The sequence below is a fragment of the Micromonospora sp. NPDC048894 genome (genome assembly GCF_040649765.1).
Lineage (GTDB): Bacteria > Actinomycetota > Actinomycetes > Mycobacteriales > Micromonosporaceae > Micromonospora > Micromonospora antibiotica.
On sequence record NZ_JBEZFY010000009.1, the window covers coordinates 229,651 to 276,071 of the forward strand.

Genomic DNA, 46,421 nt, shown 5'->3' on the forward strand with positions numbered 1-46,421 from the left:
GGGGCGATCAGCGGCGCGAAGATCGCCACCAGCACGAACAGTCCGACGATGACGGCACCGACGATGGCCACCGGGTTGCGGCGCAGCCGGCGCAGCGCGTCCCGGTAGAGGCTGACCCCGCCCGGGTCCGCGGTCGCCCGCGCCAACTCGTCGAGCCGGGCCCGCTTACGGTCGCCGAGCCGACCGAGGCTGCGCTCCCGCCGCTGTGCCGGGGTCTCGCCGGGCTGGCCGGCGGGGCGGTCGCTGGTCGGGTTCTCGCCGGGCTGGCCGGGCTGGCCGTCGGCGGCCGGGCCCTCGGCGGGCTGGTCGGTGGGGGTGTCGCCGGTGCGGGGCTTGCCCACGCCGGGGCGGGTGGTCGGGTCACTCATCGCACACGCACCCTCGGGTCGATGAACGCGTAGGAGAGGTCGACCAGCAGGTTGACCAGCACGAAGACCAACGCGGCGAGCAGGATGATCGCCTGGAGCACCGGATAGTCCCGGCCGCCGCTGATCGAGTCGGTGATCAGGGTGCCGAGGCCGCCCCAGTTGTAGACCTTCTCGGTGAGCACCGCGCCGGAGAGCAGCGCGCCCGTCTGCAGACCGATGGTGGTGACCACCGGCAGCAGGGCGTTGCGCAGGATGTGCCGGCCCCGGATGGTGCGGTGCCGCAGGCCCTTCGCCTCGGCGGTCCGCACGTAGTCCTCGTTGAGCACGTCGAGCACGCTGGCCCGGGTGATCCGGACGATCACCGCCAGCGGGATCGTGGCCAGCGTGACCGCCGGCAGGATCAGGTGCCAGAGCGCGTCGGCGCTGGCGTCGAACTCCCGGGTGAGCAGGCCGTCCAGGACGTAGAACCCGGTCACGGTGGTGTTGTCCATCCCGGTGCTAATCCGCCCGGACGGCGGGAACCAGTGGATGTCCTGGGTGAGGACGTCCTTGAGCAGGTAGCCCAGGAAGAAGATCGGGATCGAGATGCCGAGCAGGGTGCCGGCGATGGTCAGGTTGTCGAGGAGTCGGCCCCGGTAACGGGCGGCGAGGTAGCCCAGCGGCACGCCCAGGCCGACCGCGATGATCATGGCGGCGACGGCCAGTTCGATGGTGGCCGGGAAGGCGCGGGCGATGACGTCGGTGACCGGGTCACCGGAGCGGATCGAGTTGCCCAGGTCCCCGGTGATGACCCGCTGCATGAACTTGCCGTACTGCACGAGGATCGGCTGGTCGTAGCCGAGGGCCTTGATCAGCAGCGCTCGCCGCTCCGGGGTGGCCCGCTCGCCGAGCAGCGCCTCGACCGGCCCGCCGGGCAGGTTGCGCAACCAGACGAAAATCAGCGCGGACAGCGCTATCAGCGTCACCACCAGCTGCAGCAGGCGGCGGACTATGACTCGCAACATCTCTCACACACCAGACTCTCGATGTTCGCGGCATCGGCCCGGGCCGGCACTTGCTCCCGACCCGGGCCGATGCACGCCTACGGCGTCAGCCGACGGACGTCACTTGCTGACGCTGACCGTGTTGAAGCGCTCGTCGGTCAGCGGGCTGGCGACCAGCCCCTGCACGTCCTTGGTGACGACGATGGCCGGCGGGGCGTGCCAGACCGGCACGGCCGGCAGCCACTTGGCGGCGATGTCCCGGTTGACCTGCTCCCAGGCCGCCTTCTTGCCCGCCTCGTCGACGGTGCCGTCGGCCTTGGCGATCGCGTCGAACATCTCGGTCATGGCCTGGTCGCCGAACTCGACCTTGCCCCGACCGAAGAAGGTGCCGACGAAGTTGCCCGGGTCGTTGTAGTCACCGGTCCAGCCGAGGATGTGCAGGTCCTGCTTGCCGAACTGCTGCACGTCGTCCTTGAAGCCACCGTTCCACGGACGCGGCACACCGTTGACCTTGATGCCGACGGCCTGCAGGTCGTTGGCGAGGACGGTGAAGATCTCCTGCGGGTTCGGCATGTACGGCCGGGAGACGTCCGGCGGGTAGTAGAAGTTGAGGGTCAGCCCCTCGGCACCGGCCTCCTTGAGCAGCTGCTTGGCCTTGTCCGGGTTGTACTCGTACTTCTGCACGTCCGGGGCGTAGCCGAGCACGGTGTCCGGCATGAACTCGTCGGCGACCTTGGTGCCACCCGGGCCCTTGGTCTGCACGAGCTGCTGACGGTTGAGGGCGTAGGCGATCGCCTGGCGTACCCGCAGGTCCTTCAGCTTGGGGTTCTTCTGGTTGATGCCCAGGTAGAGGATGTTGAACGCCGGGCGGTCGAGGACCTGGAAGCCCTCACCGGACAGCGCCTTGCGGTCGGCCGGAGCCGGGAAGTCGATGCCCTGGACGGTGCCCGCGCGCAGCTCCTGCTTACGGGTGTTCTCGTCCTTGATCACCTTGATGATGACCTTGTCGACCTTGGCCTTCTCGCCCCAGTAGTCGGGGTTGCGGTTCAGGGTGATCTCGTTCTTGGCCTTGTCCCAGCCGCCAAACGTGAACGGGCCGGTGCCGACCGGGGTGGTGGTCGCGAACGAGCTGTACTCGAAGGAGTCGCCGTTCTGCTTGACCGTGTCGGCGTCGCCCTTCTTGAGGGCCTCCGGGCTGGCGATCGAGAGCGCGGTCAGCGCGAACGCGCCGGGGAACGCACCCTTGTACTGGTTGAGGGTGACGACGGCGGTGCCCTCGTCCTTGGCCTCGCACTTGTTGTAGAGCGCCTGGCCGGCACCCTCGGCCTCGTTCTTGGCGAACCCGCCGAAGACGTCCTGGTAGTAGATCATCTGCGACTGGGCGGCGGCGCCCTTCATGTTGTACCAGCGGTCGAAGTTGTAGCAGACCGCGGCCGAGTTGAAGGGGGTGCCGTCGTGGAACTTCACGCCCTGACGCAGCTTGAAGGTCCAGACCTTGCCGTCGGGGTCGTGCTCCCAACTCTCGGCCAGGCCACCCACCAGGTCAGCCGTGCCCGGCTTGTGCTGGATCAGCGTGTCGTACATCTGCCGGACCGGCCGGAACGACTCACCGTCGTCGTTGAAGATCGGGTCGAAGTTCTTCGGGTCACCGGCACCGGCGAAGATGAAGGTGCCGCCCGTCTTGGCCTCGCCACTGCTGTCATCGCCGCGGTCGCTCTCCGCACAGCCGGCCGCGCCGACCGCCAGGGCTGCAACGGCCACGAGGCTCACGGCCGTCCTTAGCCTTCTCGCCTGCATCTCTCACCTCTGTCATCCGCCTGAACAACGCCGGTCCATGGCTCGGTCCGTGAGCGGGAGGCTATGACACGTCACACCGAAGCGGAACGCCCGTTAGGCAATCGCTATCAACCCGACACCAAGCGCAAGGTCTGACACCGCCGGATCTCCCGACAAACAGGACTGTCACAGCGGTACCTCGGAGATATGTCCGCAACCGCCCGGACCATCCGAGTCCGCGGTCGTTCCCGGTCACCCGCCGGCACCGGCCCACCCGACCGCCTCCCGCAGCCCGGTCGGCGGGGCACCGGTCGGGGACCGTAACGGCCGTCGTGCGCGCCGTGTCCGGTTCCGGGAGTACGCTGCGCGCCCGCCCGCGCGGTCTGCGTGTCATGGGGTCGACGTCCCGTGACCGGCGGCACCCCCGGGCCGGAATCCGGGCCGGCCCGCAGGCGTTACACCCTGCGTACGACCGCAGCAGCACCCCCGGCCGCCCGGCCCGACGCCTCCCCGGCGGAATGAGCGGGCACCGACGGTCGTTACACCCCCCACGGACGACCGCAGCACCGCCCCCGACCGGCCCGCCCCCGCATCCGTGTGGGAATGGCCTAGGGACCCCGGTCGTTACACCTGACCCCGGCACGAGCGGCCCATCTCCCCGGCCGGGACCCCCGAACTCCCCCCCTCTCACCTGAGCGCCCCGACGTGGTGCCCACGCCCGCTACGCCTGCCCCCGGCAGGCCCACCGACCCCCCGGTCGGTCCCCGGGCGTCAACCCCCGAAGGAGCTACCCCCATGAACACCACCATCCTGCGTAAGACCGCCCTCGGCATCGCCGGCCTCGCCTTCACCGGCGGCATCCTCGCCGGCCCCGCCACCCACGCCCACGCCGCCACCGACACCCGCCCCGCCGCCACCACCGTGCAGGCCGACAAGCCGACCGTGGACAAGACCAAGCTGATCCCCCACGGCGTGCAGGGCGACCAGTCCCGCATCGACCTGGGCGACGAGCAGACCGGCAACGCCAAGGCCATCATCGCCGCCACGAAGAAGGCCGGCATGGACGAACGCGCCGCCGTGGTCTCCATCGCCACCGCCCTGCAGGAGTCGAAGCTGGAGAACCTCGGCCACCTCGGCGACCGCAACGACCACGACTCGCAGGGCCTGTTCCAGCAACGCCCGTCGTCCGGCTGGGGCACGGTGGAGCAGATCACCGACCCCGAGTACGCCACCCTGGCGTTCCTCAAGGGCCTCAAGCAGGTCGACGGCTGGCACGACATGCCCCTGACCAAGGCCGCCCAGACGGTCCAGGTGTCGGCGTACCCCGACCACTACGCCCAGTGGGAAACCCAGGCCGCCGACCTCGTCGCCCACCACTGGAACAGCTGACCCGCGTACGACACGATGGCCGGCACCCCGCCCGGGGTGCCGGCCATCGGCATGTCCACCGTGTCGCCGTGGTGCCTGCCCTGGGAACCACGAACTGCCTCGACACCGGAGACCGGGCGTCAGACCGCGCGGCGGCCCTCGAAGGCCCGGCCAAGGGTGATCTCGTCGGCGTACTCCAGGTCGCCGCCGACCGGCAGGCCGCTGGCGAGGCGGGTGACCGCGATCCCCATCGGCTTGACCATCAACGCCAGGTACGTCGCGGTCGCCTCGCCCTCGGTGTTCGGGTCGGTGGCGAGGATCAGCTCACGGATCGTCCCCGCGCTGAGCCGGGTCATCAGCTCACGGATCCGCAGGTTGTCCGGGCCGATCCCCTCCAGCGGATTGATCGCCCCGCCGAGCACGTGGTAGCGGCCCCGGAACTCACCGGTCCGCTCGATCGCCACCACGTCCTTCGGTTCCTCGACCACGCAGATCACCTCGTCGGTGCGGCGCGGGTCGCGGCAGATGCGGCACTGCTCCGACTCGGCGACGTTGAAGCAGGTGGTGCAGAACCGGACCAGGTCCTTGACCTTGCGCAACGCCCCGGCCAGCCGGGTGACGTCGGCCGGGTCCGCCGACAGGACGTGGAACGCGATCCGCTGGGCGCTCTTCGGGCCGACGCCCGGCAGCCGCCCCAACTCGTCGATCAGGTCCTGGATGGCACCCTCGTACATCGGCGGATCAGAATCCGGGCAGGCCGAGGCCGCCCATGCCGCCGGCCACCGGACCCATCTTCTGGTCGGTCAGCTCCTTGGCCGCCTCGGCGGCGTTGTGCAGGGCCGCGACGACCAGGTCCTCCAAGGTCTCGACGTCCTCCGGGTCGACCGCCTTCGGGTCGATCCTGATGCCCTTGATCTCACCGGAGCCGGAGACGGTCGCGGTGACCAGCCCACCACCGGCGGTGCCGGTCACCTCCGCCTCGGCCAACTCGGCCTGCGCTTTGGCGATCTGCTGCTGCATCTTCTGCGCCTGCTTCAGCATCTGCTGCATGTTCGGCTGTCCACCTGGGCGCACGGATGGCTCCTTCTCGCACTCGTCTGCTCGGCCGCGCCCAGCCTAGTCGGGGGCGACCGGTGGTCCGGTCCGGGGAACGGCGCGTCAGCGCGCGTCCACCTCGTCGATCTTCTCGGCACCGAACGCCTCACGGAGCAACTGCACCGCCTGCTCCTCGCTCGACTGCCGGGCGGTCCGCTCGTCGATCACCTCGTCCAGCGGTTCGTCACCCGGGTCGAACCCCTCGTAGGCGGGAGTGGCCCGGGTCGCGCCCGCCGGTGCCCCACCGGCACGCACCGGACCGTCGTAGTCCGGGTCGTAGGGCGGCTCGCCGGCCCACTCCGCGTCGGCGGTCCTGCGTCCCGCCGGGGCGGCCCGAGGTCCCTTACCCGCCGCAGCCGCCCGCGCCGCCGCGATCGCGCTGCTCACCGGCGCACCGGCGGCCCCGGCCGGCGCCGGCTGCGGTGTCGGCGGCGGACCGGCCGGTCTGGGTACGGCGGGCGCAGCGGGCACCGCCGGGGCGGCTGCCGTCGCGGTCGCCGTCGCCCCACCGGGGCGGGCCGGTTCGGGCCACTCGTCGGAGGATGCGCTGGCGGACCCGCCGGGGCGGGCCGGTTCGGGCCAGCCCTCGTCGTCGCCCCCACCGACCGCATCGGCCGGGATGGCTGCGCTGCCCGCCCTGCCCACCTGGTCGGGCGGCCCACCCGGTGACCGTGCCGCGCCGCCGCCGCCAGCCGCACCGTTTCGGGCGGTGTTGCCAGGCGAACCGCCCGGTGCGGTGGGGCCGGGCGAGCCGGTGGACCCGGCCGGGGTGCCGCTGGACGGGCCGGCCGGGTTACCGCTGGACGGGCCGGACGAAGCGCCGCTGACCGGCCCGGCCGGTGCGGTGGGTGGGGCGGGTGCCGGTCGGGGCGGGGCGGCAGCAGGGCGGGACGGAGCGCCGGACGACGCGCCACCCCGTTCACCGGCCACCTCGCAGCGGATCTGCCACCGACCGCCGAACTCCTCGTACAGCGCTTCGAGGAGGAGGTCCGGCTCGGCGGAGAGAGCCTGGGCGTGGAACGGGTACCGGAACGTGAGCAGGAGGGACTGCCCGTCGACCTCCCGGACGGTGGCCTCCCGCGCCCAGGCCGCCACCTTTTTGCTCTTCCGGCCGACCTTGCCGACCACGTCCGGCCACACCCGGCGTACCGCGACGGCGTCGAGGGCACCGGGTGTCGCAGCACCCGGACGCGGCGGCTCGGGGGTGGCCGGGTCGGGCATGACGGCCGAGGGCGGCACCCGACGGGCCGCCGGGTCGGGGTCACCGACGCCCGGGCCACCGGCCGTCGGGGTGGAGCCGTCAGTCGCGGGCCCCCCGACAGTGGGGACGGAGTCGTCCCGGGGCGGGCCGGTGGGGGCGGGCGGGGTGGCGGCGGGCGGGGTAGGCCCGCTGGGCCGGGAAGCGGCCGACGCGGCAGCGGCGCGGGCGGCGGCCGCCCCGGACAGCGCATCGACAGCCGCCGGCGGGCCGGCGGTCTGCGGGTCGGACGCGGCGGCAGCCGCGCCCGGGGCGGGAGGCTCCTGACGTACCGCAGGAGTGGGGATGGGGGATGCGGAGCCGGCGGCGGCCGGCGGCAGCTCCCCGCCACCCAGGGTGAGCCGGCGCTCCATCCGTTCGAGGCGCTGGAGCAGGGCACCGGTGGCGTCGTCGACGCCGGGGAGCAGCATCCGGGCGCAGATCAGCTCCAGCAGCAGCCGGGGCGCGGTGGTGCCGCGCATGTCGACCAGACCGTTGTGCACGATGTCGGCGCACCGGGACAGGGTCGCCGGGCCGAGCCGCTGGGCCTGGGCGGCCATCCGTTCGATCTGGTCGGCCGGGCCGTCGATCAGGCCCTTGCCGGCGGCGTCCGGCACCTGCTGGAGCACGATCAGGTCGCGCAGCCGTTCGAGCAGGTCGGAGGCGAACCGGCGCGAATCGTGCCCGGCCTCGGCCACCCGGTCGACGGTGGCGTACGCCGCCGCGCCGTCCCCGGCGGCCAACGCGTCGCACATCTCGTCGATCAACGCGGCGTCGGTGACGCCGAGCAGCGCGGCGGCCCGGGCATAGGTGACCCCCTCCGGGCCGGCACCCGCGATGAGCTGGTCGAGCACGGAGAGGCTGTCCCGGGCGCTGCCACCACCGGCGCGCACCACCAGCGGGAAGACCGCCGGATCGACCGTGACGCCCTCGGCCTGAGTGAGCTGCTCCAGGTACGGCCGGAGCACCTTCGGCGGGATCAGCCGGAACGGGTAGTGGTGGGTCCGCGACTTGATCGTGCCGAGGACCTTCTCCGGCTCGGTGGTGGCGAAGATGAACTTGACGTACTCCGGGGGCTCCTCGACCAGCTTGAGCAGGGCGTTGAAGCCGGCCGACGAGACCATGTGCGCCTCGTCGATGACATAGATCTTGAAACGACTCTGGGCCGGCGCGAAGAACGCCTTCTCCCGCAGCTCACGGGCGTCGTCGACACCACCGTGGCTGGCCGCGTCGATCTCGATCACGTCGATCGAGCCGGAGCCGTCGACGGCCAGCGACCGGCACGAGGCACACTGCCCGCACGGCTCCGGGGTCGGCCCCTGCTCGCAGTTGAGCGAACGGGCCAGGATCCGGGCGCTGGAGGTCTTGCCGCAGCCCCGGGGACCGGAGAACAGGTAGGCGTGGTTGAGCCGCCCGCTGCGCAGCGCCTGCGACAACGGCTCGGTGACGTGCTCCTGGCCGATGACCTCGGCGAAGGTGCGCGGCCGGTACTTGCGGTAGAGCGCCAGCGTCACTCGCCCCGCCTCCTCTCGACCGAGCCATTCTGCGCCGGTCGGGCGCGGGTGACCACCCACCACCCCGGGACCCGACCCGCAGGTACGGTACCGGTGGGCGGAGACAAAAAGGCCTCCCGTGCACCCGGCAGAGCTCGCTTATCCTTGCTGCCTTCCGGCCCTGGGGAGGTTCACGAGATACCGCCGCACGGGAGGTAACGCCCACCCTACCCGACCCCCGGTGGATCTTCAGGGGGTGGTGGGGTGGCCCGGCGGGCGGGGACCTGTATCCTGGCTCGCGGAGGATTCGCCTAGAGGCCTAGGGCGCACGCTTGGAAAGCGTGTTGGGATAAAACCCTCACGAGTTCGAATCTCGTATCCTCCGCTCTGTTGAGCAGGAAAAACGACAGGGCCGGCCCCCACGGGGACCGGCCCTGAATCGTCTCTACCGTCGCTCTCGTCTCAGTTGTCGTCTCGGTTGCCCTGTTCCGGCTGGTCGGGCGGCGGTTTGGTGGCCCTCTCCCCCGGCCCGGTCGGCGGGTCGCCCCAGAGCAGTCCGCCGAGCTGCTGCGCGATGTCCCGGCGTACCTGGTCGGTCATGTGCTGGTAGCGGACGGCCATGGCCGAGTTCGACCAGCCCATGATGCCCATCACGGCGCGGCCGGAGACGCCGAGGACCAGGAGCGCGGTAGCGGCGGTGTGCCGGGCGTCGTGTAGCCGGCCGTCCCGTACTCCGGCGAGCTTGAGCAGCCGTTTCCACTCGTCGTAGTCCGTCGCCTGGTGGGTCGACTGGAGTCAGCCCGATCGGGCGCTCACCTTCACCACCGGCATGTACTTCGGTGGTGTCGACGTCTCGTCCAGCAGGGTGGGTACAGCGGAGTCGTGCACCTCGCCGCACTCACCAGCGGCCGGGACTCGTTTGCCGACCCACTGAGCTACTTCGACGTCAACGCGACCGGCACCCTGAACCTACTCATGGCCCTGGACGCCGCGCGGACGACCACCGGGCCGGCCGCGCTGGTCTTCGCCTCCACCAACATCGTGCACGGATCACAGCACCACGGCGCACTCTCCGAAGACCTCGACCCACACCCCGAAAGCCCTTACGCGGCCTCGAAAGTCGCCGCCGAGCAGATGGTTGCGGCTTACGCAGCGACCGGAGCGATCGGCGCGATCACCGTCCGGCCCATCAACATCGCCGGAGCGGTCGACGGCGTCACTGACACCGACCGCGCAAGGATCATCCCCAACGTCTTCCGCGCGATCACCGGCCAACGCGACCATGGGGCCCTCAACGGCGACGGATCAGCAGTACGGGATTTTATGCACGTCAGTGCCGTAGCCGCCGCTGTCCGGCTGGCACTGGACGCCGGCATTCCCGGGGTCTGCCGGACGATCAACGTCGGCTCGGGCGTCGGAACGAACATGGCCACCGTGGTAGCCACCGCCGAGCAGGTTACCGGCCGCCCGATTGTCGTTTACCGCCAGCCGCCCAAGCCTGAACCCTCGAACTTGATCGCGGACATCAGCCAGGCTCGTAGCGTTCTCGGCTGGACTGTGACAAGACCTAAACTGACAGACATCCTCGCAGATGCATGGGAGACGTGGTCGGGAACTGTTTCGACCCCTTAGTGACGGGCTGACGAACCCGCCGCTGCGAGAATCAAGACGCCCTACAAGCAGAGTGAGTTAAGTAGTCTGATCCCCAGGGATATCGGCGTAGCCCGCCCACGCTCATGTACGACACGATTCGAAGACCCAGAGGTTTGCCCCAAATCGCAGATGCCGCCGCGATTTCCCTACTAGGAGATCCGCCCCACGCTTGGAGATATTCAACTACGCCTTACCTCCTAAGCGAGCGACCTGCGGCGGCAACGATGGTAGTCGTCAGGACCCAGCCTCCAATCACTAGAACATACATCACCGCCTTAGAGCTACCCGTCGGATCCCAGGCGTTATCGTGCCCGAGGTTTACTAGCGGAATAAGTAAGTCGAGGGAATATAGCCACGGATCCCACGTAGGATGCTCATCCGCCTTAATTGGACAGATCGGGAGATCAGCGTATGCGGCTTCACCGCACGAGTAAGGCGTGACTGTAAACCACACGCTTGCACCAATGAAGAGGACTAGAAAGATCGCGAGGGCGCGCATTGGCGAGAAGCCGTATCCCACGACATAGTCTTGCAGCTTACCCCAAATTCGGATAAGGAAACGTGAAGAGGCATGTGATCTACGAATAGACGCCAAGCGAACAATATCGGCATCGTCATCTTGTCCCGCTGCCGTCAAATTCGAGGCAAGTTGCTCATACGGATGCGGTGAATATGTAGGCGTAGCATGCTGCAGAAGCCTCAATCGATCTACGACCGTAAGATTCGTGTCAAGAAGGCCGTAGGTAAATCCTTCGAGTACCACGGCAGCGCTTTTCGGCCACGAACGCTCATTATCGCGAAGTGTCCCAACCGCAGCTGCTGCCAGAGATATCCCACCGGTTGGAGCATCTCTGAATCTCAGGCTTAGCATCGCAGCCTTCATACCATCGGCGCGGATAGCCATCGAGTCCTTCACTTCAAGCGTAGTGCCATCCAAGAGCACCGAGCGCTGCACAGTCGCCGACTCAAGAACCAGACTCTCCTTCAGTCGTGCACCACGAAGGTCGATATCTCCGTGAATAATGCTAGCGGTTGCCCGCAAGGACACCCCCCGCCAATCGCCTCGCCTCAACTGATCAATCTCCCTCCCTCGGGAAGATTCTTCTAGAGGCACACCAGTCAACTCGGCGTCCGCAAGCCTCACGTTTCCGGTAACATTTGCGGCCGTAAGGTCCACGAGACCTTCGACTTTTGCGCGATCGCCAATGAGGTCACCGTCAAGAACCAGACCCGCCGCGATAAGGGCATGGCGGCGCGGGGTTACGATGGCTGCTTCAGTCAGGTTTAATGTCACACTTATTTTTGCATTGGCGAAGGATACGCTCCCATGGGCTGTAAAACCCTTTGCCCCGTCGACACCGCCCCGTATATCTGCTCGTCGCGCATCCACCGCCCACGACCCATGGGGAGATATCTCCGTATTCCGAAGCGTTAGCGCCCCCTGAACCGTAGCTGCGATTAATAGAATTGAGCCTGCGATCTCGCAATCTTCAACCGCTAATGCTGCGCCAATTGTCGTCCCATCCAGCGTCAACGCAGTGCCCGCGTCCGAGGAAATCTTTGCATTGTCGACGAGAAGATTGCATTCGAAGCGGGAGCCATGGAGGTGGACAGCACCCTCCGCGCGGAAATTCCTGAAATGGCCGGACCCATCGACCCCTAAATGGTCTGCAAGCAAAGCAAGCCGCCCGCAGTCCGAGATACGAACACGATCAAAAGAGAGTTGGCAACCGATTTGAGCATGATGCATTCGAACCGCACCCCGAAAGTGCGCATCTTCACATCTCACACCAAGGGCGACTACCGCGTGATCAATATTTAAACAAATGCCGTTCGGTCGGCTAATTCGAGCTTTAGGCAGAAGCAGTTGCCCCTCTATTCGAGCACCCTCAAGAATAATCCCACCTTCACAATTGAAGTCATTGGCGCATACAACAGAGCCGCCGACCTTGACCTGCCTACCAAGCAACGCGAACTCGCTGCCGCAGGAAATCTTGGAATCAGATAGCCTGATATCGCCGTTAATCCTCGCGTTGTGCAGATGAATTGGCCGGTTCCCGGAAATTCGGCTGCAAACCAGATCGCTCCCGATATCGGCACCCGACAAATCAATCATATAATCGGGGGTGGATACGTCGAAAACAGTACCAGCAAAGGACACATCCCCTACTATTCTGGCGTCTTCGAAGTCGACTGGTCCCGTAACTTTGCAATTTGTAACTAGAGCCGGCCCGCGTAAAACTGTCCGCACCGCCGAGAGTCCCGGCAATACGCACGAGGTAAATCCGATGAACTCCGCCGAAGCATCGTTTAGAAGTGGCTGCTCGTCAAAGATGCACCTTTGAAAATAGAATGGGCCCACACTGCCGCACCCCAAATCAAGCTTTCCTGTAATCCGCGCACCCGCGAGCACTAGGCGTGGCGGATAACCGGCCTCCTGACCTGGGCTATGCATTAAAATCTCAGCCAGAACCTTCGCTCTGATCGTCTTCTCCGCCCCCCAGAAATCTACTGGAAGCTGGTTCGCTACAGGGTTCGCACCATCGAGGACTAGGGTCTCCCCCTTCCTGAAGGCACTCCATAACTGACGCTCGGGGCCCGTCCAATATCCGGGTGCGTCTAAAACTGTGGGCTCCATAGCGACTCCACGGGGGTGATGGGCCGAGGGTCCGTCCATGCAACGGATGAGATCAGGACCGCAATCTACCGTGGCTCCCCCATGACATCTAGTAGGTGCGCGCCACCTCGCTGCTGGAACGCTGTGCCCGCCTATCGGAGACGCACTGGTTCCTGTTGCTAGTCCAGTTGAGCCGCGAGGTAGAAGCAGGATACGGGTCCCGGATGTACCCGCGTAGAGTGCGCAGAACCTGTGTACGGTTGCGACGGGACAGCTGAGGCCGGGGCTCTGTTCGGTCGGGACGAAGGTCTCATCTGAGGCCCACCGTTGCCGTACCCGGTGACTAGGCCGCCGGTACCCGCGCGCCAGCACTGCCGGTCATATGGGCTGCGGATCCGGTATGGATGTAGGTCCAGGCCCCAAGCGTATGGGCCGCCCAAGGCAGTCTCAGTTGTCGTCTCGTTCAGCTACAACCAAGGTCATCCAGCGACGTCCATCCCGCACCGACGTCGCTGGCTGGAACCGCCACGAGTCCGAGCGAACGTTATACGACAGACTTGGAAAGCGTGTTGGGATAAAACCCTCACGAGTTCGAATCTCGTATCCTCCGCTCGTCTGAGCAGCACCAACGCGAGGGTCGGCCCCGATCGGGAGCCGGCCCTTCGTCGTTCCCGGACCGATCAAGGTCACACCGGCCTGTTCAGGACCGGGGCGTCGTCTTCACCCAGCCGAGGAAGCGCTGGTACGTGCCGATCGGGTCGGGCGGCTCGGGGCAGATCCGGGTGAGATCGGCCATCGCCTCCCGGAACAACTCGGCAAGGTCGACAGCGAGATTGACCCGCTCCCCCGCGTAGTCGGCGACCAGGTCGAGTCGAGCCCTCCCGCAGGGCCAGGGCAGCGCATCGGCCGTGCAGATCCAGAGGGGTTTGAGCGGTGCGTGTCTCTGCATCTCGCCTCCGAGGTGGGGGTCGGTCTTCACGGCACCCCGACCCGCCGGGAAGCTCCTCCAGCAGGCCAGGGGCCATCTCTACCTCACCCCACCCGGCATGCACTTGTCAATCAGCAAGTAGCGATAGTCAAGCTGACGCCGTGCTTACGGTCGAACGGTGAAGCGACCGCGCTTGTACGGACCGGGCGAACTGGCCGCCCTGTTCAACGTGTCGCGGCAACGGGTCCTACAGATCACCCGCCGACCCGGCTTCCCCGAACCACTCGCCCGCCTGATCGGCACCACGGTCTGGGACGCGGACGAGGTGGACGAGTGGGCACGCCACCACCGCCCGCCCCGCCCACCTGCGGAAGACGACGAGTAGCCGCCCGACCCGTCGGGCAGGGCAGCAGCAACACCGGCATGCCCCCACCGCGAACCCCGGTACGGTGCGGACACTCGCGGCGGCCCCGGAACCGTCGCACACATGTGCTATCCACAGGGTGTGGATGGCGGGGGGATCGGATGAGTTACGAGCTCAGCGCGGTCGTCGCGGATGTCGAGCTGCTGCGGGAGCAGACCGCCGACCTGGATCACGCGGTGCTGGCGGCGCTGCGGCAGGATTTCGCGCTGCTGCCGGTGACCCCGCAGTTGGTCGAGGAGCTGACCGGTGCGCTGCCGGATTTCCACCCCGAGGAACCGACCGCCGAGCAGCCGTTCGAGCTGGTGATCTCGCCAGCTCTGGGTGGGCTGTTGGACCGCTGGTCGCGGCGGGGGCCGGTGGCCTACCTGGAGGCGGAGTTCGCCGGTGGGCTCGGCCACCAGGCGTCGGCGGTCTGGCTCGGCGGCCGGCTGAGCTGGGGTCCCCGCTTCGACTCGACCTTCACGCTGCCGCGCGGGGAGTGGCCGATCAACGCGGCGCTGGCCCGGCTCGGCGTGGAGCCCGGCCGGTGGCTCGACCCGTTCGCCGAGCTGGGCCTGCACCTGGAACGGCACACCGCCGGCTGGTTGGCGCACGGCCGGCGTGGGCTGACCGCCGACTACTGGGACGAGCTGGCCGAGGAATGGGAAGAGCAGCAATTCCCGGCTGACCAGCAACCTGAACGCCCCGGTCCCGTTGGGGACTGGGGGATTCCATGAAATTGCGACAAATTGCCGTGCTTGCGGCGTTACTGGTGGCTGCCTCGGCGTCGGGCAGCGGCACCCATCCGTCGGGGCCCGACGTCCCGGCGCGGCCGATCGGGGCCAGCCAGGTGGTCGGGCTGCACGGCCTCGCCGGGGCCGAGTTCGGTGCCAGCGAGACCGAGCTGGCCCGACGCGGGGTGCTGCGCGCCGACGCCGACACCTGCGGCATGACGCTGGCCGGGCACGGCACGGCCAGCCCGATCTTCGTCGACGACCGGCTCGTGCTGCTCTGGCTCGACGACCCGATGAGCACCCCGGAGGGGATCACGGTCGGCACCCCCGTCGCCGAGGTGTTGAGCCGCTACCCGTCATCCGTCCGGCTGCACGCGCCACCACGGACGTACCGGTTCGACGGGCTGCTGGCCCGCGACGGCGACCGGGGCTACCTCTTCCTGCACGACGGCACGGCCGTCCGGGAGATCATCGCCGGGTACGCCGACTGGGCCCGCCGCCTCTTCGACGAAGGCCACAGCCCCTGCTGAACTGCAACCGCGACGTGGATTGTCCGCGACCGGCCCCGATGGGACCATCTCCTGGCCACGCGGTCGGCGTCGGCAGCACACGGGGGATCGATGTCACGTACCGTCCTGTCCCGCCCGGTGATCCGGGCCGGGAAGTCACTGCCACGCCTCGCGCTGGCCGCCCTGCTCGTCCCGGCCCTGGCCGTCGGCCCGATCGCCGCAGGTGACGGGGCACCGACCCCGGCTGCGGCGGTCGGTACGTCAGACAGCGCGGCGACCCACCCGCCGGCACCCGCCACATCGGACCCGGGGTCGCCGGCCGCCACCGCCCGGAAGATGCCGGCCACCGGATCCGGCCGGAACACACCGGACCGGGACGTGCCGGTTCCCGCAGCCGAGCGGACCGCACCACAACTGGCGACGACCCCGGCCCCCGGTACGCAGGCCGCCGGGCTGAGCACCGGACAGCCACGTACCCGGTCCACCACCATCGTCCGGCCGGCCAAGCCACCCCGCTCCCGCTGCGGCGGCGTTCTGGCCCTCGGCAGGGTCTTCACCTGCACCGCGATCGTCGACCAGGCGCAGGACGTCTGGACCGTCACCACCACCGCCGACGATCTGCTGCTGATCCAGCTCGGGCGGGGCTCCGGGCCGGACTCCGTCGGCGGCCGGGTCGCCGATGCCGCAGGTCGCGAGTTGTGCCGGCTCGGCGTGGACGCGAACCGCTGTCGGGTCGGTGCCGCCGGGACCTACCGGATCACCCTGCGGTTGCCGTACTCGACCGGGCGGGGGAACTACACGATCGCGGCCGAGTCGACGCATACCCCGTCGAGCTGCGGGCAGTTGCCGGCGGACCTGTTCGACTTCGGGTCACCGGGAAGCACGGTGACACTGCCGGCCGGGGCGGCGGCCCGGTGCCACCTGTTCGACCAGCCGCGCGGCGCGCTGCTGCGGTTCGTCGACCCGGGCGGTCCGCGCGACATCCGTGGGCTGATCCTCGACGGGCAGTTCGGAACGCTCTGCGAGTTGAGCTACGGCGGCGGTGACTGCTGGCTCGAACGGCCGGGCCCCTACCGGCTGCTGAGCTGGGAACAGTACGGCAAGGAGGGCACCCACCTGGTCAAGGCGCGGCGACTGTCCGACCCGGCGGGCTGCCAGAGCCTGCCGCTCGCCCCGTACGGCGACCCGGGCAGCGCCGTGAACAGTGGCGTTACCCCGGCCGGCGAGACGACCTGCCACACCTTCAGCACCGACGCGGCCCGGCCGCTGCTCGTCCGCGCCGTCAGCCTCGACGCCACCAGCTTCGACTGGCAGGTGCTGGATGCCACGGGCGCTCAGGTCTGCGCCCGGGAGGGCATCCCGGTCTGCACCGTGCCGGCCGCCGGCCGGTACACCCTGCTGGTCAGCAGTCCCCTCTACGCCGACCGGCCTCACCGGTACGAGGTGGCGCTGAACCCGCTCGACCGGGCCGACGGATGCGCGCCGAACACCGGCTACACCCCCTGGGACCAACCGGCCCTCCAGGTACGCCAGCTCGCCCGGGTACAGACCGACTGCCATCCCTTCACCGGCCTGGCAGGTGAACGGGTCATCGTGTCCGGCGCACGCTGGACGATGGACAGCGGTGGCGAACGGATCTGCACTGAGCCTTCCGACCAGGTCGGCTGCGTGCTCCCGGCCGACGGCGACTACCGGGTGATCTCATACCGGGAGTGGACCGGGAACACCCCCGAGACGTACCCGCTGGCCATCAGGCGGATCTCCGACCCGGTGGGCTGCCCCACGGTCCGGCCCGGCAGCTACGGCACGGCACCCACCGGTGCCCCGGCCCCGGTCGCGTGCCGGATCCTGGACGTCCCGGCCGCCGGGGTCTACCGGGTGACCGCCCTGCACAGCGACAACGTGACCACGTTCGCCCGGGTCCTCGACACCGCCGGCCGGACGGTCTGCGCCCAGGTCCGCTGCCCGCTGCCCGCCGGCCGGCACACCCTGCTGGCCAGCAGGGACGCCACCAGCACCACCGAGTTCGCGGTGTCCCTGCTGCCGCTGCGGCCGACCGGGTGCACACCCGTCTCCGACGCCGGTTGGGCCGACGCGCCGTACCGGGGCCGGATCGACACCTCCGGCCAGATCGACTGCGTGGTCCTGCCCACCCCGTCCGGGGCGTCGATCGCCACGCTGCTGCCTGTCGACGCCGAGCTGAACGTCGACATCGTGGACGCGGACGGCGAGCCGGAGTGCAGCCTCTGGTGGTACACCTGGCACGGCTGCGTACTGGACGGCCCGGCACCGCACTCGGCGCTGCTCACCGGGCACACCTTCGTGACGCAGCTGGCGTACACGGTGGGCTTCGCCCGGACCGACGCGCCGGCCTGCCCGACGCTGCCCCGGGACACCACGGACACGACGGTGACCACCGGCCCGGACCGCCTCGCGGCCTGCTTCACCGTCCCGGCCGACCAGCACGCCGCCCGGCAGACCCTCACCTGGGCGCGCACCGCCGGCACCGGCCGGGCCCGGCTGACCGTCTTCGACCCGACGGGTCGGTCGACGTGCGGGACGGACCGCGCCGCCCAGGGCACTGTCACCTGCGCGCTGCCTCCCGGCCCGGTCACCGTGCTGCTGGGCACCGACGGCAACACCGCCACCTACCGAGTGGGTCAGCGGAACGCCGGCACGTCCTGACCGGGTCGCGGGCCGGCTCCGACCAGGGGCCGACCCGGTCCGGCAAACGCGGAACGCCCGGTGCGATCCTCACGGATCGCACCGGGCGTTCTCGCTTGTCACGAGCGGTGGCGGCGGGATTTGAACCCGCGGAGGGCGTAAACCCTCACACGCTTTCGAGGCGTGCTCCTTAGGCCACTCGGACACGCCACCGCCGACGAGGGTACAGGAACCCGGGTTCGGATGCCGCACCGGTATCGCTCCGGCCGGCCTGGCAGGATCTTTGCCATGAGTACGCACATCGGCGCGAAGCCGGGCGAGATCGCCGAGCGGGTCCTGATGCCGGGCGACCCGCTGCGGGCCAAGTGGATCGCGGAGACCTACCTCGAGGACGCCACGTGCTACTCGACGGTGCGGGGCATGTTGGGCTTCACCGGACGCTGGAACGGCGTGGACGTCTCCGTCCAGGGTTCCGGCATGGGGATGCCGTCCGCCTCCATCTACGCCCACGAGCTGATCAACGAGTACGGCGCGAAGACCCTGATCCGGGTCGGCTCCTGCGGTGCGCTCACCGAGGACCTGCAACTGCGGGACGTGGTCGCGGCGATCGGGTCGTCGACGGACTCGAACATGAACCGGATGCGCTTCGACGGGTTGATCGACTACGCCCCGGTCGCCGACTTCGGGCTGCTGCGTACCTCGGTCGAGGTGGCCGAGCGGCGCGGCATCACCATGCACGTCGGGCCGATCCTCGCCGCCGACGCCTTCTACACCGACCGGCCGGACCTGTACGACACCCTCGCCGACTACGGCGTGCTGGCGGTGGAGATGGAGTCGGCCGCCCTCTACACGATCGCCGCCCGGTTCAAGGCCCGCGCCCTGACCCTGCTGACGGTCAGCGACCACATCAAGACCGGCGCGAAGACCACCGCCCAGGAGCGTGAGCAGACCTTCGGCCAGATGGTCGAGATCGCCCTGGACACCGCCATCACCTCCTGACCGCCGCCCCGACGGCTCCGGCTCGCAACGGGGCCGATGTTGGGGTGTCCCCGCCCCGGCGATACCGCAACATTGGCCCCGTCGTCCCAACCCAACCCGGCTCCGTCGACCCGACGCGGGGTCAGCGGAAGAAGGCGCGCAGGACGGCGGCGTTCTCGGTCTCCAGGACACCGGAGTAGACCTCGGGGCGGTGGTTGAGGCGGCGGTCGCGCAGGACGTCCCACAGCGACCCGGCGGCACCGGTCTTGGGCTCCCAGGCGCCGAAGACGACGGTCGAGATCCGGGCCAGCACCAGTGCGCCCGCGCACATCGTGCACGGCTCCAGGGTGACCACCAGCGTGCAGTCGTCGAGCCGCCACCGGCCCAACCGTGCGGCGGCCCGGCGCAACGCCAGCACCTCGGCGTGCGCGGTCGGGTCGCCGGTCAGCTCCCGTTCGTTGCGGCCGACGGCCAGTTCGGTGCCGTCCGGGCCGTAGACCACCGCCCCCACCGGCACGTCCCCCACCGCCCCGCCCACCCCGGCCGACTCCCCGGCACCAGGCGCACCAGGATCGGGCCCGCCGGAGCTGCTGGCGGGAAGGGGCGCCGGGCCGGTGGTGGCGATCTCCAGCGCGCGGCGCATCCACCGCTCGTGCCGCTGCCGGCGGCCGGCGGGACCGGGGTCGATCAGCGACGCCGGATCGTCGGCGTCGGGTGGCTGCGCGGGTCGGTCAGACCTCACGCAGCTCCTCGACCTCGTCGGCGCAGCCGAGCACCTGGCAGACCTCGGCGGTCACGTCGGCGGGGAGCATGCCCTCGTGGGCGCAGAGCTTGAGCAGACGTTGGGCGGAGATGCCCAGGTCGGCGAGGATGTCGGCGTCACCGACCGGGTCCGCTTCGGGGTCCACGACCGGTTGTTCGCTCTCCTCGTCGCCGCTGGCGGTGGCCGACGGCGGTTCGTCGACGTCGTCGAGGCCGGTGACCGAGGTCTTGAGGTCGCCGACGAGCAACGCACCGAGGCGGGACTCCTCCGCGTACGCCGAGTCGGAACCGAAGACCCGCAGGTCCTCCCCCTCGTCGAGGCGCAGCAGCACCAGGTACGCGTCGTCGGCCTCGACGAAGAGCAACGACACGTCGGCGTCCGGTTCGACGTCGCGCAGCCGGTCGGCGACCTCGTCGATGTCGGTGGCACCCCGCAGGTTCACCTCGGCGGCGTTCCAGCCGCCCTCTTCGCGCACCACGGCAGCAGCGAAGTACGACATGGTTCCCCCAAAAAAGAACTCGGCACAGCCGACCGTTACGCGTGCACGTTAACCGGTCGGGTCGGCAGCCGGCCGGTCAACGCCCCGAAGGGCGGGCCGATCCGGGAAAAGTTCGTCAGCCCGCGACGCGGCGACGGGTGGCGATGAGTTGGCGTAGCCGCTCGGTGCGTTCCCGCTGCGGCCGTTCCCGCTGGCGTACCGCGCGGGCTCCCGCCAGCTCGGCGAGAATCTGGAGGCGGCGGCGGCTCCGCTCGGTGTCGAGCCGCGGGGTGTTCCAGGCCATACCGAAGAGCGTCCCCAGTCACAGCGGGTACGTCAAGATGGTGCGGCAAACGAAGCCGTGCAACGACGCAGAGTCACCACATCGGCCAGTCCGCGCTCGTCGCCCACCGCACCACGACGATCCCGAAGGCGATGCTCCAGCCGCCTGCGGTGACGATCGCGACGCCGGTACCGACACCCCGGTCGCCGTAGCGGACCAGGGCCAGCGCGGCGAGCCAGGCGAGCGCACCGGCGATCACCGTCCACCAGGCGTAGCTGGCGACGTCCCGGCCGAGCAGGCCGAAGAGCACCAGCCAGGCGGCGGCTAACGCGCCGCCCGAGGCCACGGCGGCGCCGGTGACCGGGTGCGGTTCCCGCCAGGTCGGTCGTCGGGGCGGCCCGGAGGGAAACAGACCCGAGGCGGCGTACGGGACGTGACCCCCGACGGGGCCGGGCTGGTGGTTCGTCGTCACTGCGCTCCCCCTGGCGGCCGGGACGGATCCCGCAGCATCCGGCCCCGGGGCTGCTGGCCGTAACGGGCCGGCCGGCCGCGTCGGGGAGCCGACGGGTGGCCACCCTGTCGGCCGGGTGCTGCTGGCGGTGCGACCTCCACGGTAGCCGTCTGTCAGGATGTCCGAATGTCCCTGCTCCGGCCCGACCGACGTCGCACCCGTCCGGCGTACCCCGCGCTGCTGGTCGTGGTGGCGGTGCTGGCCGGCTGCGGGACGGACCAGCCGGCCGCGCCCCCGGTCTGGGACGCTCCGACGGCGGTGGCGACGGGCGACCAGCCGGCGACGCCGACGGGCCCGGCCGGCACCCCCTCGGGCACCGGCGGCCCGACCGCGTCGCCGTCGGCCACCCCGGACCCGGCGGCCCTGCGCCGGGTCTTTCCGGTACGCGCGGGCAACGTCTCCTACCACCCGACGCACTCGGGTTACCCGGGCACCGACATCTTCGCCGACTGCGGTGAGCCGGTGGTGGCGGTGACCGACGGGACGGTCCTGGAGGTGAGCCGGGTGGACCGGTTCGACAAAAAGGGGCCGCTGGGGCCGTACAACGGTGGCCTGTCGGTGTCGTTGCTGGGCGACGACGGGGTGCGGTACTACGGGTCGCACCTGAGCGCGATCAGCGCGGGGATCGACGTGGGGGTCCGGGTGTCCGCCGGCCGGCAGCTCGGTGAGGTGGGCCGGACGGGGAACGCGAACAACGTCTGTCACCTGCACTTCGGGTTGTCGCCGAAGTGCACCGGGCACGACGACTGGTGGATCCGGCGGGGCGTGGTGTGGCCGGCGAAGTACCTGGACTCCTGGCGGGGCAAGGGCAACCGGTCACCGGTGGCGGCGGTGACCGCGTGGGAACGTGAGCACGGTTGCCCGCGCGCGCCGCGTGGCTCGTCCGGCGCGGGCTGACCAGCGTCGACTGTCGCGTCGTCGGTCGTACGCATTGACGTGGGTATTACTCGTCGGTTAACGTCCCGAGGTGAGAGAGCGCTCTCTCGAATCACTAACCTCCCGAATTCCGACGTACCGCGTGCAGGTGGTCGTTCCGGCGACCCCGCGCGGAGGAGGCACGATGACACCTCCCGTCCCCCGGCGCCGCGCCCCCTGGGTGCTCGCCGCCACCACCGCGCTGACCGTCCTCGTCGGCGGCCTCACCCTCACCACCGCCGGCACCCCCGCCGAGGCCGCCACCGTCGGCGCCGGCAGCTACACCACCGACCCGGTCGGCCCGCTGCCCACCGGCTGCGGCACCCTGTCCACCAACCCCCGCCAGTTCGCCACCGCCAACGCCCCCGCCGGGCCGGTGCCCACCAACGACTGGTGGTCGTCGCTGCTGTGGAAGAAGACGAACTGCTCCTACAGCGAACCGCTGCACGCCCACCCGGTGTCCTACCAGCCGTTCAGCGACGGGCTCGGCTTCTCGGCACCCTCGGCCGCCACCGTCAGCGGCACCGCGACCGGGGTGGGCGAGTTCAAGTACACCTACACCGAGGACATCCGGGTCGGCGTGGCCGCGCTCGGCGCACCGGTGGTCAAGGTCGACGACTGGTCCGACTGGACGGTCACCCCGTACTGGACTGACGGGTCGCGGACCCTGCGCGCCACCATCGGCCACGGACTGCCGTTCGCCTACTTCCAGGCCAGCGGCGGCGACGCCCAGATCAACCCGACCGGCGGCGCGGCCACCGTCTGGTCCAACAGCGGCGCCACCATCGGCTTCACCGTCCGGGGCCACGACTACGTCGGGTACGCCCCGACCGGAGCGACCTGGACCGTCGCCAACGGACGGATCAGCTCCACCCTGGCCGGCAAGGGTTACTTCTCGATCGCCCTGCTGCCGCCCACCGCCGACGCCACCGCCCGCGCCACCCTCGCCACCAGCTACGGCCGGTACGCCCACGCGCACGTCACCGGCACCCGGGTCGGCTACACCTACGACCCGGCGACCAGCGCGGTGAACACCACCTACTCGTTCACCACCACCGCCCGGGAGGGCACCGCCACCCAGACCGTGGTCAGCCTCTACCCGCACCAGTGGAAGGCGCTCGCCGGCAGCACCCCGCTCACCCAGACCTACCCGTCGGCGCGCGGCCGGATGAAGGTGCTGACCGGGGTGGCCTCCTTCCGAACCGCGATGAAGTTCCACGGGGTGCTGCCCGAGGTGCCCGCCGTGGCCACCGGCTCCGGCACCGACCTGGCCCAGCTCAAGGAGCAGCTCGCCGCCGTCCGGGGCAACCCGATGGACCAGCGCGGCGGCGACACCTACTGGACCGGCAAGGGCCTCGGCCGGGCCGCCCGGATCGCCGAGATCGCCGACCAGGTCGGCGACACCGAGACCCGCAACGCGGCGCTGGCCGCCATCCGCAGCACCCTGACCGACTGGTTCACCGCCACCCCGGGCAAGACCGCCAAGGTCTTCTACTACGACCGCAACTGGGGCACCCTGATCGGCTACCCGGCGTCGTACGGGTCCGACCAGGAACTCAACGACCACCACTTCCACTACGGGTACTTCATCGCGGCGGCGGCGACGCTCGCCAAGTTCGACCCGACGTGGGCCACCCAGAACCAGTACGGCGGCATGGTCGACCTACTCATCCGGGACGCCAACAACTACAACCGGGCCGACACCCGCTTCCCCTACCTGCGGGACTTCGACATCTACGCCGGGCACGACTGGGCCGCCGGGCACGGCTCGTTCAACGCCGGCAACAACCAGGAGTCCTCGTCGGAGGGGATGAACTTCGCCAACGCGCTGATCCAGTGGGGGCAGGCCACCGGCGACACCGCCGTCCGGGACGCGGGCGTGTTCATCTACACCACCCAGGCCGCCGCCATCGGAGAGTACTGGTTCGACGTCGACGACGAGAACTACCCGGCCGCGTTCGGGCACTCCACCGTCGGCATGGTCTGGGGCGACGGCGGGGCGTACGCGACCTGGTTCAGCGCCGAACCGGAGATGATCCAGGGCATCAACATGCTCCCCGTCACCGGCGGGCACCTCTACCTCGGCTACCGGCCGGCCTACAACCGGACCAACTACGCCGAACTGGTCCGCAACAACGGCGGCGAACCCACCGTGTGGCAGGACATCCACTGGCAGTTCCTCGCCCTCGGTGACCCGGACGCGGCACTGGCCAAGCTGCGCGCCAACCCCGGCTACACCCCGGAGGAGGGCGAGAGCCGGGCACACACCTTCCACTGGATCCGCAACCTCGCCGCGCTCGGCCAGGTCGACACCACGGTCACCGCCAGCCACCCGCTGGCCGCCGTGTTCAGCCGCAACGGCGCACGCACCTATGTGGCCAGCAACATCACCGCCGCGCCGCTGACCGTGCGGTTCTCCGACGGGACCAGTCTCACCGTGGCCGCCGGGAAGACCGCCACCACCGGGGCATACACCTGGAGTGGTGGCAACGCGGCCGGCGGCACCAACCCGAGCCCCACGCCGACCACCTCCCCGACGACGTCGCCCACCCCGACCGGGCCGTCGCCGACGCCGACCAGCCCGACCCCGCCGCCGACCACCCCGCCGCCCGGCTCGCCGACCCGGTTCCTGCTGCCCGGTGGCGGCCTCGGCTCCGCCGGCAACGCGGCGACGACCACCGTCCCCGGCTCCGGGGGCGCGAACCACGACGGCACCCCCAGCAACCCGGTGGTGTTCACCGCGACCCGGCTCAACCTCGCCTACACCGGGGGCCAGACCGGGTTCGACCTGTTCCTCGACGCCGGCCAGTCGGTCGGCAACGGGGTGCAGGCCCGGGTCTCCTACGACCTGACCGGGGACGGCACCTTCGACCGGGTGGAGACCTACCGGTACTTCGCCACCGACCCGGTGCCCGGCTACGAGCACTACACGCAGAACGCCGGCCTGCACTCGGCCACCGGCACGCTGGGCAACCTCGCCGGCGGCACGGTCAAGGTGGAGATCTGGTCGGCGATCGGCGTCAACCCGTCCACCCTCGGCACCGGCAACCAGTCGGTGGTGAAGCTGCCGTACTCCTGATCCGGTCCCCGTTGTCCACACCCCGCGCCGCCGGTCGTCCCCCGACCGGCGGCGCGGGCGCGTAGGTTGCCATCCATGAGCGCCAGAGACCCCGTCGCCGACCTGCGTCGGATCGCGTTCCTGCTGGAACGCGCCAACGAGGCCACCTACCGGGTACGCGCGTTCCGCAGCGCGGCGACCGCCCTGGCCGCGCTGCCGGCGGCGGAGTTGGCCGAGCGGAACCGGGCCGGAACCCTCACCGACCTGCCCGGGGTCGGCGACGTCACCGCCCGCTGCGTCACCGAGTCGTTGGCCGGCGAGGAACCGGTCTACCTGCGCCGGCTGGTCGCCACCGAAGGCGTCGACCTCGACGAGGCGGCCGCCGCGTTGCGGGCCGCGCTGCGCGGCGACTGCCACACCCACTCGGACTGGTCCGACGGCGGGTCACCGATCGAGGAGATGGCGCTCGCCGCCGTCGAACTCGGCCACGAGTATGTGGTGCTGACCGACCACTCGCCCCGGCTCACGGTGGCCCGGGGCCTCACCGCCGACCGGCTGCGCCGGCAACTCGACCACGTGGCGGCGGTCAACGCGGCGCTGCCCGAGGGGTTCCGCATCCTCACCGGGATCGAGGTGGACATCCTCGCCGACGGCACCCTCGACCAGGACGAGGAGCTGCTGGCCCGGCTCGACGTGGTGGTCGGCTCGGTGCACAGCGGGCTGCGCGACGAGCGGGCCCGGATGACCCGCCGGATGCTCACCGCGATCGCCAACCCGCACCTGGACATCCTCGGCCACTGCACCGGGCGGATGGTGTCGTCCCGGCCCGCCGGGGTGACCGGGCCGGGTGACAAGGGGCACCGGGCCCGGACCCGCGCCGAGAGCGACTTCGACGCGGACGCGGTCTTCGCCGCCTGCGCCGAACACGACGTGGCCGTCGAGATCAACTCCCGGCCGGAGCGGCAGGACCCACCGAAGCGGCTGATCCGCCGCGCCCTGGAGGCCGGCTGCCGGTTCGCCATCGACACCGACGCGCACGCCCCCGGGCAGCTCGACTGGCAGCGGTACGGCTGCGAACGGGCGGCGCTGTGCGGCGTACCCGCCGACCGGGTGGTCAACACCTGGCCGGCGGACCGCCTGCTCGACTGGGCCCGTAGCCGCGCCTGACCCGGCACCCCACCGCGAGCCCGCCGGGCCGCGCCAGGAACCCCGACGGCCCCGCCTCGTTGATCGACCGGAGGTGGCGTGGTTGAGATCGTCGACGGGCAGTACGGGACCGGTGCCGCAGCTGCCCGGTGGTTGGACCGTACGGCGGGCGGAGCGGCACCTGCCGGTCGGCGCGCTGGCCGGCACCCGGCACGAGTGCGTCGACGGCCGGCTGGTGGTCACCCCGTTCCCGCCCGCTGTCGAGAGTGTCGCGACGGCCACCCTGGCCAGCGCCTTCGTCCCGGCGGCCGAGGCGACGGGGCGGCACGTGCTCGGCCGGGTCAACCTGACCTTCACCGCGTCCTGCTGGATCCAGCCGGACGTCACCGTCCTGCACACCCTGCCGGCCGGCGACGAGCAGGAACGCTGGGTGCCGGCAACCCTGTGCACGATGGCGGTGGAGTTCGTCCGGCGCGGCACCCGACGCGACCCGGTCGACCGGTTACGCCGCTGCGCGGCCGCCGGGGTGCCCTGGTTCCTCCGGGTGGAGCTGGACCGGCGGCCCCACCGGATGACCGCGACCCTGCTCCGCCGGGAGGACGGCGGCTACCCGGTCGTCGGCCGGGCGGTCGGCCACCAGCGGCTACGTACCCGGTTGCCCTTCCCGATCGACTTCGCTCCGGCCCGCCTGCTGCCCCGCCCCTGACCGGCGGTCGCCGCAACCCGACAGCCGGGTCCGGCAAACGCGCTCGACAACCGGACCCGCTGGTCACGTAGGGTCGCAGCGTGGGACGAATCGATGACCTCGCGAACCGGTACGTGGCTGACTGGGCGCCACTGAGCCCGACCGGTGCCACCTATGTCGGCATCGCCGGCTACGACGACCAACTCGACGACCTCTCGCCCGCAGGCTACGAGGCACGGGCCGAGCTGACCCGGCGCACCCTCGCCGACCTGGACGTGACCGAGCCGGAGTCCGAGGCGGAACGGACCGCCAAGGAGGCGATGCAGGAGCGCCTGGGGCTGGAGCTGGCCCGGCACGACGCGGGTGAGATCACCAGCGAGGTGAACGTCATCGCCAGTGGCCTGCACGAGATCCGGATGGTCTTCGACCTGATGCCCACCGAGGGTGAGCAGGGCCGGGCCGCCGTCGCCGCGCGGCTCAACCGCTTCGCCGCCACGTTGGAGGGTTACAAGACCACGCTGCGTGAGGCCGCCGCCGCCGGGCGGGTCAGCTCCAAGGTGCAGCTGACCGAGGTGGCCAAGCAGTGCGACATCTGGACCGACCCGCACGGCGACAACTTCTTCCACGGGCTGGTGCAGCGGCTGGACGCCGACGGCACGCTCGGTGCCGAGCTGCGCCGGGGCGCTGCGGCGGCAACCGCGGCCACCGTCGAGTTCGGCCAGTTCCTGCGCACCGAGCTGGTCCCGCGCGGGCGGGACAAGCAGGCCGCCGGCCGGGAACGCTACGAGCTGGCCTCGCAGTACTTCCTCGGCGCGAAGGTCGACCTGGACGAGACGTACGCCTGGGGTTTCGCGGAGCTGGCCCGGTTGGAGGCCGAGATGCGGACGGTGTCCGGCCGGATCGCCGGCCCGGGCGCGACCATCGACGAGGCGGTGGCCGTGCTGGACGCCGACCCGGCCCGGACCATCCAGGGCAAGGAGGCGTTCCGGGACTGGATGCAGGCGCTGGCCGACAAGGCGATCGGTGAGCTGCACGGCACCCACTTCGACATCCCGGAGCAGGTCCGTCGGATCGAGTGCTGCCTCGCCCCGACCAGCGACGGGGCGATCTACTACACCGGGCCGAGCGAGGACTTCTCCCGCCCGGGGCGGATGTGGTGGGCGGTGCCGCAGGGCGTCACCGACTTCTCCACCTGGCGCGAGGTGACCACGGTCTACCACGAGGGTGTTCCCGGGCACCACCTCCAGGTCGCGCAGACCGCCGTCCGGGCGGAGCTGCTCAACCGCTGGCAGCGGCTGCTGTGCTGGGTCTCCGGCCACGGCGAGGGCTGGGCGCTCTACTCGGAGCGGCTGATGGACGAGCTGGGCTACCTGGAGGACCCGGGTGACAAGCTCGGCATGCTCGACGGGCAGGCGTTCCGGGCGGCCCGGGTGATCATCGACATCGGGATGCACCTGGAGCTGGAGATCCCCCGGGACAACCCGTTCGGCTTCCACCCGGGCGAACGGTGGACGCCGGAGCTGGGCTGGGAGTTCATGCGTTCGCACTGCCGGGTGCCGGAGGAGAACCTCCGCTTCGAGCTGAACCGCTACCTGGGCTGGCCGGGGCAGGCACCGTCGTACAAGGTGGGCGAGCGGATCTGGCTCCAGGCCCGGGAGGACGCGAAGGCCCGCAAGGGTGCCGACTTCGACCTCAAGGAGTTCCACCGGCAGGCGCTCGACCTGGGCGCGCTCGGGCTCGATCCGCTGCGCCGGGCGCTGGCCCGTCTCTGAACCGCGCGCCCCGGGCGCTGGCCGGCCTCTGAACTGCACGCACCGGGCGCTGGCCGGCGTCGAACCGCGCCGCCGGCCAGGTGGGGACGCCCAGCGGGTGAGACGGATGGTCGGCCCAGCGGGTGAGACGGATGGTCGGCCCAGCGGGTGAGACGGATGGTCGGGGGCGGGCGAGGGCCCGCCCCCGACGCACCGTGGGGGTGGAGTAAGGCTCAGGAGAGGCTCGACGCCAGCGCCGGTCGGGCGGTCAGCGTGTCGGAGTCGACGAACGCCAGGTCGATCGATTCTGCACGGATTCCTCCTCGGGCTGGTGCCGACCCGGCGGGCGGGCCGGAAGCCCGACCCGCCCGCCGACAGGTGATCAGCTCAGCGCTTGCCGACCTCGTCCTCGGCCCGCCAGTTCGTCGACGCGGGTGGGATCTCGTCGCTGAGCGGGCCGCCCTGGCGCACCGCAGCCGGCTGCTCGACCCTGGTCGACGCGTCCCGCACCGACCCCCCGGTCGGAGCCCCGTCCGGCCGACGCCGCGCCTCGGCCACCGGCGCGCGCCGCCCGGAGACCATCAGCCAGAGCCCCAGCAGCAGCAGAACGGCACCCAGGGCGGCCAGCCCGATCGGCAGGGTACGACCGATCAGCTGGAGCTTGTCCCGGGTCACGCCGGCCGACTTCACGCTGTTGGCGATGGTGGCCTCGTCATAGACGAAGTCCGCGTCCAGCAGGGTCACCGGGCTGCCCTGGTTGGGCACGAAGTTCTTGCGTTGCTGCTCGCGTACCTTGACGAAGTTGCCGCTGACCGGCTCGATCCAGATCGTCCGGGTGTTGCTGTAGGTGACCTTTCCGGTGGTCGCGCCCGGGGCCAGCGCACCGGCCAGCGCGGTCAGCGAGCCCGCCGGGGTGACCAGGTCACTCTCAGGGATCTGCTGCACGTACCGGTACGCCTCGGTGCCGTTGATCTGCTCGGTGCCGTCGAAGGCGATCGGCAGCCCCTTGCGCAGGTCCCGGTCGAAGAAGGTGTGGTCCCTGCGCTCGGCACGGAACGGGAACTTGTAGGTCTGCCCGGCGAAGGTCACCGAGTCGTCGGTGCCGCCCGGACCGTCGGTGTCCAGGTACTGCTTGTCCCAGTCCCGGGCGGCGGCGCTCACCCGGTCCAGGGCGAACTCGGCCGCGTACTTACTGACGTCCGAGCCGTTGTCGGTGCGTACGACGGTGCCGTAGACGTCCCAGACGACCGCCTCGCCCCGCAGGTCACCGGTCATCTCCTTCTCGGTCGTCGCCGCCTGCGGCACCACCTCGGTGGTGGCCTTGAGCTGACCGGTCTGGATCGTCGGCTTCCCGTTGAGCACCTGCATGTAGGTGGCGTTCTCGGCGATCGCGACGCTCGCCCGCAGGCAACCGTCCGGCTTGCCGTCCGCGTTGCAGAACGTCAGGTCGTACGGCAGCTTCGTCACCGACGGCGCCACGTAGTACGCCGTTCCCGCGGCGACCACGAGCGACAGCACGCCGATGCCGAACAGCGCGGCACCCAGGCGAGTCTTCACTGGTCCTCCCCTAACAAGACGGTCAGCCGGTTACCGGCGGAAGATCGAGAATGTAAAACTTGGCCGCACGTTACTCCCGAGTCACATAGGCCCGCGACCCTCTGGACGGTTGATGTCTGCCCCGATTCCCGATCAGGTCCTGCGGCGGCTGCCCGCGCTCGACGCCGTCCGGGTGATCGGAGCACTCGCCGTGGTGGGGCACCACGTCGGTTTCGCCACCGGGCGCAACACCGGCGACACCGCCGTCGGGGCCTGGCTGTCCCGGCTCGACGTGGGGGTCGCGGTCTTCTTCGTCCTCTCCGGTTTCCTGCTGTTCCGGCCGTACGCGCACGCGCACGCGACGGGTCAGCAGCCCCCGGGCACCGGCCGCTACCTGTGGCGGCGGGCCACCCGGATCCTGCCCGCCTACTGGGTGGCGGTGGTGGTCTGCCTGCTGGTGCTGCCGCAGAACCGGCCGGCGTCGACAGGTGACTGGCTGCGGCACCTCACGCTGACCCAGATCTACCAGCACGGTCAGCTCCGGCACGGGATCAGCCAGACCTGGAGCCTGGCCACCGAGGTCACGTTCTATCTGCTGCTGCCGGTGCTGGCGGTCCTCCTGCTCGGCCGGCGACGGCCGACACCGGGCCCGCCGGCGTCGGCCCACCCGGACGGGGTGCTGCGGATCGCGGTGGCCGCGACGGTGGTGACCGGGGGCTGGGTGGCGTTGATGGGTACGGGCGTATTCAGCCTCGGCCTGCACACCATGTGGCTGCCCTCGTACGCCGGCTGGTTCGGTGCCGGGATGGCCCTGGCCGGCGCGCAGGTCGCGTTGCGCACCGGCCGGGGCGTGCGCTGGCGCTTCCTGGACGACCTGGGCCGGGCCCCGCTGGCCTGCTGGACGATCGCCCTGGGCGCGTTGGCCGTCGCCACCACCCCGGTCACTGGCCCCCGGGACCTGGCCGAGCCGACGGCCGGCCAGTTCGCCACCAAGCTGGTGCTCTACCTGGTGGTCGCGGTGCTGCTGATCGTGCCGGTGGCGTTCGGGCCGCAGACCCGCACCAAGGGCGTCTTCGACAGCATCGTCGGCCGGTGGTTGGGCCGGGTGTCGTACGGGCTGTTCCTCTGGCACCCGTTGGTGCTGGAGGGGATCTACCTGGTCGACGGCCGGCCGGAGTTCACCGGTGACCCGCTCGGCACGTTCATCCTCACCGTCGCCGGTGGGCTGGTCCTCGCGGCGGTCAGCTACTACGCGGTGGAGCGCCCCTTCCAGCGCTGGGGTGGGCGGTGGCCGCGTCGGCGCAGCACCAGCGAGAGCCAGAGCAGAGTGGCGGTGGCGACCGCGGCCAACTGAGGCAGCCAGGCGGTGTGCCCACCCCGGGTCGCCGCCCACCAGCCGGCCACGGCGAAACACGCCACCGGCAGCCAGCGCACGGTCGCCCGGCGCAGCCGGTGCATACCCCGCCGGTCCGGCGGGTGCAGGTGCGGCTCCAGGGCCCTCCCGGCCAGCACCACGACCACCACCGCCAGTGCCACCCCGACCGCCGCCGGCCCGCCGAACAGCAGCAACGCCCCACCACCGACGAGCGCGGCGAGCACCCGTCCGCGCCTGCGCCGCACCACCGCCACCATCCCCGGGGTACGCCGTGCCGGCAGCACCGCCAGCAGGGCGACCCCGGTCAGCAGCACCGCCCCGGCCCCGAGCGCCGCCACGTACCCCCGGTCCGGGGCGAAGTGGAGCGTCACCGCACCGGCGACGTCGGCCGGCACCAGCCAGCCCTGCTGCCAGCCGTCCACCACGAACGGGGTGAGGGTCCGGCCGGCTGCGGTGGCCACCCAGCCCGCGTTGGCGTTCTCCCGCAGCGCCAGCACCCGCTGGCCGGGGTAGCTCTCCAGGCGCAGCACCCGCCGGGTGGCCGACCACTCGTCGACCCGCAGCACCGTCCGGGTCGCCCCGGGTTGTCGGGGTCCGTTCGTCGCGTCGCCGGCCCCGGGTGCCGCCGTACCGCCACCGTCCGTGCCGGCGATCCCCGACCCGCCGGTTGTCGCCGGGCGGGCGGAGGTCCCGCCGGCTGGGGCGTCCGTCGGGGTGAGGGCGAGCCGGGTGGGTACGGTCAGCCGGGTCCCCGCCGCCACCAACCGGTTCTCCCCGGCGGTCAGCCGCAGCGGCGTCTTCGCGGCCGGACCGCAGAGCACCGCCGGCACCTCGCGCAGTTCCACCAGGTCCCGTCGGCTGGCGACCAGCGCGGTCCGGCGTTGCCCACCGGGCACGGTCACCGTCGGGCCGGTGCCGCAGGGCAGGGTCACCCGCCTCGCGGGGTCCGCCGGGGTGGCCGGGCCGTCCGGCAGCACGGTCAGCTCACCCACCCCCACCGGCAGGCCCTGCGTCACCCGCCCGTACGGGTCGTACGACGCCACCGGCACCACGTCGGCGATCAGCACGGTCAGGTCGTCGCTGCGCATCGGCCGGTCGAACAGCAGCGTGCCGCCCTCGTCGAGCACCCCGCCGCGCATCCCCTCGTCGCCGAGCACGGTGACCCGCCAGGGGCGGGCCGCCGCCGCACCGGGTGGCAGGGCGATCCGCAGCCCGGTGACGGTACGCGCCTTCGGCCAGGTCAACCGCAGCCATGGTTGCCGGTCGGCGTCGGCGGCGTACCAGATGGTCGCGGGGTTCCCGTCGACCACCGCGCCGGGGCGGGCGGTCGGGTGGGACACGCCGACGGTCGAGGCGGCCACGGTCGGGGTGACCCCGGTGGTGACCGCCGCCGCCCCACCGGGGTCGAGCAGCGCGTTGAGCGCCCCGCCGGGCCGGGGCCGGGCCCACAGTGCGACCCGGTAGTCCGTGCCGGTCGGCAGCTGCACGGTGCGGTCGATCCGGTCGCTGTCCTCGGAGGCGCGGGCCATCGCCCCGGCGCAGAGCGGCCGGCCCTCGTCGAAGACGCACGCCGGGGTGGCCGGGGCGGCGCCGAACACCATCGTGGCCGGCCGGTCGGTGGCCGGTGGGGCCGGCACCACCAGGGTCCGGGCAGCCTCGACACCGGGGATGACGAGTTCGGCGATGCCCACCCCACCGAAGCCGGCCCGGACGTCGAAGACCTCCTCGACGGTGACCCGGACGAACCGGGTGGGGTAGCCGTCGGGCAGGGTCACCTCGACGCTCTGCCCGGCGGTCTGCACGGTGGCCTGCTGCCGGCCGGCGGTCACGGTGATCCTGGTGGGCAGCGAATCGGCCCCGGTGTCGAAGGTGATCCGCACCTGCCGCACGACCTGCGGCCGGTCCAGCTCCACCTCGAACCACTGCCCCGGCGCGCGCGTCCCCGGGGCGGACCGCCACGACGTGCTCAGGTCACCGTCGACCGCCGCGTACGGCTGGTGTTCGGGGCGGCCACCGCCCAGCGGCTGCGCCTGCGACCAGGAGCTGGACGCGGACACCCCGCCGATGCCGAGGTAGCGCACCACGGTGGACTCCCCCTCGGCCCACGGCGGCAGGTAGTCCCGGGCCGGGGCGTCGAGCTGGGGGCGGTCCCGGGCGGTCATGGTGGCCGAGGCGTTGTCGTGCTGCTGCCCGAAGGCCACCTCCCGGCGGCGCAACCCGTCGGTGAGCGTCACCTGTGACGCGGCCAGCCCGGCCGGGCGGTCCCCGGCGAGCACGGTCGGCGCGGCGGAGAGCCGGCCGGCGGCGGCCAGCGGCAGCAGCGACTCGGGGCCGCCGACGACAGTGGTCAGGTCGGCGGCGTCGTACGCGACGATCTGGTCGACGGCGCGGCGGACCTCGTACACCTCCAGGGCCCGGACCCCGACGTCCAGTCCCCGGTCGACGACGTTGCCGGGCAGCCGGCCTCCACCGACCTCGGGGCCGAACCCACGCACCGGTTCGATGCCGGGGGAACGCAGCAGCGCCTGCCGGACCACCACCGGCCGGACGGCGCCGCTGTGGCCGTAGTCGAGGTCGGAGCGCAGCAGCAGGTACTTCACCCCGGAGCGGGCGAGCAGGTCGGCGAGGCCGGCGGAGCCCTGCCCGTCGGCCAGCGCCGACTCGACGGTGTCCAGCAGCCGGATGGTGCCGGGCGGGGTGAGCGGCACCGAGCTGCGCACCGCCCACGGCCGGTTCGACAACGGCTGGGTGATCTCGTCGCTGGGGCTGCCCCACAGGTAGCGGGGGAAGCGGGCGGCGGGCACCACCAGCACCCGGTCGTCGCCGACGGCCCGGTCCAGCCAGTTCGACGCCTGCTGCCAGTAGCCGGGTACCCCGGTGAAGCTGCCCGGGGCGGCCAGCCCGCCGCCGAGCGCGGGCGCGGCCACCGCGGCGACCGCGACCAGGGCGGTGCCGGTGACCAGGCCGGCACGCAGCCGCACCGGCTGGAGCGGCCGGGGCAGCAGAGCGGCCAGTTCGGGCCGGTCGCCGGTACGGGCGGCCCGCAGCACCAGCCCGACCAGGTGGGCCAGGCCGAGGATGAGCGGCAGCCGGAGCACCACGTCGAACTTGTGCACGTTGCGCAGCGGTGCACCCGCCGCGTCGAGGAAGGTCCGCTGGGTCTGCGCGCCGAACCCGTCGAGCTGGCCGAGGTGCCCGAGCCCGACCAGGGCCAGCCCGACCAGCAGGCCGGTGACCAGGAACCGCCGGTGCGGCATGCCCCGGCGGGCCAGCCCGGCGATGCCCAGCCCGGCGACCACCAGGGTGGCGACCACCAGAGGTCGTTCGGTGGCGAGCCGCCAACCCGCCGTCCACGGCGGCCCGTACGCGCCGTTGAGGTAGGCGTGCCAGTGCGAGGCGCCCCGCAGCACGGTGGTGGCGTCGGTGGGGGTGGTGGTCACCGGCGCGGTCTCGATGTAGTCGAGGAAGGGCGGGCTGTACCGGCCGAGCAGCAACAACGGCACCAGCCACCAGGCGGTCGCCGCGCCCACCGCGAGCCCCCAGGCGAACAGCGCCTTCACCCGCAGACGCAGCGGATGCAGGCCGAGCAGCCAGAGCGCGGCCAGCGGCACCACGGCCAGCACGGCGGTCGCGTTGACCCCACCGGCGCACGCCACCACCAGGGCCGACCTGGTGACCGCCCGGCGCAGCGGCACCCCGTCGGCCAGCCCGACCAGCGGGACGAGCACCCACGGCGCGAGCGCACTGGGCCACGCCTCCACCGAGATCGGGCCGAGTTCGGTGAGCAGCCGGGGGGAGAGCGCGAAGGCGGCCCCGGCGAGCAACCGGGACCACGGGGTGCCGACGTGCAGCCGCTCGGCGAGCCGGACGACGCCGACGCAGGCCACCGTCAGCAGCAACGCCCACCACAGCCGCTGCACCACCCAGGCCGGTACGGCGAGCAGCTTGCCGAGCAGGAAGAACGGCCCCATCGGCCAGAGGTAGCCGTACGCCTGATTCTGCAACTGCCCGAAGGTGCCGTCGGGGTCCCAGACGTGCAGGGCCCGGGTCAGCCATCCGGCCGGATCGATGGCCAGGTCGACCTTGGTGTCGATGGCGATCAGGCCGGGGTCCTGGAGGAAAGCCAGTGCGGACAAAGCAAGACACACCGCAACCAACCGCACACGCCACACCGTGCTGGATGTGTCGTCCGGCCCGTCGGCCGCCCCCGGACGGCCCGGCGACTGCTGCATCTCGCCTCCGATCGGGCATTGCGACGTGCGTGACGCAGCCCATAGTGTGACGCGACCGCGAAGACTACTCGGCAGTAGGAGTTGAGTGTTGGACGCACCCGCTGCCGCCACCACCAGGCACGTACTGTTCCTCAACTGGCGGGACACCCGGAATCCGGAGGGTGGCGGCTCGGAGGTGTACGTCGAGCGGATCGCCGGGGAACTCGTCCGGCACGGCCACCGGGCCACCCTGCTCTGCGCCACCCACCCCGCCGGCCCCGCCGAGGAGACCACCCCCGACGGCGTACGGGTGCTGCGGCGCGGCGGCCGGCACACCGTCTACCTCCGGGCCGCCCTGGCGTACCTGGCCGGCGCGCTCGGCTTCGGCCCGCTGAGCCGCCGCCACGGCGGTCGACCCGACCTGATCGTCGACGTCGGCAACGGCCTGCCCTTCCTGTCCGCCCTCTACGCCCGCCGGCCGGTCATCGCGCTGGTGCACCACGTGCACCGGGAGCAGTGGCCGGTGGTGCTCGGCCCGAGCCTGGCCCGGTTCGGCTGGTGGGTGGAGTCCTGGCTCGCCCCCCGGGTCTACCGCCGCTGCCGGTACGTCACCGTCTCCGCCGCCACCCGTGACGAGCTGGCCACCCTCGGCATCGACCCGGCCCGGGTCGACATCGTGCACAACGGCACCCCCGACATGACCGTCGGCCCGGTGCCCCGCTCGCCGGAACCGTCGCTGGTGGTGCTCGGCCGGCTGGTCCCGCACAAGCAGGTCGAGGTGGCCCTCGCCACCCTCGCCGCGCTCGGTGACGAACTGCCCGGCCTGACCCTGACCGTCGCCGGGCAGGGCTGGTGGGAGGCGCAGCTGCGGCACACCGCCGCCGAGCTGGGCCTCACCGACCGGGTCCGGTTCACCGGCTTCGTCTCCGACGCCGACAAGCGGCACCTGCTCGCCTCGGCCTGGGTGGCGCTCACCCCGTCGCTCAAGGAGGGCTGGGGGCTCACCATCGTCGAGGCCGGCGCGGTCGGCACCCCGACGGTGGCGTTCCGGGGTGCCGGTGGGGTCGAGGAGTCCCTGGTCGACGGGGAGACCGGCCTGCTCGCCGAGGACGTCGACGACTTCGTGGCCAAGGTGCGGCTGCTGCTGACCGACGACGGCTACCGGGCCACCATGGGCACGGCGGCCCGCGCCCACGCCGCCCGGTTCACCTGGCCGGTCTCGGGAAAGAAGTTCGCGGCCCTCGTCACGAGGGCCGCGAACGGTACGACAGGATCGTCGGTCGAGCAGCAGGCTCCGGCGGGATCGCCGGCAGGGCAGTCAGGGCCGGCAGGGTCACCGGTCGGGCGATCGGGTCCGGCGGTGCCGCCGGTCGGGCGGACGGATCCGGCAGGGTCACCGGTCGCGCAGGTGGAACAGTCCTACTTGGTGCCGTAGACCAGCGGCTGGTTGGCACCACCGTTGCCGCCGCCGGACTCGGTGCGGGCGGCCTGCTCGGCCTTCGCCGCCTCGGCCGCCGACGTACCCGTCAGCGTGGTGGCCAACGCCACCGTGCCGAAGGCACCCAGAGCGATCGCGGCTACCGCGACCAGAACCAACGAGAGAGCACTGCGCATGGTGCTGTTTTCCTCCTCGTGAGCTGCGTGCGCGGCACGTTACCACCAAGTAGCCCACACCGGGAGAGTCGCGCGGGTGATCACCGCCGGCCCGCCGGGCGGCCCGGAGCGCCGGTGACCGGACCTCGGCCCGCACCCGCCCGTTGTCGGTGTCGACGGCCGCCCCGCCGCCCACCCGGGACGGCTGACCGCTCCGGTCAGCGCCCGGCCGGATTCTCATAGAGGGTGAGGTCCACACCGGCGTACACCTCGCGCAACCCGACCAGCGCCGCCGGGTCGACCCGCTGGCCGTCGACCGTCCGCTGCACCACCACCCAGCGCACCCCGGTCACCGCGACCGGGCCACCGGCGGCCAGCACCCGGCCCACCTCGGCGGCACGCGGGTTCTCCCCCCGCACCCCGGTCGCGCCCACCCAGAGGGTGTCGTCCACCAGCACGTCGGCGTCGACGTAGCGGGGCAACGGGTCCAGCACCGTCCGGCCGTCGTTCCACGGGTACGCCCGGTAGGCCCCGAACGGCAGTGACAGCACCTCCCCGGACCGGCCGTCGAGCCGGCGGGCCACCGCGTCCCAGTCCGCCGGGTACGTCACCGGGCGCAGCCGGCCCGCCGCACCGAACGCCAGATCGGGCAGCACCACCACGGGCAGCAGCAGGACGGCGACGAGCAACGCCCGCGCGCCACCGGTCGCCCCCCGGGCGGCGACCCGGTCGGCCAGTCGTTCCGCGCCGAGCGCCCCGGCCACCACCAGCAGCAGCGCGTACGGGATGAGGAACTTCTGCCCGTCGCGCAGCACCCCGGCCCCCGGCACCGACGCCACCGCCCACCCCAGCAGGGTGGAACCCCCCGGCAGCACCCCCAGCAGGGCGGTCAGGAATCCGGCGGCGGCCAACCCGGCGAGCCGGTCCGCCACCCCGACCGGCCAGCGTCCGCGCAACGTCCGGACGCCGTACCCCGCCAGCACCAGCAGCAGCACCGTCGCCACCGGCGTCAACGGCGACGAGCGGCTCAGCGGGGTGGTCTGCCCGTTCCAGATCCCCCCGGTGCCGGCCAGCGCGCCGAACACCCCGCTCCAGTTCTCGGCCCGCGCCGCGAAGGCGGCCACCCCGGCCGGGTCGGTCCGGGCGTCCGCCGCGCTCAACCCGGCGACCACCAGCCACGGCAGGTTCAGCACCAGCAGCGCGCCGACGGCCACCGTGGTCGTCCGGGCGGCACCCCGTCGGGCGACCAGCACGGCGACCGTGACCAGGGCGATCAGGCCACCCGTCGGGGTCACCACGGCGGGCAGCGCGACCAGCAGCAGCCGGCGCAGCCCCCCTGGCCGGTGCACCCGGATCGCGGCGTCGACCAGCCACGGCAGCGCCCCGTACGCCAGCAGCAGCCCCCAGTGCCCGATCAGCAGCCGCTCCGCCAGGTACGGCGTCCAGGCGTATCCGACGGCGGCGACCACCCGCACGACCGGCTGCCCGGTGGACACCAGCCGGCCGGCCCCGATCGCGGCGAGCAGCAGCACCCCGGCCAGCACCACCCGTTGCAGCAGCCATCCCGGCACCGCCTGGCTGGCCAGCGAGACCAGGGCGTCCAGCGGCACCGCCCGGGGCAGCGAGTCGACCGGGGCGACCAGCTCGGCCCGCCACGGCTGGTGGGGCACGAAGACCATGTCATAGCTGAGCACATAGCCGGGCGCGGCCAGCGGAGCCAGCACCAGCGCGGTGACGGCCAGCCCGGTGGCGACGAGGATCGACCTCTCCCGCAGGGGTTGACCTCCTCACTAGGCTGACCCGGCGATCGGCGCCGGCGTGGCGACACTGTACTTGCGCTGCTGGTGACCGGCGGAGCCGGCGACCCGGGACGGTCACGGGCGGGCAGCGGACGACCGGCGCGGCCGGCGACACGGAGCGGTGATGGGCACAACATCGGACGACGGGCACGGCCGGCGACCCGGGGCCGTCGGAGGACCCGAGGCCCCCGACGGGCACAGCCGGCGACCCGGCGACGTCACGGGCCGGGGTCCGGGCGACGGGCCAGGTCAGGGATCAGGCGACGGGCCAGGTCAGGGGTCGGTCGACGGGCCAGGTGCGGGGTCGGGCGACGGGCGCGGTCGGACGGTCGGGATCGGCGTCGCCGGGGTGGCCGTCACCCTGGCCGGGGTCTTCGTCAACGGGCTCGCCTACGTGGTGCCGGTCCTCGCTGCCCGGCACCTCGCCCCGGCGGAGCTGAGCGCGCTGGCCACCCTGCTGGCGCTCGGCGCGATCGGCGGCGTGGCCAGCACCGGCCTCCAGATCGCGGTGGCCGTGCACCGGGCCCGGCACGGCCGGGCCGCCACCGCCCGCCCCACCCTGCTGACCGTGGCGGTGACCGCCGCGCTGCTGGCCGTGCTGCTGCCGGTGGCCGCCGTCGGGCTGCGGCTGACCGGCCCGGCGGTGCTGCTGCTCGGGGTGCTGACCGTGGCGGTGGTGGCCGCCGGCCGGTGGCTGGGCGAACTCCAGGGCGACCAGCGTTTCCTGCGGCTGGCCGGCGGGATGGCGCTACTCGCCGCCGGCCGCTACGGCGGGATGATCGCCGGACTGGCGCTGGGCGGCGGGTTGACCGGGGCGCTGCTGGCCGGGGCGGTCACCTCCGTACTGGTCCTGGCGCTGCTGGTCCGGCTCAACCGGGGGGCCGGTCTCGACCCGGTGGCCCCGACCCTGACCACCCGCACGGTGCTCACCGCCAGCGGGGCGACCCTGGCGATGCTCGTCGTGTCGTACGCCGACCTGCTGCTGGCCCGCCGGTTCCTGCCCCCCGACGCCTCCGGCACGTACGCGGTCGGCACGGTGCTGACCAAGGGCGCGTTGTGGGCCCCCCAGGTGGTGACGGTCATCGCCCTGCCCCGGCTGGCCCGCGGCGACCGGGGGACGCTGCGCACGGCGCTGCTCCTGGTCGGTGCGGCCGGGGCGGCGCTGGTGCTCGCCTCGGCGCTGGCCGGCGGGCTGGCGTTCGGGCTGGCCGGTGGCCCGGAGTACGCCCGGTACGGCGGCCTCGCACCGCTCTTCGCCGCCACCGGGGCCCTGTACGCGTTGGTCTTCGTGCTGATCAACGCCCGGGTCGCGGCGTCGGCCCGGTGGCCCTCGGCACCACTGTGGATCTCCACGGTCGGCTTCGTGGCCGCGACCGCCACGGTCGTGCCGCACACCGTCGCCGGTATCGCCGGGGCGGCCCTGGTCACGGCGACGGTCACCGCCGTCGGCACCGCAGTGTCGACAATCCACCGCAGAACGGATGCGTCGGTCGCCTCCACCCTTCCGACGGCTACCGTCGCCGTCCCGGGTCGTGACACCCTGCCGGTAGGTGACCGGTAGACGGGGGTTTCTGGTGGCGGTGGTCGACCCGGTCCGGCAGCTGGCCGGCGTCCGCCGTGGGCTGACCGGCACCCGCCGGCCGGTGCGCTGGCTGCTCGTCGTCGGGCTGCTCGTCCTGCTCGCCACCGTGCCCGGGGCGGCACCGCACCGGGCCCTGCCGGACAGTGGGCCGGTTGCCGCCCGGCTGACCGCCGCCTTCGACGACTACGGCGACACCTCCGGCCGGTGGAACGGTGCCGACCGGACGGCCTCGGTACGACTGCCCGACGGCCGGCTGCTCTGGCTCTTCTCCGACACGTTCCTCGGCCCGGTGCACCCCGACGGTTCCCGGCCCCGCACCGCACCCTTCATCCACAACTCGGCCATCGTGCAGCGGGGCGACCGGCTCGCCGAGACGGTGCACGGCGGCACCACCGAGGACCCGCGCGACCTGGTGCCCCCGACGGCACCCGGCGAGTTCTCCTGGATCGGCGACGCCACCGTCTCCGGCGACACCCTCCAGGTGCTGGTCCACCGCTACCGGCGCACCGGCCTCAGCCCGCTCGACCACACCCTGGTCGGCACCGCACTGGCCAGCTTCGCACTGCCCACGCTCACCCCCACCGGGGTCCGCCCGTTGCCACTGGGCGCCCGGGTCTCCTGGGGTTCGGAGCTGCTCCGCGACGGCGGGCACACCTACGTGTACGGCACCGAGGCGGCCGGCGGGGCGAAGTTCGCCCACCTGGCCCGGGTGACCGGGGACGACCTGACCGGCCGGTGGGAGTTCTGGACCGGTGACGGCTGGTCCACCGACGACCGCGCCTCGACCCGGCTGCTCAGCGGCGTCGGTACCGCCTACGGCGTACAGCGGATCGGCGGTCGGTACGTGCTGGTCACCCAGGAGAACAACCTGGTGTTCAGCGGCGATCTGGTGGCCTACTCGGCCGACGCGCCGACCGGCCCGTTCACCGGCCCGGACTACCTGCACCAAGCCCCGGAGACCGCCGCCGGTCACCTGGTCTACGACGTCGACCTGCACCCGGAGCTGGCCCGCCCCGGTCGGCTGCTCCTGTCCTACAACGTCAACGACGTCGACGACTCGGTCACCTACGCCGACGCGGGCCTCTACCGGCCGCGTTTCGTCGAGCTGGTGTGGCCCCGCGACCGACCGGAGCACGCCGACCTCCCCCCGGCGCCGTCGACGCTCACCGCCCGACCGGGCGGCGCCGGCACCGCCGAACTGGACTGGCCGCCGGTACGCGCCGACGACGAGCTGCGCTACCAGGTGCACCGGCGGGACGTCACCGCCGGCCAGACCCACTTCGTCCGGATCGGCGAGCCGACCACCACTCCCCGGTTCTCGGCCGACTTCCTGACCAACGGGCACGACTACGAGTTCCGGGTGAGCACGCTGGGCCGGAGCGGCGAGAGCGCACCCTCACCGGTCGGCCGGGTGACCGCCACGGTGCCGCCACCGCCACCACCGCAGGGCCTGCGGGCGGTGCCCGGCCGGGCCGGTGACGTCGCACTGGGCTGGGAGCCGGTGCCGTTCGTCCAGCTCTTCCGAGTGACGCAGCACGACCTGGGCACCGGGGAGGAGACCACGGTCGGCACCTTCACCGGCACCACCGCCACCGTCGGGTTCCTCCGGCACGCGCACACGTACGCGTTCACCGTGGTCGCGGTCGGTGGTGGCGGGGACAGCCCACCGTCCGAGCCGGTCCGGGCGACCGCCCTGGTCACCCCGCCCGCCCCACCGCCGGGGCTGGTCGCCGTCGGGCAGCCGGACGGCACCGTGCGGTTGTCCTGGCGGACGCTCGGCCCGGGTGTCTCCTACCGGGTGTGCCGCCGCGACCTGACCGCCGGCACCCCGCAGGACGGCCCACCGGCGGTGGAGGTCAGCGCCGGGCACGTCGCCCGGCACCTGACCCACGGCCACGAGTACGAGTTCACAGTCGACGCGGTCAACGACGGCGGAGCGGGGGCCCGGTCCGCGCCGGTGCGGGCCCGCGCCCGGTTCACCGCCCCCACCGTCGCCCCGACGGACCTGCGCGCCGAGGCCGGGGTCGGCAGCGTGGAGCTGACCTGGCGCGCTTCGGTAGCCGACGGGTGGCACCGGGTGTACCGGCGGGACGTCAGCGCCGGGGAACGCGACTTCACCGCCGAGGAGATCCCCACCCGGGGCACCCGGGCCGTCGTGCCGGGGCTGCGCAACGGGCACGAGTACGAGTTCACGGTGGCCGCGACCAACCAGGCGGGTGCGGGCCCCCGCAGCGCACCGGTCCGGGTCACCCCGCAGTTGCCCACCCCGACCGGGCTCGACGTGACGGCCACCGGCAGCGGCGAGGTCCGGTTGACCTGGCGGTCGGCCGGGCCGGGGTTCGCCTACCGGGTGCACTGGCGCGACGCCACCACCGGGGAGCGGTGGCGGGTCGGCCCGTACCCCGTGTGGGAGACCCGGCACCAGGCGGTGCTGTTGGCCCGGGGGCACGACTACCGGTTCCGGGTCGCCGTGACCGACGGGCGGGACGACGGGCCGCCGTCCCCGGAGGTCGGCGTCCGGGTCCGCTGATCGGCGGGCGTCGACCCTCGCCGACCCCGCCTCCGCTTCCGCCGTTCCGACCCTGCCCGCGACCGTCCCGGCCCCGCTTCCGCTTCCGCCGCGAACGTCCCGACCCCGCCACGGCCCCCGGCGTGCAGACGCCACGGGGTCGCGGTGGCCGGCGGCGGCCGGCTGATCGGGGGGTGCGCAACTGTGCCGCCAGCCACTCCGGGTCACCGCGCGACGCCCCCGCCCGGCCGATTCGTCCGCCCCCGCAGGGCGGCCCCGGTCGGCGCATCCGGACACCGTGCCACGATCGGTCATACACCGTGTGACCGGCTACGACACGCGGTGGTGAGGATGGCCGGACGCACGCTGTCGGCTGGCCGTCCGGTTGGCTACCGTAGGTGTCCCTGGGGGCCGCAACCCCCCACGTGGTACGTCCGATCGAGGTGGCTGTGACCCTGTACGGCGACAATCAGGTCTCCGACGACCGCCCCACGGTGCAGGTCACCGCGGTGAGCTGGCCGGGCGAGGACGAGCCTCCGACGGCTGGCGGGGCCGCAGGCTCGGGCACCGGAGGTCGGCCGTGGTGGCGACGCGGGCGGGTGCTGCTCGCCGGTGGCGTGACCACCGCGGTGCTGGCCGGGGTGGTCGGCGTGGGCGCCTGGGCGTACGCCGGGGACGTCCCGCGCGGCACGAGCGTGCTCGGCACCGAGCTGGGTGGCCGCAGCCGCGCCGACGCGGCCAAGGAGCTGCGGGCAGAGCTGGAGAAGCGCGCCGGCAGGCTCAACGCGCCGTTGACCGTGGTGGTGGGGGAGAACCGGGCGGAGGTCAATCCCGCCGACGTCGGCCTGACGGTGGACGTGGACGCCACCGTCGCCGCCGCCACCGACACCCAGGCGCACCCGGTGGACCGGCTGTTCGGCTCCCGTACGGTCGAGCCGGTGGTGACGGTGGACGCCGCCAAGCTGGACGCGGCGTTGCGCCAGATCCTCGGTAAGCAGGGCCGGGACATGACGATGCCGGCGATCATCTTCACCGGCACCACCCCGAAGCCGGTCTACCCCAAGCCGAGCCTGACCCTCGATGCGGAGCAGTCCGCCCGGGTGGTCCGCACGGGTTGGCTGGCCGGGCAACCGGTGACGGTGCCGGTGGTGGAGAAGAACCCGGTGACGACCCGGGAGGAGGTGGACCGGCTAGTCGCCGAGCTGGCGAAGCCGGCCGTCGCCGCTCCGGTCACCATCACCTCCGACAAGGGGTCGGTGAGCGTCCCACCGGCGGCGATCGCCCGCGCGCTGCGCTTCTCGGCCGACGACGAGGGGAAGCTGACGCCGAAGGTCGACGTGAAGCGGCTCCGGTCGGCGCTGGGCAGCAAGCTGGCCGCGATCGAGTCGACGCCCAAGGATGCCGGTCTGACCATCTCGGCCGGCAAGCCGAAGGTGGTCCCGGGGCGGGCCGGGAAGCAGCTCGACTCGGCGGCGCTGAGCCGGGACCTGCTCGCGGTGCTACCGAAGGCGGACGGCCGGACGGTCACCGGGCAGCTGAAGGAGGCCGAGCCCGAGCTGACCGAGGCGAAGCTGGCCGAGCTGGGCATCAAGGAGCGGGTCTCCACCTTCTCCACGAAGTTCCCCGGCGGGTTGTCCTCACCGCGCAGCCAGAACATCATCCAGGCGGCGAAGGACGTCGACGGCACGATCGTGCAGCCGGGTGAGACCTTCTCGCTGAACGCGCACACCGGCGAGCGCGGCTACGCCCAGGGCTACAAGGACGCCCCGGTGATCCTCGGCGGCAAGCTGGTCCCCGGGGTCGGCGGCGGTGTCTCCCAGTTCACCACCACCCTGTTCAACGCCAGCTACTACGCCGGCCTCCAGGACGTCGAGCACAAGCCGCACTCGTTCTACTTCAGCCGCTACCCGGCGGTGATCGAGTCGACGATCTTCTGGCCCGACCTCGACTTCAAGTTCCGCAACAACACCCCGCACGGGGTGCTGATCGACACGGCCTGGACCTCGAACACGATCACGGTGTCGATGTGGAGCACCAAGATCTACGACAGCGTGAAGACCGAGTACGGCCCACGCCGCAACGTCACCAGTCCCAGGACCGTCTACCTGGAGCCCGGCCCGACGTGCATCGCTGCCGCCGGCAGCACCGGTTTCACCCAGGACGCGTTCCGGGTCATCAAGAAGGACGGCAAGGTCGTCAAGCGGGAGAAGTTCAGCTGGACCTACGACCCCGAGCCGAACTTCGTCTGCGGTCCCAAACCCTCCTGATCCCCCTCACCTCTCCCCACCCGCCCGCTCTGACCCGGGTGGGCTGGGCACGGATGAGCCCCGCCGGCGACACCGGCGGGGCTCTCGTGCTCTTTCGGGTCGGCCCCGGTCAGGGGCGGGCGTCGGCGAGTCCCTGGCGGACGCCCTCGGCGTCGCGGTCGGTCCCGTAGACGGGGGTGTCGGGCTGCTGCCGCCAGCTCTCGTCCAGCGTGCCGGCGTCCACCGGGTCGAAGCCGAGCGCGTCGACGAGCTGCATCACCACCTGCTTGGCGTCGTCGTCGTCACCCGCCACCGGCAGCGCGATCCGGTCACCGGCCCCGGCCGGCTTGCCGTGGTCCATCAGGTGCGCGGCCTGGATGTTGTTGAAGGTCTTCACCACCCGGGCGCCCTTGAGATGGTCGGCGGTCCACCGGCTGGAGCTGAGGCTGCGGTCGAGCAGCTCGGCGATGTCACCGTCGCGCTGCGGGTAGTAGTTGTTGGCGTCGACGACGATTTTGCCGTCGAACGGTTGGGGCGGCAGCCCCGGCACCGCGAGCAGCGGGATCGCCACCACGACGAGTTCGGCGTCCTGGACGGCCTGGTCCAGCGTGCCGGCGGTGGCCCCGGTCTCCTGGGCCAGCTCGGTGAGGCTCTGCGGGCCCCGCGAGTTCGCGACTGTCACGTCGTGCCCGAGGGCGCTCAGCCGCCGGGTGAGGGTGCCGCCGATGTGCCCCGAACCAATGATTCCGATCTTCATGACCACTCCTGCCTCCGCCGGTCCCGACGGTCAGTTCCGGTCGTACGGTCAGCAGGTACCCCGCCCGGTCCGCTGCGATTGCGGACACGACGTACTCCACGTCACGTTTCCCGCCATGCTGGGTGTGGGTCCCTCCGGAGCCGGGTCCCGCATCGACGGTACGAGGTGAAGCCCGCTGCTCGGGGCGATTCACCGAAGGCGGCACCAGCTCCGGACGCGGGTCCCCGTGGCTCTACGCGGGCCCCCGTGGCTCTGGACGCGGGCCCTCGTGCTGCCAGGCTGCACCGGTCCCGCGGCCGTGCCGGTGGACGGTGTGACCCGGTGGCGTGTTCGGGGCGTGAAAACAGTTGAGGCCGACCCCGAAGGGTCGGCCTCAACCAAAGATTGTCCGGCGGTGTCCTACTCTCCCACACCCTC

The 46,421-nt window shown here is 71.9% G+C and carries 31 protein-coding genes, 2 tRNA genes, 1 other RNA gene and 4 pseudogenes (1 of these 38 running past the window's edge); 18 read left to right on the forward strand and 20 right to left on the reverse strand.

Annotated features, from left to right (window positions below):
* The 3 genes from AB0C22_RS21205 to AB0C22_RS21215 all read right to left on the reverse strand — a co-directional run.
* Positions 1 to 368 carry the beginning of an ABC transporter permease gene (locus AB0C22_RS21205; protein WP_357536563.1) on the reverse strand. Its footprint begins 754 nt before the window's first position, so only the first 368 of its 1,122 coding nucleotides appear in the window; its start codon is at positions 366 to 368; its stop codon lies beyond the left edge, outside the window.
* Positions 365 to 1,372 carry an ABC transporter permease gene (locus tag AB0C22_RS21210; protein ID WP_208567678.1) on the reverse strand — a complete coding sequence of 336 codons (1,008 nt, stop codon included), beginning with the start codon at positions 1,370 to 1,372 and terminating at the stop codon, positions 365 to 367. Before AB0C22_RS21210 ends, AB0C22_RS21205 begins: the two co-directional genes overlap by 4 nt.
* Before the next feature lie 99 nt (positions 1,373 to 1,471).
* The gene (locus AB0C22_RS21215; RefSeq protein WP_357536565.1) at positions 1,472 to 3,148 is read right to left on the reverse strand and encodes an ABC transporter substrate-binding protein; all 1,677 of its coding nucleotides are present in this window, start codon (positions 3,146 to 3,148) and stop codon (positions 1,472 to 1,474) included.
* A 774-nt stretch (positions 3,149 to 3,922) separates the two neighbouring features.
* On the opposite strand from AB0C22_RS21215, the gene AB0C22_RS21220 reads away from it, so the two are divergent.
* A complete protein-coding gene (locus tag AB0C22_RS21220; protein ID WP_357536567.1) occupies positions 3,923 to 4,516 on the forward strand; it encodes a hypothetical protein in 594 nt (197 codons plus the stop codon).
* 119 nt (positions 4,517 to 4,635) lie between these two features.
* Here AB0C22_RS21220 and recR read toward each other — a convergent pair whose 3' ends face one another.
* From recR to ffs, 4 genes are all read right to left on the reverse strand, one after another.
* The gene (recR, locus tag AB0C22_RS21225) at positions 4,636 to 5,229 is read right to left on the reverse strand and encodes a recombination mediator RecR (RefSeq protein WP_208570826.1); all 594 of its coding nucleotides are present in this window, start codon (positions 5,227 to 5,229) and stop codon (positions 4,636 to 4,638) included.
* A gap of 7 nt (positions 5,230 to 5,236) precedes the next feature.
* A complete protein-coding gene (locus AB0C22_RS21230) occupies positions 5,237 to 5,545 on the reverse strand; it encodes a YbaB/EbfC family nucleoid-associated protein (RefSeq protein ID WP_219470436.1) in 309 nt (102 codons plus the stop codon).
* A 108-nt stretch (positions 5,546 to 5,653) separates the two neighbouring features.
* Positions 5,654 to 8,341, reverse strand: coding sequence for a DNA polymerase III subunit gamma and tau (locus AB0C22_RS21235; RefSeq protein WP_357536570.1), 2,688 nt, complete (start codon positions 8,339 to 8,341; stop codon positions 5,654 to 5,656).
* Between the two features lie 107 nt (positions 8,342 to 8,448).
* An RNA gene (ffs, locus tag AB0C22_RS21240) (signal recognition particle sRNA small type) lies at positions 8,449 to 8,538 on the reverse strand.
* An 82-nt stretch (positions 8,539 to 8,620) separates the two neighbouring features.
* Here ffs and AB0C22_RS21245 point away from each other — a divergent pair.
* Positions 8,621 to 8,705, forward strand: a tRNA-Ser gene (locus AB0C22_RS21245).
* Positions 8,706 to 8,782: 77 nt separating this feature from the next.
* Here AB0C22_RS21245 and AB0C22_RS21250 read toward each other — a convergent pair.
* Positions 8,783 to 9,094: pseudogene (locus AB0C22_RS21250) on the reverse strand (tyrosine-type recombinase/integrase); the annotation flags it as partial.
* 6 nt (positions 9,095 to 9,100) lie between these two features.
* Here AB0C22_RS21250 and AB0C22_RS21255 point away from each other — a divergent pair.
* Entirely contained in the window at positions 9,101 to 9,952 is an 852-nt protein-coding gene (locus AB0C22_RS21255; protein ID WP_357536572.1) for an NAD-dependent epimerase/dehydratase family protein, read from the forward strand.
* A gap of 211 nt (positions 9,953 to 10,163) precedes the next feature.
* Here the strand turns inward: AB0C22_RS21255 and AB0C22_RS21260 are convergent, their stop codons facing one another.
* Positions 10,164 to 12,134 (reverse strand): hypothetical protein, encoded by a 1,971-nt coding sequence (locus AB0C22_RS21260; RefSeq protein ID WP_357536574.1) that lies wholly within the window; start codon positions 12,132 to 12,134, stop codon positions 10,164 to 10,166.
* Positions 12,135 to 13,290: 1,156 nt separating this feature from the next.
* Positions 13,291 to 13,539, reverse strand: a complete 249-nt coding sequence (locus AB0C22_RS21265) for a flavin reductase (protein WP_357536576.1) — start codon at positions 13,537 to 13,539, stop codon at positions 13,291 to 13,293.
* Positions 13,540 to 13,696: 157 nt separating this feature from the next.
* Here AB0C22_RS21265 and AB0C22_RS21270 point away from each other — a divergent pair, with 157 nt between their 5' ends.
* The 4 genes from AB0C22_RS21270 to AB0C22_RS21285 all read left to right on the forward strand — a co-directional run bounded on the left by AB0C22_RS21270 (position 13,697) and on the right by AB0C22_RS21285 (position 17,849).
* Positions 13,697 to 13,903, forward strand: coding sequence for a hypothetical protein (locus AB0C22_RS21270; RefSeq protein ID WP_088646531.1), 207 nt, complete (start codon positions 13,697 to 13,699; stop codon positions 13,901 to 13,903).
* Between the two features lie 140 nt (positions 13,904 to 14,043).
* On the forward strand, positions 14,044 to 14,658 hold the full coding sequence (locus AB0C22_RS21275) for a hypothetical protein (RefSeq protein WP_357536578.1): 615 nt from the start codon (positions 14,044 to 14,046) through the stop codon (positions 14,656 to 14,658).
* A complete protein-coding gene (locus tag AB0C22_RS21280; RefSeq protein ID WP_357536580.1) occupies positions 14,655 to 15,185 on the forward strand; it encodes a hypothetical protein in 531 nt (176 codons plus the stop codon). Before AB0C22_RS21275 ends, AB0C22_RS21280 begins: the two co-directional genes overlap by 4 nt.
* Positions 15,186 to 15,275: 90 nt before the next feature.
* Positions 15,276 to 17,849 carry a hypothetical protein gene (locus AB0C22_RS21285; RefSeq protein WP_219465149.1) on the forward strand — a complete coding sequence of 858 codons (2,574 nt, stop codon included), beginning with the start codon at positions 15,276 to 15,278 and terminating at the stop codon, positions 17,847 to 17,849.
* Positions 17,850 to 17,954: 105 nt separating this feature from the next.
* Here AB0C22_RS21285 and AB0C22_RS21290 read toward each other — a convergent pair.
* Positions 17,955 to 18,041, reverse strand: a tRNA-Ser gene (locus AB0C22_RS21290).
* A 75-nt stretch (positions 18,042 to 18,116) separates the two neighbouring features.
* Here AB0C22_RS21290 and deoD point away from each other — a divergent pair.
* A complete protein-coding gene (gene deoD / locus AB0C22_RS21295) occupies positions 18,117 to 18,827 on the forward strand; it encodes a purine-nucleoside phosphorylase (RefSeq protein WP_219465150.1) in 711 nt (236 codons plus the stop codon).
* Between the two features lie 121 nt (positions 18,828 to 18,948).
* Here the strand turns inward: deoD and AB0C22_RS21300 are convergent, their stop codons facing one another.
* From AB0C22_RS21300 to AB0C22_RS21315, 4 genes are all read right to left on the reverse strand, one after another.
* Positions 18,949 to 19,449, reverse strand: coding sequence for a nucleoside deaminase (locus tag AB0C22_RS21300; protein ID WP_357536611.1), 501 nt, complete (start codon positions 19,447 to 19,449; stop codon positions 18,949 to 18,951).
* A gap of 88 nt (positions 19,450 to 19,537) precedes the next feature.
* The gene (locus tag AB0C22_RS21305; RefSeq protein WP_357536583.1) at positions 19,538 to 20,068 is read right to left on the reverse strand and encodes a tRNA adenosine deaminase-associated protein; all 531 of its coding nucleotides are present in this window, start codon (positions 20,066 to 20,068) and stop codon (positions 19,538 to 19,540) included.
* A gap of 115 nt (positions 20,069 to 20,183) precedes the next feature.
* The gene (locus tag AB0C22_RS21310) at positions 20,184 to 20,351 is read right to left on the reverse strand and encodes a hypothetical protein (RefSeq protein ID WP_208570817.1); all 168 of its coding nucleotides are present in this window, start codon (positions 20,349 to 20,351) and stop codon (positions 20,184 to 20,186) included.
* 73 nt (positions 20,352 to 20,424) lie between these two features.
* On the reverse strand, positions 20,425 to 20,802 hold the full coding sequence (locus tag AB0C22_RS21315) for a hypothetical protein (protein WP_208570816.1): 378 nt from the start codon (positions 20,800 to 20,802) through the stop codon (positions 20,425 to 20,427).
* 165 nt (positions 20,803 to 20,967) lie between these two features.
* Between AB0C22_RS21315 and AB0C22_RS21320 the strand changes: the two genes are divergently transcribed.
* The 5 genes from AB0C22_RS21320 (at position 20,968) to AB0C22_RS21340 (ending at position 28,417) form a co-directional block, all read left to right on the forward strand.
* Positions 20,968 to 21,738 carry a peptidoglycan DD-metalloendopeptidase family protein gene (locus tag AB0C22_RS21320; protein WP_357536585.1) on the forward strand — a complete coding sequence of 257 codons (771 nt, stop codon included), beginning with the start codon at positions 20,968 to 20,970 and terminating at the stop codon, positions 21,736 to 21,738.
* A 163-nt stretch (positions 21,739 to 21,901) separates the two neighbouring features.
* Positions 21,902 to 24,835, forward strand: coding sequence for a glycosyl hydrolase (locus AB0C22_RS21325; RefSeq protein WP_357536587.1), 2,934 nt, complete (start codon positions 21,902 to 21,904; stop codon positions 24,833 to 24,835).
* A gap of 75 nt (positions 24,836 to 24,910) precedes the next feature.
* The gene (locus tag AB0C22_RS21330) at positions 24,911 to 25,981 is read left to right on the forward strand and encodes a PHP domain-containing protein (protein ID WP_357536589.1); all 1,071 of its coding nucleotides are present in this window, start codon (positions 24,911 to 24,913) and stop codon (positions 25,979 to 25,981) included.
* Positions 25,982 to 26,063: 82 nt separating this feature from the next.
* The gene (locus tag AB0C22_RS21335) at positions 26,064 to 26,666 is read left to right on the forward strand and encodes a Uma2 family endonuclease (RefSeq protein WP_219465159.1); all 603 of its coding nucleotides are present in this window, start codon (positions 26,064 to 26,066) and stop codon (positions 26,664 to 26,666) included.
* Positions 26,667 to 26,746: 80 nt separating this feature from the next.
* Positions 26,747 to 28,417 carry a DUF885 domain-containing protein gene (locus AB0C22_RS21340; RefSeq protein ID WP_208570811.1) on the forward strand — a complete coding sequence of 557 codons (1,671 nt, stop codon included), beginning with the start codon at positions 26,747 to 26,749 and terminating at the stop codon, positions 28,415 to 28,417.
* 366 nt (positions 28,418 to 28,783) lie between these two features.
* Here the strand turns inward: AB0C22_RS21340 and AB0C22_RS21345 are convergent, their stop codons facing one another.
* Positions 28,784 to 29,953 (reverse strand): DUF3068 domain-containing protein, encoded by a 1,170-nt coding sequence (locus AB0C22_RS21345; protein WP_357536591.1) that lies wholly within the window; start codon positions 29,951 to 29,953, stop codon positions 28,784 to 28,786.
* 112 nt (positions 29,954 to 30,065) lie between these two features.
* Between AB0C22_RS21345 and AB0C22_RS21350 the strand changes: the two genes are divergently transcribed.
* Positions 30,066 to 31,286 (forward strand): acyltransferase, encoded by a 1,221-nt coding sequence (locus tag AB0C22_RS21350; RefSeq protein WP_219465161.1) that lies wholly within the window; start codon positions 30,066 to 30,068, stop codon positions 31,284 to 31,286.
* On the opposite strand, the gene AB0C22_RS21355 is transcribed toward AB0C22_RS21350, so the two are convergent.
* Positions 31,181 to 35,443, reverse strand: a complete 4,263-nt coding sequence (locus tag AB0C22_RS21355) for an alpha-(1->3)-arabinofuranosyltransferase (RefSeq protein ID WP_357536593.1) — start codon at positions 35,441 to 35,443, stop codon at positions 31,181 to 31,183. The two genes, AB0C22_RS21350 and AB0C22_RS21355, sit on opposite strands and share 106 nt — an antisense overlap.
* Before the next feature lie 184 nt (positions 35,444 to 35,627).
* Here AB0C22_RS21355 and AB0C22_RS21360 point away from each other — a divergent pair.
* A pseudogene (locus AB0C22_RS21360) lies at positions 35,628 to 36,764 on the forward strand (glycosyltransferase family 4 protein); the annotation flags it as partial.
* Between the two features lie 173 nt (positions 36,765 to 36,937).
* On the opposite strand, the gene AB0C22_RS21365 reads toward AB0C22_RS21360, so the two are convergent.
* Together AB0C22_RS21365 and AB0C22_RS21370 are read right to left on the reverse strand one after the other, a co-directional pair.
* Positions 36,938 to 37,132 carry a hypothetical protein gene (locus tag AB0C22_RS21365; protein ID WP_208570806.1) on the reverse strand — a complete coding sequence of 65 codons (195 nt, stop codon included), beginning with the start codon at positions 37,130 to 37,132 and terminating at the stop codon, positions 36,938 to 36,940.
* 206 nt (positions 37,133 to 37,338) lie between these two features.
* Positions 37,339 to 38,886, reverse strand: a pseudogene (locus tag AB0C22_RS21370) (hypothetical protein); the annotation flags it as partial.
* Between the two features lie 373 nt (positions 38,887 to 39,259).
* Between AB0C22_RS21370 and AB0C22_RS21375 the strand changes: the two are divergent.
* From AB0C22_RS21375 to AB0C22_RS21385, 3 genes are all read left to right on the forward strand, one after another.
* Positions 39,260 to 40,471 (forward strand): polysaccharide biosynthesis protein, encoded by a 1,212-nt coding sequence (locus AB0C22_RS21375; RefSeq protein WP_357536595.1) that lies wholly within the window; start codon positions 39,260 to 39,262, stop codon positions 40,469 to 40,471.
* Positions 40,461 to 43,022: a DUF5005 domain-containing protein gene (locus tag AB0C22_RS21380; RefSeq protein ID WP_357536597.1), complete on the forward strand. Its 2,562-nt coding sequence runs from the start codon at positions 40,461 to 40,463 to the stop codon at positions 43,020 to 43,022. Before AB0C22_RS21375 ends, AB0C22_RS21380 begins: the two co-directional genes overlap by 11 nt.
* Before the next feature lie 422 nt (positions 43,023 to 43,444).
* Complete coding sequence (locus tag AB0C22_RS21385) at positions 43,445 to 45,268, forward strand: VanW family protein (protein ID WP_357536599.1); 1,824 nt, start codon at positions 43,445 to 43,447, stop codon at positions 45,266 to 45,268.
* 109 nt (positions 45,269 to 45,377) lie between these two features.
* Here the strand turns inward: AB0C22_RS21385 and AB0C22_RS21390 are convergent.
* A pseudogene (locus AB0C22_RS21390) lies at positions 45,378 to 46,013 on the reverse strand (NADPH-dependent F420 reductase); the annotation flags it as partial.
* Between the last annotated feature and the right edge of the window lie 408 nt (positions 46,014 to 46,421).

Coding starts and splice junctions, on each gene's coding strand:
- AB0C22_RS21210 (WP_208567678.1), bottom strand. CDS start 1,372: ATGTTGCGAGTCATAGTCCGCCGCCTGCTGCAGCTGGTGGTGACGCTG.
- AB0C22_RS21215 (WP_357536565.1), bottom strand. CDS start 3,148: ATGCAGGCGAGAAGGCTAAGGACGGCCGTGAGCCTCGTGGCCGTTGCA.
- AB0C22_RS21220 (WP_357536567.1), top strand. CDS start 3,923: ATGAACACCACCATCCTGCGTAAGACCGCCCTCGGCATCGCCGGCCTC.
- recR (WP_208570826.1), bottom strand. CDS start 5,229: ATGTACGAGGGTGCCATCCAGGACCTGATCGACGAGTTGGGGCGGCTG.
- AB0C22_RS21230 (WP_219470436.1), bottom strand. CDS start 5,545: ATGCAGCAGATGCTGAAGCAGGCGCAGAAGATGCAGCAGCAGATCGCC.
- AB0C22_RS21265 (WP_357536576.1), bottom strand. CDS start 13,539: ATGCAGAGACACGCACCGCTCAAACCCCTCTGGATCTGCACGGCCGAT.
- AB0C22_RS21275 (WP_357536578.1), top strand. CDS start 14,044: ATGAGTTACGAGCTCAGCGCGGTCGTCGCGGATGTCGAGCTGCTGCGG.
- AB0C22_RS21280 (WP_357536580.1), top strand. CDS start 14,655: ATGAAATTGCGACAAATTGCCGTGCTTGCGGCGTTACTGGTGGCTGCC.
- AB0C22_RS21285 (WP_219465149.1), top strand. CDS start 15,276: ATGTCACGTACCGTCCTGTCCCGCCCGGTGATCCGGGCCGGGAAGTCA.
- deoD (WP_219465150.1), top strand. CDS start 18,117: ATGAGTACGCACATCGGCGCGAAGCCGGGCGAGATCGCCGAGCGGGTC.
- AB0C22_RS21300 (WP_357536611.1), bottom strand. CDS start 19,449: ATGCGCCGCGCGCTGGAGATCGCCACCACCGGCCCGGCGCCCCTTCCC.
- AB0C22_RS21305 (WP_357536583.1), bottom strand. CDS start 20,068: ATGTCGTACTTCGCTGCTGCCGTGGTGCGCGAAGAGGGCGGCTGGAAC.
- AB0C22_RS21310 (WP_208570817.1), bottom strand. CDS start 20,351: ATGGCCTGGAACACCCCGCGGCTCGACACCGAGCGGAGCCGCCGCCGC.
- AB0C22_RS21320 (WP_357536585.1), top strand. CDS start 20,968: ATGTCCCTGCTCCGGCCCGACCGACGTCGCACCCGTCCGGCGTACCCC.
- AB0C22_RS21325 (WP_357536587.1), top strand. CDS start 21,902: ATGACACCTCCCGTCCCCCGGCGCCGCGCCCCCTGGGTGCTCGCCGCC.
- AB0C22_RS21330 (WP_357536589.1), top strand. CDS start 24,911: ATGAGCGCCAGAGACCCCGTCGCCGACCTGCGTCGGATCGCGTTCCTG.
- AB0C22_RS21350 (WP_219465161.1), top strand. CDS start 30,066: ATGTCTGCCCCGATTCCCGATCAGGTCCTGCGGCGGCTGCCCGCGCTC.
- AB0C22_RS21365 (WP_208570806.1), bottom strand. CDS start 37,132: ATGCGCAGTGCTCTCTCGTTGGTTCTGGTCGCGGTAGCCGCGATCGCT.